Origin of the sequence: Finegoldia magna (assembly GCF_002243175.1) — a bacterium.
Lineage (GTDB): Bacteria > Bacillota > Clostridia > Tissierellales > Peptoniphilaceae > Finegoldia > Finegoldia magna_J.
In genome coordinates, this window is record NZ_NDYF01000015.1 from 1 (window position 1) to 57,671 (window position 57,671).

At 34.1% G+C, this 57,671-nt stretch carries 61 protein-coding genes, 1 rRNA gene and 1 pseudogene (1 of these 63 running past the window's edge); 8 read left to right on the forward strand and 55 right to left on the reverse strand.

What is annotated here, in order from left to right:
- A 16S ribosomal RNA gene (locus tag B9N53_RS06905) occupies positions 1-106 on the reverse strand; the annotation flags it as partial.
- A 353-nt stretch (positions 107-459) separates the two neighbouring features.
- Here B9N53_RS06905 and B9N53_RS06910 point away from each other — a divergent pair.
- Positions 460-1,101: a dihydroxyacetone kinase subunit L gene (locus tag B9N53_RS06910; RefSeq protein ID WP_094204276.1), complete on the forward strand. Its 642-nt coding sequence runs from the start codon at positions 460-462 to the stop codon at positions 1,099-1,101.
- Positions 1,102-1,141: 40 nt separating this feature from the next.
- On the opposite strand, the gene B9N53_RS06915 is transcribed toward B9N53_RS06910, so the two are convergent.
- Entirely contained in the window at positions 1,142-1,846 is a 705-nt protein-coding gene (locus B9N53_RS06915; RefSeq protein ID WP_094204277.1) for a pseudouridine synthase, read from the reverse strand.
- 36 nt (positions 1,847-1,882) lie between these two features.
- Here B9N53_RS06915 and B9N53_RS06920 point away from each other — a divergent pair, with 36 nt between their 5' ends.
- Positions 1,883-2,149: a DUF1294 domain-containing protein gene (locus B9N53_RS06920; RefSeq protein WP_094204278.1), complete on the forward strand. Its 267-nt coding sequence runs from the start codon at positions 1,883-1,885 to the stop codon at positions 2,147-2,149.
- On the opposite strand, the gene B9N53_RS06925 is transcribed toward B9N53_RS06920, so the two are convergent.
- The 7 genes from B9N53_RS06925 to B9N53_RS06955 form a co-directional block, all read right to left on the reverse strand.
- Positions 2,127-3,452 (reverse strand): aldehyde dehydrogenase family protein, encoded by a 1,326-nt coding sequence (locus B9N53_RS06925; RefSeq protein WP_094204279.1) that lies wholly within the window; start codon positions 3,450-3,452, stop codon positions 2,127-2,129. The two genes, B9N53_RS06920 and B9N53_RS06925, sit on opposite strands and share 23 nt — an antisense overlap.
- Positions 3,453-3,511: 59 nt before the next feature.
- Positions 3,512-4,111, reverse strand: a complete 600-nt coding sequence (locus B9N53_RS06930; RefSeq protein ID WP_094204280.1) for a CpsD/CapB family tyrosine-protein kinase — start codon at positions 4,109-4,111, stop codon at positions 3,512-3,514.
- Positions 4,101-4,739 carry a YveK family protein gene (locus tag B9N53_RS06935; protein WP_094204281.1) on the reverse strand — a complete coding sequence of 213 codons (639 nt, stop codon included), beginning with the start codon at positions 4,737-4,739 and terminating at the stop codon, positions 4,101-4,103. Before B9N53_RS06935 ends, B9N53_RS06930 begins: the two co-directional genes overlap by 11 nt.
- Position 4,740: 1 nt before the next feature.
- Entirely contained in the window at positions 4,741-5,520 is a 780-nt protein-coding gene (locus tag B9N53_RS06940; protein WP_094204282.1) for a tyrosine-protein phosphatase, read from the reverse strand.
- Positions 5,521-5,943, reverse strand: a complete 423-nt coding sequence (locus B9N53_RS06945) for an SH3 domain-containing protein (protein ID WP_094204283.1) — start codon at positions 5,941-5,943, stop codon at positions 5,521-5,523.
- 103 nt (positions 5,944-6,046) lie between these two features.
- Positions 6,047-6,313, reverse strand: coding sequence for a type II toxin-antitoxin system RelE family toxin (locus tag B9N53_RS06950; RefSeq protein WP_094204284.1), 267 nt, complete (start codon positions 6,311-6,313; stop codon positions 6,047-6,049).
- On the reverse strand, positions 6,297-6,575 hold the full coding sequence (locus tag B9N53_RS06955; protein WP_242432437.1) for a hypothetical protein: 279 nt from the start codon (positions 6,573-6,575) through the stop codon (positions 6,297-6,299). The genes B9N53_RS06950 and B9N53_RS06955 overlap by 17 nt, the downstream gene beginning before the upstream one ends.
- 144 nt (positions 6,576-6,719) lie before the next feature.
- Here B9N53_RS06955 and B9N53_RS06960 point away from each other — a divergent pair, with 144 nt between their 5' ends.
- Positions 6,720-7,244 (forward strand): DNA topology modulation protein, encoded by a 525-nt coding sequence (locus B9N53_RS06960; RefSeq protein WP_094204286.1) that lies wholly within the window; start codon positions 6,720-6,722, stop codon positions 7,242-7,244.
- A gap of 807 nt (positions 7,245-8,051) precedes the next feature.
- Here the strand turns inward: B9N53_RS06960 and faf are convergent.
- The 6 genes from faf to B9N53_RS06985 all read right to left on the reverse strand — a co-directional run bounded on the left by faf (position 8,052) and on the right by B9N53_RS06985 (position 16,359).
- Entirely contained in the window at positions 8,052-9,083 is a 1,032-nt protein-coding gene (gene faf / locus B9N53_RS09405; RefSeq protein WP_248283099.1) for an adhesion factor FAF, read from the reverse strand.
- A 43-nt stretch (positions 9,084-9,126) separates the two neighbouring features.
- The gene (locus B9N53_RS09410) at positions 9,127-9,945 is read right to left on the reverse strand and encodes a hypothetical protein (protein ID WP_242432439.1); all 819 of its coding nucleotides are present in this window, start codon (positions 9,943-9,945) and stop codon (positions 9,127-9,129) included.
- 719 nt (positions 9,946-10,664) lie between these two features.
- Entirely contained in the window at positions 10,665-11,099 is a 435-nt protein-coding gene (locus B9N53_RS06970) for a GNAT family N-acetyltransferase (protein WP_094204287.1), read from the reverse strand.
- A gap of 69 nt (positions 11,100-11,168) precedes the next feature.
- Positions 11,169-11,888: a Type 1 glutamine amidotransferase-like domain-containing protein gene (locus tag B9N53_RS06975; protein ID WP_094204288.1), complete on the reverse strand. Its 720-nt coding sequence runs from the start codon at positions 11,886-11,888 to the stop codon at positions 11,169-11,171.
- Positions 11,889-12,302: 414 nt separating this feature from the next.
- Positions 12,303-15,656 (reverse strand): ABC transporter permease, encoded by a 3,354-nt coding sequence (locus B9N53_RS06980; protein WP_094204289.1) that lies wholly within the window; start codon positions 15,654-15,656, stop codon positions 12,303-12,305.
- Position 15,657: 1 nt separating this feature from the next.
- On the reverse strand, positions 15,658-16,359 hold the full coding sequence (locus B9N53_RS06985; protein WP_094204290.1) for an ABC transporter ATP-binding protein: 702 nt from the start codon (positions 16,357-16,359) through the stop codon (positions 15,658-15,660).
- Positions 16,360-16,470: 111 nt separating this feature from the next.
- Between B9N53_RS06985 and B9N53_RS06990 the strand changes: the two genes are divergently transcribed.
- Positions 16,471-17,016, forward strand: a complete 546-nt coding sequence (locus B9N53_RS06990; protein WP_094204291.1) for a TetR/AcrR family transcriptional regulator — start codon at positions 16,471-16,473, stop codon at positions 17,014-17,016.
- Between the two features lie 25 nt (positions 17,017-17,041).
- Here B9N53_RS06990 and B9N53_RS06995 read toward each other — a convergent pair whose 3' ends face one another.
- From B9N53_RS06995 to B9N53_RS07030, 8 genes are all read right to left on the reverse strand, one after another.
- Entirely contained in the window at positions 17,042-17,584 is a 543-nt protein-coding gene (locus B9N53_RS06995; RefSeq protein ID WP_094204292.1) for a flavin reductase family protein, read from the reverse strand.
- Complete coding sequence (locus B9N53_RS07000) at positions 17,584-18,126, reverse strand: GNAT family N-acetyltransferase (protein WP_094204293.1); 543 nt, start codon at positions 18,124-18,126, stop codon at positions 17,584-17,586. The genes B9N53_RS06995 and B9N53_RS07000 overlap by 1 nt, the downstream gene beginning before the upstream one ends.
- A gap of 23 nt (positions 18,127-18,149) precedes the next feature.
- Complete coding sequence (locus B9N53_RS07005; RefSeq protein ID WP_094204294.1) at positions 18,150-18,662, reverse strand: nitroreductase family protein; 513 nt, start codon at positions 18,660-18,662, stop codon at positions 18,150-18,152.
- A 113-nt stretch (positions 18,663-18,775) separates the two neighbouring features.
- Entirely contained in the window at positions 18,776-19,003 is a 228-nt protein-coding gene (locus tag B9N53_RS07010; protein WP_094204295.1) for a hypothetical protein, read from the reverse strand.
- A gap of 99 nt (positions 19,004-19,102) precedes the next feature.
- Entirely contained in the window at positions 19,103-19,303 is a 201-nt protein-coding gene (locus B9N53_RS07015; protein WP_035108999.1) for a cold-shock protein, read from the reverse strand.
- 197 nt (positions 19,304-19,500) lie between these two features.
- Positions 19,501-19,980, reverse strand: a complete 480-nt coding sequence (locus B9N53_RS07020) for a pyridoxamine 5'-phosphate oxidase family protein (protein WP_094204296.1) — start codon at positions 19,978-19,980, stop codon at positions 19,501-19,503.
- Between the two features lies 1 nt (position 19,981).
- Entirely contained in the window at positions 19,982-20,659 is a 678-nt protein-coding gene (locus B9N53_RS07025) for a DNA alkylation repair protein (protein ID WP_094204297.1), read from the reverse strand.
- On the reverse strand, positions 20,646-20,951 hold the full coding sequence (locus B9N53_RS07030) for a hypothetical protein (RefSeq protein WP_002834740.1): 306 nt from the start codon (positions 20,949-20,951) through the stop codon (positions 20,646-20,648). Before B9N53_RS07030 ends, B9N53_RS07025 begins: the two co-directional genes overlap by 14 nt.
- Positions 20,952-21,021: 70 nt before the next feature.
- Here B9N53_RS07030 and B9N53_RS07035 point away from each other — a divergent pair, with 70 nt between their 5' ends.
- From B9N53_RS07035 to B9N53_RS07045, 3 genes are all read left to right on the forward strand, one after another.
- Entirely contained in the window at positions 21,022-21,930 is a 909-nt protein-coding gene (locus tag B9N53_RS07035) for a diacylglycerol/lipid kinase family protein (protein ID WP_094204298.1), read from the forward strand.
- Between the two features lie 76 nt (positions 21,931-22,006).
- Positions 22,007-22,615 (forward strand): DUF6088 family protein, encoded by a 609-nt coding sequence (locus B9N53_RS07040; protein ID WP_094204299.1) that lies wholly within the window; start codon positions 22,007-22,009, stop codon positions 22,613-22,615.
- Between the two features lie 23 nt (positions 22,616-22,638).
- A complete protein-coding gene (locus B9N53_RS07045; protein ID WP_094204300.1) occupies positions 22,639-23,178 on the forward strand; it encodes an isochorismatase family protein in 540 nt (179 codons plus the stop codon).
- Positions 23,179-23,618: 440 nt separating this feature from the next.
- On the opposite strand, the gene B9N53_RS07050 is transcribed toward B9N53_RS07045, so the two are convergent.
- The 10 genes from B9N53_RS07050 to B9N53_RS07095 form a co-directional block, all read right to left on the reverse strand.
- On the reverse strand, positions 23,619-24,197 hold the full coding sequence (locus tag B9N53_RS07050; protein WP_094204301.1) for a LemA family protein: 579 nt from the start codon (positions 24,195-24,197) through the stop codon (positions 23,619-23,621).
- A 9-nt stretch (positions 24,198-24,206) separates the two neighbouring features.
- Positions 24,207-25,181, reverse strand: coding sequence for a DUF3137 domain-containing protein (locus B9N53_RS07055; protein WP_242432440.1), 975 nt, complete (start codon positions 25,179-25,181; stop codon positions 24,207-24,209).
- A gap of 174 nt (positions 25,182-25,355) precedes the next feature.
- Positions 25,356-25,598 carry a hypothetical protein gene (locus B9N53_RS07060; protein ID WP_094204303.1) on the reverse strand — a complete coding sequence of 81 codons (243 nt, stop codon included), beginning with the start codon at positions 25,596-25,598 and terminating at the stop codon, positions 25,356-25,358.
- 11 nt (positions 25,599-25,609) lie between these two features.
- A complete protein-coding gene (gene aac(6') / locus B9N53_RS07065) occupies positions 25,610-26,047 on the reverse strand; it encodes an aminoglycoside 6'-N-acetyltransferase (protein ID WP_094204304.1) in 438 nt (145 codons plus the stop codon).
- Positions 26,048-26,161: 114 nt separating this feature from the next.
- Positions 26,162-26,821: an ABC transporter ATP-binding protein gene (locus tag B9N53_RS07070; protein WP_094204305.1), complete on the reverse strand. Its 660-nt coding sequence runs from the start codon at positions 26,819-26,821 to the stop codon at positions 26,162-26,164.
- Positions 26,822-28,009 carry an ABC transporter permease gene (locus tag B9N53_RS07075; protein ID WP_094204306.1) on the reverse strand — a complete coding sequence of 396 codons (1,188 nt, stop codon included), beginning with the start codon at positions 28,007-28,009 and terminating at the stop codon, positions 26,822-26,824.
- On the reverse strand, positions 27,999-28,400 hold the full coding sequence (locus B9N53_RS07080; RefSeq protein ID WP_094204307.1) for a DUF4418 family protein: 402 nt from the start codon (positions 28,398-28,400) through the stop codon (positions 27,999-28,001). The genes B9N53_RS07075 and B9N53_RS07080 overlap by 11 nt, the downstream gene beginning before the upstream one ends.
- A 10-nt stretch (positions 28,401-28,410) precedes the next feature.
- Positions 28,411-29,172: an ABC transporter ATP-binding protein gene (locus B9N53_RS07085; protein ID WP_242432441.1), complete on the reverse strand. Its 762-nt coding sequence runs from the start codon at positions 29,170-29,172 to the stop codon at positions 28,411-28,413.
- Positions 29,151-30,173 (reverse strand): ABC transporter permease, encoded by a 1,023-nt coding sequence (locus B9N53_RS07090; protein WP_192867308.1) that lies wholly within the window; start codon positions 30,171-30,173, stop codon positions 29,151-29,153. The genes B9N53_RS07085 and B9N53_RS07090 overlap by 22 nt, the downstream gene beginning before the upstream one ends.
- Positions 30,174-30,245: 72 nt before the next feature.
- Positions 30,246-31,307, reverse strand: coding sequence for an ABC transporter substrate-binding protein (locus B9N53_RS07095; protein WP_094204308.1), 1,062 nt, complete (start codon positions 31,305-31,307; stop codon positions 30,246-30,248).
- A gap of 353 nt (positions 31,308-31,660) precedes the next feature.
- On the opposite strand from B9N53_RS07095, the gene B9N53_RS07100 reads away from it, so the two are divergent.
- Positions 31,661-32,560, forward strand: a complete 900-nt coding sequence (locus B9N53_RS07100) for a selenium metabolism-associated LysR family transcriptional regulator (protein WP_094204309.1) — start codon at positions 31,661-31,663, stop codon at positions 32,558-32,560.
- Positions 32,561-32,852: 292 nt separating this feature from the next.
- Here B9N53_RS07100 and B9N53_RS07105 read toward each other — a convergent pair whose 3' ends face one another.
- From B9N53_RS07105 to abc-f, 22 genes and pseudogenes are all read right to left on the reverse strand, one after another.
- Positions 32,853-33,515 carry a TVP38/TMEM64 family protein gene (locus B9N53_RS07105; protein ID WP_094204310.1) on the reverse strand — a complete coding sequence of 221 codons (663 nt, stop codon included), beginning with the start codon at positions 33,513-33,515 and terminating at the stop codon, positions 32,853-32,855.
- A gap of 100 nt (positions 33,516-33,615) precedes the next feature.
- Positions 33,616-35,043, reverse strand: coding sequence for an adenylosuccinate lyase (gene purB, locus B9N53_RS07110; RefSeq protein WP_094204311.1), 1,428 nt, complete (start codon positions 35,041-35,043; stop codon positions 33,616-33,618).
- Entirely contained in the window at positions 35,043-39,935 is a 4,893-nt protein-coding gene (locus B9N53_RS07115) for a phosphoribosylformylglycinamidine synthase (RefSeq protein WP_094204312.1), read from the reverse strand. The genes purB and B9N53_RS07115 overlap by 1 nt, the downstream gene beginning before the upstream one ends.
- Before the next feature lie 14 nt (positions 39,936-39,949).
- Entirely contained in the window at positions 39,950-41,455 is a 1,506-nt protein-coding gene (gene purH, locus B9N53_RS07120) for a bifunctional phosphoribosylaminoimidazolecarboxamide formyltransferase/IMP cyclohydrolase (protein ID WP_094204313.1), read from the reverse strand.
- Positions 41,443-41,997, reverse strand: a complete 555-nt coding sequence (locus tag B9N53_RS07125; protein ID WP_094204314.1) for a phosphoribosylglycinamide formyltransferase — start codon at positions 41,995-41,997, stop codon at positions 41,443-41,445. The genes purH and B9N53_RS07125 overlap by 13 nt, the downstream gene beginning before the upstream one ends.
- Before the next feature lie 8 nt (positions 41,998-42,005).
- The gene (gene purF / locus B9N53_RS07130; protein ID WP_094204315.1) at positions 42,006-43,352 is read right to left on the reverse strand and encodes an amidophosphoribosyltransferase; all 1,347 of its coding nucleotides are present in this window, start codon (positions 43,350-43,352) and stop codon (positions 42,006-42,008) included.
- Position 43,353: 1 nt separating this feature from the next.
- Complete coding sequence (gene purC, locus B9N53_RS07135) at positions 43,354-44,052, reverse strand: phosphoribosylaminoimidazolesuccinocarboxamide synthase (protein ID WP_094204316.1); 699 nt, start codon at positions 44,050-44,052, stop codon at positions 43,354-43,356.
- Positions 44,053-44,444: 392 nt separating this feature from the next.
- Positions 44,445-45,827 carry an argininosuccinate lyase gene (argH, locus tag B9N53_RS07140; RefSeq protein WP_094204317.1) on the reverse strand — a complete coding sequence of 461 codons (1,383 nt, stop codon included), beginning with the start codon at positions 45,825-45,827 and terminating at the stop codon, positions 44,445-44,447.
- Positions 45,827-47,047 (reverse strand): argininosuccinate synthase, encoded by a 1,221-nt coding sequence (locus B9N53_RS07145; RefSeq protein ID WP_094204318.1) that lies wholly within the window; start codon positions 47,045-47,047, stop codon positions 45,827-45,829. Before B9N53_RS07145 ends, argH begins: the two co-directional genes overlap by 1 nt.
- A gap of 341 nt (positions 47,048-47,388) precedes the next feature.
- Entirely contained in the window at positions 47,389-48,195 is an 807-nt protein-coding gene (proC, locus tag B9N53_RS07150) for a pyrroline-5-carboxylate reductase (protein WP_094204319.1), read from the reverse strand.
- An 82-nt stretch (positions 48,196-48,277) separates the two neighbouring features.
- Positions 48,278-48,757, reverse strand: coding sequence for an NAD(P)H-dependent oxidoreductase subunit E (locus B9N53_RS07155; RefSeq protein WP_094204320.1), 480 nt, complete (start codon positions 48,755-48,757; stop codon positions 48,278-48,280).
- Positions 48,758-48,761: 4 nt separating this feature from the next.
- Positions 48,762-49,745, reverse strand: coding sequence for an aromatic acid exporter family protein (locus B9N53_RS07160; protein ID WP_094204321.1), 984 nt, complete (start codon positions 49,743-49,745; stop codon positions 48,762-48,764).
- Positions 49,746-50,055: 310 nt separating this feature from the next.
- The gene (locus B9N53_RS09415; RefSeq protein WP_242430276.1) at positions 50,056-50,433 is read right to left on the reverse strand and encodes a hypothetical protein; all 378 of its coding nucleotides are present in this window, start codon (positions 50,431-50,433) and stop codon (positions 50,056-50,058) included.
- A gap of 298 nt (positions 50,434-50,731) precedes the next feature.
- On the reverse strand, positions 50,732-51,040 hold the full coding sequence (locus B9N53_RS07170) for a hypothetical protein (RefSeq protein WP_094204322.1): 309 nt from the start codon (positions 51,038-51,040) through the stop codon (positions 50,732-50,734).
- Positions 51,041-51,095: 55 nt separating this feature from the next.
- A complete protein-coding gene (locus B9N53_RS07175; protein WP_242432442.1) occupies positions 51,096-51,716 on the reverse strand; it encodes an MgtC/SapB family protein in 621 nt (206 codons plus the stop codon).
- 117 nt (positions 51,717-51,833) lie between these two features.
- A complete protein-coding gene (locus tag B9N53_RS09595; protein WP_420485234.1) occupies positions 51,834-51,911 on the reverse strand; it encodes a DUF2200 family protein in 78 nt (25 codons plus the stop codon).
- A 194-nt stretch (positions 51,912-52,105) separates the two neighbouring features.
- On the reverse strand, positions 52,106-52,960 hold the full coding sequence (locus tag B9N53_RS07185; RefSeq protein ID WP_094204323.1) for a GIY-YIG nuclease family protein: 855 nt from the start codon (positions 52,958-52,960) through the stop codon (positions 52,106-52,108).
- Positions 52,961-53,105: 145 nt separating this feature from the next.
- Positions 53,106-54,377 carry an ATP-binding protein gene (locus B9N53_RS07190; RefSeq protein WP_094204324.1) on the reverse strand — a complete coding sequence of 424 codons (1,272 nt, stop codon included), beginning with the start codon at positions 54,375-54,377 and terminating at the stop codon, positions 53,106-53,108.
- A gap of 242 nt (positions 54,378-54,619) precedes the next feature.
- Positions 54,620-55,111, reverse strand: a complete 492-nt coding sequence (locus B9N53_RS07195) for a methyltransferase family protein (protein WP_094204325.1) — start codon at positions 55,109-55,111, stop codon at positions 54,620-54,622.
- A gap of 68 nt (positions 55,112-55,179) precedes the next feature.
- Positions 55,180-55,470, reverse strand: a pseudogene (locus tag B9N53_RS07200) (methyltransferase domain-containing protein); the annotation flags it as partial.
- 216 nt (positions 55,471-55,686) lie between these two features.
- Complete coding sequence (locus tag B9N53_RS07205) at positions 55,687-56,436, reverse strand: nucleoside phosphorylase (RefSeq protein WP_094204326.1); 750 nt, start codon at positions 56,434-56,436, stop codon at positions 55,687-55,689.
- Between the two features lie 661 nt (positions 56,437-57,097).
- Positions 57,098-57,671, reverse strand: the 3' portion of a protein-coding gene (gene abc-f, locus B9N53_RS07210; protein ID WP_094204327.1) for a ribosomal protection-like ABC-F family protein. The gene runs 1,031 nt beyond the window's last position; only the last 574 of its 1,605 coding nucleotides appear in the window; its start codon lies beyond the right edge, outside the window — the gene reads right to left on this strand; it ends in the stop codon at positions 57,098-57,100.

Consider the following 57,671-nt stretch of genomic DNA (forward strand, 5'->3'; position numbering starts at 1 on the left):
TTAGTAATCTTCCACCGAAGCTTCTGTTTACTAAATCCCGTTCGACTTGCATGTGTTAAGCACGCCGCCAGCGTTCGTCCTGAGCCAGGATCAAACTCTCAATTTAATGTTTGTTTGAAGCTAGCTTCTCAGCTGACTTTTGCTTTTTTATTCTCACCGAATTATTGTTTGGTTTGTACTTCTCTCAAAGTATTTACTTTATTTAATTTATTAAGGTTCTTTGTTAAATTATTTCGTTGCCTCAAGTGACAACTATTAAAGTATACTATACTTTTTTTAGCTTGTCAAGACTTTTTTAAAACTTTTTTAAATTCTCGTAAACTTAATCAAGTTTTTGTTACGTCTCTCTCAGACAACTATTACAGTATACGCTCCTAAATCATACTTGTCAAGTGTTTTTTGAAATTTTTTTAAAATTTTCTGTAATCATGTATAATATTAAGTAAGAAAGGGGTGCTTATGGGATTTACAAATTATGATATTTACAAAGTTTTCGAGATGTATCAGGAATGTTTGATGATAAATTGCTCCTTATTAAATAAATTGGATGAGAATTTGAGTAATAGAGATCACGGTAGCAATTTAAATAATGGTTTCGGCGAACTTTTCATACAATTTCCCGATTTTAAAGATGAAGATATTTCCACTCAGTTCAAAAATCTATCATTTCTATTTACATACAAAGTAAAAGGTGCCACAGCACCTATATACTCATATGTTTTTGATAAGATTTCTGTATACACAAAAGATAAAGACGAGTTGGATCGTGAAATGTTCGGAGAAATTTTGAAAATTACAAATGAATCTGTGAAACTAGTTGGAAATTGTAAACTAAATGACAAGACAATTCTAGATTGCATTCACGCTGCATGTGAAAGCTTTGAAAAAAATAAAAATGAAAATACAATTAGATTAATGAAAAAAATAAGTGTAGATTGCAAGATAGCTTGTGAACAAACATCAGAAATGTCTGCCAAGAAAGGAAAAGCACGTCACAACGCCATTTATTCTGTTGGTGTAATCGACCCTGGTGCTTATTCATTGTTTTTGTTTTTCGACACATTATACAAATACGTCCTCAAAAAAAGGCGCACAAAATAAAATCTCAATTCAACTTTTACGTTAAATTGAGATTTTTTCTTTATTCTTCTAGTCCAAGGATTTTTAACTCCTCATCAGTAAGTTCTCTGAAGTCTCCCTCTTCCAAATCATCTGGCAATTTAAAATCGCCTATTTGTACCCTCTTTAGTTCTACAACTTCATTGCCAACTTTTTCAAACATTCTCTTAACTTGGTGATATTTGCCCTCCTTTATAGTAAGGTAACAATTATAATCGTCGATAATCTCCATAGTCGCAGGTTTCGTTATGATATCTTCCGGCATAAGCTTGATTCCTTTTTCGAACGTGTCGTTGTATTTCTCATCGACCTTATCTCTCAAAGTAACCTTGTATTTCTTGGACACATCTTTCTTCGGAGATATCAAATTGTGTGCAAATTTCCCGTCGTTCGTTATAATCAAAAGTCCCGTCGTATCCAAGTCAAGTCTTCCCACAGGACTCAAATCGAACACACAAAGCTCTCCCATATCGTCAATCACAGTTTTATGCATAGGATCTTTCGAATGACTTGTCACGCCTTTTCTCTTGTTCATCACGAAATACAAATACTTTCTGTACTCAATGACCTCGTCGTAGATTTTCACCACGTCGTTGTTTTCATCTATATGCTCAGAGGACTTCTTCACAGTCACATCATTCACCGTGATAATCCCCTTCTTCACCATTTGTTTTATCTCTTTTCTAGTCGCGATCTTCATCTCGCTAAGCATTCTATCTAATCTCATATCTCTCCTTATGGTACAATAATTTTGGGTGATGTAATGTTTAGTATATATTTTTTAATAATCAATTTAATAACTTTCCTAGGCTTCCTTATAGATAAAAGGAAAGCCGTTCACAACAAATATCGAATCTCCGAAAATGTTCTGATATCTTTGTGCATAATCGGTGGATTCATCGGAGCAATGAGCTCCATGATAATCTTCAAGCACAAATTATACAAGAAGAAATTCACCATCACAGTTCCGATTATTTCACTTATTTATCTTGTAGTCTTCGTCTTAATTAGCCGAGGAATTTTTTCATAAAATCTAGTTTCTTGGCAGTAAATGGTTTGAATCTAAATGGATTGTCGACTTTTCTGGAAACATACACTGATTGTTTGTGTGAAAAAGTGTCAAATCCCCATTTGCCATGATAATGACCAAGTCCACTATTGCCAAATCCACCGAAAGGCGCCTTATTGTTGGAGATGTGCATCATACAATCGTTGATGCATCCTCCACCAAATCCCACAGAATTTGTGATATAATCGCACAATTTCTTGTCCTTGGTGAACACATAAAACGCCAACGGATTGTCCATCCTTCTGATGTGCATCAACATCGCATCTATATCAGTGTACGAAATCACCGGCAACAACGGTCCAAATATCTCATCTTTCATTATTTCATCATTAAAAGTCGCATCTGTGAACACACATGGCTCAATAATCATCTCATCATCGTGGTATTTCCCGCCGATTCTGTCCGTCCTATCTTTCATAATTTTCCTGAACTCATCGTATTTCGCCTTAGTTTTTATCCTAGACATCTCTGAAATATCAGAATAATTTTCGTCGATTTCCTTAAGTATATAATGCAGCAACCTATCTTTGATGCTTTCTTCAACCACCAAATAATCCACAGCCACACAAGTTTGTCCAGAATTTGTGAACTTAGCCCAGCAAATCTTCTTCGCCGTATCTTCCAAATCGACACCCTTGTCCACAATACAAGGACTTTTTCCACCCAATTCCAACACACATGGCTTCAAATTCTCAGCCGCTTTCTTATACACAGCCTGTCCTCTGTTTTTGCTACCAGTGAAGAAATAGAAATCAAACTTTTCTTCCAACACCTCATCATAACTTTTGTCATTTTCAAGATGAACGACATCCTCCACAGGCTTCAAAACTTCTTTCATAAGTTCTCTTATCCTTGGATTCTTCCTGCTCATCATCAAATACACGCTATTTCCAGCGGCAATCGCATCAATCACAGGAATCATACTCAAATTAAACGGATAATTCCACGGACTGATAATCAAACACACACCATATGCTCTGTTTCTGATTTCAGTTTTGTTTGGAAAAGTCAGCAAATCAAAAGAAGTGTTCTTCGCCCTTGCGAGTTTTATAGTGTTATTGATGAAGAAATTTAACTCCTGCATCACAGTTGCGTACTCTGTCATAAAACCTTCGTATTCGCTTTTTCCGATATCTTCCTTCAATGCCGAGATAATCTCTTCCCTGTGATTTTTCACAGAATCTCTAAGTTTTCTCAGATACAAAACCCTAATTGAAGGCTTCAATAACACCGTTTGAGACCTTTCGCGTAATTTTTCAATCATAATTTTCCTCTCTATAAAAAATAAGCCAACTGATTTGCCTAAAATCAGTCAGCCTATAATTACTTTTCATTAATACGTACAAGTCCTATCAAATTGCCGTTGACATTTCTAATTGAATCGATAGATTTTTCGATGTCGCTCTTTTTCGTTTCTCCAACCTTGTACACCAACAAAGTCGCATCGCAAATCGCTGACAATACAACAGCATCGGAATAAGCTTCGATTGGTGGAGTGTCGATAATCACATAATCGTAGTTATCTTCCAAAATACGAATAAAATTCTTCATAGAATCGCTCGAAATAAGCTCGTTCGCATTTGGAGGAATAGCTCCAGCGTGGATAATATCCAAATCCCATATCGATTCGTCGTGACTTATCGCAAGATTGTAGTCCATCTTATTCACAACGATATTTGTAACGCCGATTTCTGTGTCGATATCGTAGAAATTCCTCAAACTTGGTCTTCTCAAATCCATATCCACAATAACAACCTTGTGATTGGACAAGGCGAAGCTCTTCGCCAAGTTAGCAGCCACAGAAGTCTTACCTTCTCCGAAAAATCCCGAAGTAACCACGATAGATTTTATATTTGCTCCTGCGAACTTCACATTAGTTCTAAGATATTTGTATTGTTCATTAAACAAAGTCTTATCCTTCATCTATCATCGCACCCCTTTCGTCAACGTAAGGAATATCCCCAATAACATTTACTCCCAAATCTTCAACATTAGTGCCTACTCTCATAACATCATCGTGAGATTCCCTCACCATAAAAGCTATCAATGCAATAAAAAATCCCACAGCATATGCCAATAAAGTATCCTTAACCAAATTTGGAGACACAGCTTGTAGTGGTGCAGAAGAGTATTCCAACACCTTCACACTGTATTCGTCTGCATCACTCTTCACAGTGATATCTGCCAATTCATCTGCAATATCTCTTGCACGTTGAATCACAGTATCCTCAACATTTATACTAACAATCTTTGAGTTTTCATCTGAAATGCTGATTTTCTTGGACAAATCCTCAACATTTGATCTCAACTTCAAATTTTGCTTCACTTCAGTCAACACCATTCTAGACTTAACCAAAGACTTCACAGTTTCTATCTGAGTAGTAGAAGTGTTGCCACTTTTCGCACTCACTACAACCTTAGAATCCACGCTGTACACAGGTCTAACCCACATAACATCGTAGCAAATCATAGCAATCCCGAACAAAAGCGCCACCATAACAATAGGCACAAATCTATTTCTCAAAGTCCTTACAAATAAGTTATCTCTCATCTTATCTCCTCTTACCAAAAATCTTCGACAAAACCCCGCCGCTCTTCTTCTCTAACACAGGAATCCTGTCTATTCTCTCATCTTCCACGATAAGTTGTGGATTAAGTCTCATAATCAAATCAAAATAATCCGAATCTATAATCTTATGAAGAGATTTAATCCCATCTCTAATATATTCTGCCTCATACGCATTTTCAGATTCCGTAGCCACAACATCCACCATTTGTCTATCCAACAACTCCTTAGCAGTCTTGAACAACCTGCTAGACTTCGGCTTAACCACAGAACTCATATCCAATTGCACCAAACAGTCCCTTTCCTTCAAAGAAATCAAATAATCTGGATTTTCTTGGACGTATTTGCACCTTTCCGGATGAACGATAATCGGAACAAAACCTTTGATTTGGATATCGTAGATAAACTTATTCAAATCCTTGTATTCAGTTGTACTTGGAAGCTCAAGCAAAATATATCTGGAATAATTAATCGAACTAATCAAATCATTGTGAAAATATTCCATCATCTTTGGATCGCAGCTCATCAAATTGCCCGACAACACCTGAAAATCTATCTTTTGGTAATCAAGCTCATCATTAATCCTGTCGATAAGAAGTTGCTTTTCATCAGCAGTCAGAACCCTACCATTCGTAGAAATCTCCGACGCACTCACAACCTTCTTGTAACCAAGTCTTGCATATTCAATTGCAGTCGCAATAGCCTGATCCATATTGCTCGAACCATTCTTCATGTCCGCCATTATCTTGCTATTAATATCAATCATTTACTCACCCAAAAATTCCTTAGAAACAAAACCTACTTGACCATTAAAATCAACCTTAACCCAAGTAGCACCATCGTCATCCTTAGTTTCTTCGATAACCTTAAGCTCATCATCCTTCTTTAACTTAGTAACAATAGAAGAATTAGTACTAGCTTCACTTCTCATATTCAAAACATCAGTCGTAACCTTCATAGTCTTCTTTTCAGTAGATTCTTCTGGTTTGTTAGAATCCGTATTTTCTGAAGCGGGCTTTTCCGTAGTCTCTTCTGGTTTTGAATCCTCAGGCTTAGTTTGTTCTGTAGACTCTTGTTCCACAGACTCAGTCGTTTCCGTATTTCTCATCGATTCGTAGTGTTCAGGTTTTCTCAAACAACCCGTCGTCAACACCAAAACCAAAATCGCAATAGGTATCAATCTCTTCATCTTATCATCTCCTAATTAACAATTATTATTTTAACATATATTAAGACTTTTATACACATAAAAATCCGCAAAAAATCACTACATACATTATACCATCAAATGCCTATTTATAAATATCCCCTCTGCTATCAATTTCAAAAACAAAAATCACAATCTCATCATCTACAACCTTAAAAATCGCCCTGTACATTCCAATCCTCAGCCTAAAAACACTCCTCTCACTACAATGGAAAATCTTGATATCATATCTGAAAAAACTTTCCTTGTCCTCAGACAAATCCTTAAAAGCCTTGTAGAACTTCAGACCGTACTCCTTGTTCTTCTTGATAAACTTTTCTGCACTCTTGCTGTACTTAACCTTGTATAACATCGTCAATGTCCAGCTCTTTCATATCAGAAGTATCCGAGAAATCAATTCCCAAATTGTCGAAATATTCTTGCTCATCCTCAGCTACATACTCGCAATTTTCTTGCAAAAACTCCAACAGTTCCTTCTTTTCTTCCCTTTCAATCTTCTCAATAGCAGCAATCCTCAAAAACTCAGAAAAAGAAATCCCCTTATTTCTGACAAATCTTTCTATAACTTCGTTTTGATTTTCAGGCAAAGTAATATTTTTTCTTACAGTATTCATAGACACTCCTTCCATTCAATACTCACAGTGTGTATATGTGTATTATACATCCTACAAATCTTCTCGTCAACAAACAAACGTGACAACGCCCTCATAATTATATATAATAATAGAAGATGATCATATTAAAATAAGGAGAAAAACGTGAAAATTTCAGTAATCGGATATTCAGCCTCTGGCAAATCAACATTGGCACAAGACATATCACAAACATACGATCTGCCATTGCTTCACCTTGACCAAGTCAATCACACAGAAAATTGGCAAGAACGAGACCTTGACGAAGCGATTAACATAGTAGAAAATTTTATGAAACAAGACGATTGGGTAATAGATGGAAACTACGACAAATTAAAGAAAACAGAAAGACTAGCACTCTCTGACATCATAGTCTTTCTCAACTTCAACAGATTCAATTGTCTAGCAAGAGCCATCAAACGCTACATCAAATACCGCGGCAAGACCAGAGAAAGCATGCCAGACAATTGTCCCGAAAAACTAGATTTTGAATTCATCAAATGGATACTCATAGATGGCCGCAACAAAGAAAAACGCGACAACTACGCCAACATGAAAAAACACTACTCACACAAATGGATTCAAATCAACAACCAAGAAGAACTCACAAAATTTAAGAAATACCTTCAACGAAGCAACGCGAGCCTGTAAAATGGCTCTTTTTTTGTTGAGATTTTTCGAAAAATTATTATTAATTTATAAATACAAGATCTCACAAACAGTTTTACTTATAATATTTTACTAATAGATTATTCAATTGTATTCTTAAATATTTATTTAAGTCCAAATTGTTACGTAACGGCAAAATATAACAAACAATCGAGTAGTGGCTAATTTATAGCCCTTCTCACACCACCTGAACGTGCGGTTCGGCATACGGTGGCTCAATATTCTCTGTGTCATATTATTTGTTTTTGATAAAACTATTTAACTTTATTCTTTTTGTATCCGAACCTTGAGGAATGAATACGTCATTCCTTATTTTCCATCAAAACATAGTGCATCCTTTTCAAATATTACAATAAATATTGTTCCTCCCTTCACTCCATTTTAATTACAGAAACTTCATCGCTACTACGGATTCTGCTAACTTCTCATAGTTCGTTGTTGCTACTGTCTCGTCTATGAGGCCTCACGGGATAAGCCCTAATACTTTCATCGTTTACTTGCAGAATTTACACTTTGGATTTACGGTTACATTTTGGGTCTTTTCTATCTTTAGCTAGCTTTCCCACCTATTACGCCTTATATTCTGTTCCTGTTCGTCAAGCCACGATTTCGCTACTTGTTCTTCTATCCTAGATGTCGCCATCTAAAACTTGCAAGTCGCTATTAGATTCGTCGGCAACTACGCTCTGTAGGGATTTTCACCACAGCATTAGAACATGCCCGTCATACTAAAAAAAGAGAGGACTTACGTCCTCTCTAAATCTTTTTAGTATAATCTATTTGCGTAAATTATTTACGTTTTTTAAGTGAAAGATAAGCTCCACCCATAGTAGCCATTGCTGCTGCTGCTATTGTAGCTGCTTCAGCTGCTGCACCTGCTTTTGGTAATTTTTTCTTTTCTTTTTTATCTGATTTGTCAGCTTTTTTGTTGTCTTTCTTATCTTCTTTTTTACCGTCTTTGTTATCTTTGTTGTCTTTGTTATCTTTGTTGTCTTTTTCGTCTTTTTTGTCTTTTTCAACTACTATTGTACCACCATCGATAACTTTTTCTTCTTCTTTTTCGTCTTTTTTGTCTTCTTTTCCACCCTTGATAGTTACATATTCAGGAATTTCAACTTCAGCTTCTTTTTTAGCTTCTTCAACGTTATTTTCAGCTTTTACTTCAGCTTCTGGTCTGAATAAACCTTTAACTTCAGAAACCATTTTTCCTTTTTGAACTACTTTGTATCCTGTTGGAACGTGAGTTACAGTGATCTTGTAAGTTCCTTCAGCAATACCTTTAACAACGATGTCTCCGTTTTCATCAGAAGTTCCGTTGTAAACTTTTGTACTATCTTCGATGTTAGTGAATTGTAAAGTTAATCCTTGTACACCTTTACCAGTTGTATCTTTAACTGCGAATTTGTAAGTGTAAACTGATTTAACTTCTTTGATTTCGTCTTTAGTTTTATCGTATTCTTCTTTAAGTTTGTTTAATTCTTCTTGTAATTTTGCAATAGCTGCTGCTTGTTCGCTCTTGCTTAATTCAGCAAAGTTTTCGATTTCTTTGATCATGTCAGCATCTAATTTGCCAGCTAAAGAATTAATTCCTTGATTTTGATCTTTTAAGATAATGTTAATTCTAACATATTTTTCTTTTAATTGTTTTTCAATTGATTTTAATTCTTCAGTAACTTTGTATGCTCTTTGGTTAGCTTTTGCATAAGCTTTTGAAGCTGCATCGTAAGATTTTTCAGCTGCTAAATATTTTTTGAATGCTACTTCAGCGTTTGCTCTTGCATTATCGAAATCCTTGATAGCTTTTAATTTAGCTCTTTCGATAAGAGTTAATTCAGCTGCTGCATCTCCATAGTTATCGTTTAATCTATATTTTTTTGTTTAATTCTTGAAGTTTAGCTTGGAATAAAGTATCAGCTTGTTTTATAGCACTTTCTAAAGTTTTACCAGCTGCAGCATGAACTTCAACTTTTTCGTCATGAGCTTTAGCTTTTTCATTTTCTGCTTGAGCAAGTCTAGCTTCAGCATCTCTTACAGCTTTTTTAGCTTGAGCGATTTGTGCGTCTGTTCCTTCTGGTACATTTTCTTCATCATCTTCAACTGTTGCTAATGCTTTTTTAGCAGCGTTTAATTCAATTTGTGCTCTGTCAACATTTGTTTGAGCTACTTCAAATTTTCTGTTACTGTTTGCAATAGTATCATCAAATTTTCTTTTAGCTTCTTTTTTAGCTGCATCACGAGCTGCTTCTGCTTCTTTTACTAATCTTTCATATTCGCCAACTTTAGCGTTGTAAGCGTCAATAGCTTTTCTCTTAGCTAATCTAGCTTGTTCTTGTGCGTCTTTTGCATCTTCCCATTCTTTTGCTCTTGCTTCGTAGTTAGCTTTTGCTATTTCATAAGCTTTTTTAGCTGCTGCTTCTTCTTTTTGTAATTTTTCAATTAAACCTTCAGAAGTTTGTCCAGCTTCCCATTCTTGAGTAACGATAGCTGCTCTTCTAGCTGAAAGTTCAGCGATTTGTTTTGCTAATTCATCCATTCTAGCAGCTGCTTGTTCTTTAGTGTAGTTTGTTTCTTCAGGGTAAGTGTTTTCTGCAGAATTCTTTTCAGCAAATGTACTTGCTGGAACTGCTGTTACGATTAAAGCACCAGCTAATGCTGCTGTCAATAACTTTTTGTTTAATTTCATTGGTATATTCCTCCTAAAATTTTTAACCTTCATAAACTTAAACTTATATCATTTATGACTGTTTATCTGTAATTATATTTTAAATCAAATAATTTAATAAATCAAGCTTTTTAATAAAAGTTCAATGTTGATTTGTGTAAAAGATAACTCAGTAAACTTTCACTAAATGATAACGTATGTCTATGTAATTCCTATTATACAATAATGAATTAAAATTTCAAGCTTTTTTCAGGAAATTTTTGTATTTTTACAAGATTTTAATGGAATTTTGATGATTTCTTGATATTAAACGAAAATATTCTGAATTTTTCTTGGATTGTATTGGTAGGTTTCGGTTTGATTCAGTTATTTTTTTGCCATTAGTTCTGAATATTTTTGTTAATTATTCCAAATTCTCTTCTCTATATATTGTTAGTATGTGTAGACGTTTGAGTGTCGTGATATTTCCGAAAATATTTATCTGTCAAATTTATTATTGTAAATTTGCTAGCAGTGGTACTTCGAGCACAATATAATTTGATTTATAATTCGTTTGATCGCTGTTAGTTTCTTTGCATTTACGCTGTTACACTAAAGTGCATGCTACTTTGATGTTCACTATCGGTACTGTTAGTATAAATGAGATTTGTTTTTGTAACTTTTTTGTAATTTTTATAAAAATTTTTCTTTTTCCAAAGAAAAACACCAAGATTTTTTTCTTAGTGAGCTTTGATTCCAATTTATTTTACGATGTATTTCATTTGTATGTGTGGAATTCCATCCTCTTCAAAAGATTCTGAGATTTGAACGAATCCTAATTTTTCGTAAAATTTTTGGGCGTAGGTTTGCGCTTCTATGATTATGGTGTCTGCGTGAAGTGTTACTTCTGCAAACTCGATGGCTGTTTTCATTATTTGTGTTCCGTATCCTTTGCGTCTTTCGGTTGCGATTACTCGTCCGATGTGGAATGTATCATTTTGTTTGTACAATCTACAGTAAGCCAAGATAATTGAGCTGTGGTTTTGCAAATAGATGTGGTGACTTATCAGATCAATGTCATCTATTTCGTGATAAGGGCATTGTTGTTCTACTACGAATACGTCGACTCGTAGTTTGTAGATACGGAATAAATCTTGTGTTGTGAGTTTGTCGAATGGTTTGATGATTGTGTTCATTGTTTCTCCTAAACTATTCAATTTTAAATAGCTGCGTTGGTGTTGACTTGCTGTGAGCGTAAATTTTATTTAAAAGTTTCCTCGTAGATTTACGACTTCACCTGTGTTGCAGACTTTTCTTACTCTGCCATCTTTGATGACGTAGCAATTGCCGTAGATTTTGTTCTCTGTTGGGACGATGAACGCTCCATCTTCAATGGCGTAGAATTTTCTTCCGTAGCTATCGGGTAGTGTGACGTCTTCCATGATTCGTTGGTTGTCGACTACTTGGTTTTTGAAATCAGTGTAGTGTGGAAGTACGGATATGTTCACAATTCCAAGTCCTTTGAGAAATCTACGGTAGTGCGTAGATTTGACTTCGCCAAAGTTTTCGGGCTGAGCGTAGACTTCTGCTGCTGAATTCATGCTTCCTGCACTGATTCCTATCACGAGTCCGTCGTAGTTTTTGATGTATTTTTCAAGATGAATGTGGTGGAAGAATTTGTTTTGTGTGGGAACGTGACCTCCAGCAAGGATTATGAGGTTAGATTGTGATATGAGCTGTTGTATGATCGATTTTTTGTAAATTGATAGTACTTCCCAGTTTTTAACAATGAATCCACTTTTTTCGAAGGCTCTTTTGTGGTGTGAGCTAATCGTATTGGTTAGAAGTGGCGTGTGAGGATCTGACGGAATGTACATACAGTTGATGTCACCTACGTATTCGTGGATTTTGTCGACAAAACCATTTTGACTGTTAAGTTGTCTTTTGTCATGGGACATTATGTCACTTGTAATTATCACGTTCATTGCGTTCTCCTAGATTTCGTGCAAATATATTTCGATTGGGATTTTTATTTTATTTTACCACAATATGCGTGTTTTGGGAGATGTGGGGTGGAAAAATCGGAGATATTTTGAGTGAAAAAATAGATATGAAAATTTGGCTGAATAAGTTAGCATTGAAACAAACCAAAAACATCGTAAATAAGCGAATCATTTGGAAAAAATTTGAATAAATTCTAGCGAAATGAAACGTTTAAAAATCACACTGTCTGAGCGTTAGCGAGTTTGCGATTTTAGTTTCATAAGCGTTGAATTTATCAATTTTTGTAGACAGATGAGCGTTTTACGAGTTTTTGTGTTCCCCTTCTTTTTATAGAATTGAAAAAAGTAGAAAACCATGTTTGCTATGTGCAAATATGGTTTTCTACTTTCCTTGTTTTAATCTACTGATTTTAATGCTTCAAGCATATCTACTTTTTTCAATTTGTGGTTGACTATTACTCCCAATGCGTAAAGTATGACGATAACCAAAATTACTGGTAGGATATATACCCACACATCTATGTTTGGGTTGAAGTATATTTCCGCTGGGGCAACTTTGTCAAGGATTACTTTATGGAGAATTTTCCCGCCAAATATTCCCGCGATTATTCCAATAATTGACAGGCAGATTGTCTCACGATAGATGTACATGGTTACTTCGTTGTTGAAAAATCCCAATACTTTTATCGTGGATAATTCTCTGATTCTTTCTGCTACGTTGATGTTTGTTAGGTTGTAGAGGATTACAATCGCAAGTAACAGTGACATTATCGTCAACACTGTCATTACTTTCGTGAGCGAGTTGGTCATGGTTTCAACTTGTATGATGACGTTGGTGTTTTGTGACACGGCTTTGATTCCGTTCGATGTCATGAATTTAGATGTGACTTTTTCTACGTTCGTTTTGGATTTGTCTTTGAGTGCGATGAAGTAGCTGTTGTCGTCTACTTTTTCGCCAACTGATTTTCTGTAGTAGTCGTCACTCATGAAGATAAAGTGTCCGGCGTACATTTTGGTGATTTGTGCTATTTTGAATTTTCTATCTTGGTTTGCGACTTTTAACGTAATCGTGTCGCCTGTTTTTGCTTTCATCAAATCGGCAAGTTTCTGCGATACGACTATACCATCATCTGTTATTTTGAGCGCATCTTCAGAGTTTTTGTGTTCCAAATTGATATACGGAGAAAATGTGTCTGTGTGTGTGACAAGCATCGTGATTGTTTGTTCGTCGTCAATTCCTTTGATGTTTTTGGTTATATTTTCAAAATGAACTGGGATGTAGCCAGTAATGTCGTCTGATTTTAATAATCGGTTGATTTTCTGTTGTTCTTTTTCTGTGACGAAATCTTTTTTCGCTACTACTGCATCGTATTGGATGATTTGTCCGTATTGTTTGGTTTGGATACCGTTGATTGACGATGAAATCCCAAGTCCCGCGAATAATAGCGCGACGGATCCTGCAACGCCGAATATCGTCATGAACATTCTTTGCTTGTATCTGAAGATGTTACGCGCTGTGACTTTTTGCGTGAAGGTCATTCTGCTCCACAACGGTGTGATTCTTTCCATGAAAATCTTGGAGCCTTTTGTCGGTGGTTTCGGTAACAAAAGTTGTGCCGCTGTTTCTCGTAGTTCTTTGACTGAGATGTAAACCGCTGGAAGTACGCTACAAATTATCGAGAATAGCACCGATAAACCAAGTATTTTGAATGAAAAATAGTACTTGACTGGTGGTATCGTCATGTTTGCCAAAAGCGACGTACACAAAATGTACGGAAGTGCGTACGTTCCAAGTAGCGTTCCCAAAATCGTGCCCAATCCTCCAGAGATTAGTCCGTACAACACGAATTTCTTGATGACATCAGCATCATTATAGCCCAATGCCTTCAGAATTCCTGCGTTGTTTCGTTCTTCTTGGACAAATCGCGTCATTGTCGTGACTGTTACAAGAGCTGCGACAAGATACAACACTACTGGGAACAAGTTGCTTACTTTCGTGATTCCCGATGATGTCGTTTCGACCATTTTTATTCCGTCGCCTCCCGGCATTGTCCTTCTTGTATATGTTGAATATTCTGGCAGCGACAATCCATCGATTTCGATTTGCGCGTCGTGAATTTTGGATTCTGCGTCTTGGATTTTGTCGTCGGCTTTTTTCTTTTCTGTTTCAAATTCTTTTTTCTTGTCGTCAAGTTCTTTTTGTGACGATGAGATTTTGTCAAATCCTTCTTGGATTTGTCTTTTTGATGAGTTCAGCTGTGCAATTCTGTTTTGGTATTTTGTTTTGGATGCGTTAAGCTCGTTTCGTCCAGAGTTGTATTTCGCAACAGAATTTTGGTAGAGTTTCTTCTTTTCGGATAGTTTTCTTTGTGATGAGTCAAATTCATCAATTTTTTTCATTCCAGATTTGTATTGTTGTAAGCCCTGATTGTACTTCGCCAATCCTTGGTTGTACTGAGCTTCTGATTGCTGTATTACTTGAGTTTGTTCAGCGATTGAGCTTTCAGCTTGTTGAATTTCTGGAACATTTTCTGGATTTATTCCCTGCTTTTTGAGTTCTGCTTTCTTTTGTTCAAGGCTTTGTTTTGCTTGTTGTATCTTTGCTTTTCCTTGTTGGATTTGGGCGTTTGATGAATCTAACTTTGCTTTCGTGACATCAAGCGTCGATTTTGCTTGTGATAGCTTTGCCCTGTTTTCTTCGACTTCTTTTTTCTTAGAATCCAATTGCTTTTGTCCGTTGTCAAGCTGAACTTTCGCATCGTCCAATTGTTTCTTAGATGCTTGAAGACGGCTTTCTGCTGATTCGATTTGGTGTTTTGAATTCTTGATTACGGATTCCTTGTCTGCGATTTGTTTCTGCGCTGATACTAGCTTTGATTTTTCGTCGTCGATTTTCTTTTGTCCGTCGGATAATTTCTTCTCTGCATCTGCAATTTCTTCCTTGGCATCTTCGATTTTCTTCTTGGATTTTGTGATTTTATCATTTGCCTTGGATTTAATTTCTTCGAGACGTTGTTTACCGTTGTCTTTCAAAATCTCGTCGAGTTGTTTCTGATGTTTGTCGACTTTTCTGGTGTATTCACTGTCTGTGAAGTTGAGCCCACGCACATCATGGTAACGCGCGCGTGCAATGGTGTAGACGTCTGTGTCGAAGTTGTCTGTTGTTACAACTCCGTAGCCTTCCAAGTTTCCAGATCCTGCCGAGGAATTTCCGAGTGCGGTCTTGGAGATAATTTCCGTAGAATTCACAAATCCCGTCACAGTGAAGTCTTCTTGTTTCAAAATCTTGCTGTCTTCGTCTTTTTCTTTGAATTTGATTTTATCTCCGATTTTGTATTTGGATTTGTATTGGTCAGTAAGTGCTATGTCTCCGATTTTTTGTGGAAATTTGCCGCTCACAAGCTCAAACTTAGATATATTTTTCGTATTGGAAAATATTCTAAACGATGTTGGAGTGTCACCTATCGTCGCATCTGAAAAATATCCGTACTCAACGTCTGCGATGTTTTTGATTTGGTCGATTTCCTTCGCATCATTTTCCGTGATTCCGTAATCGCTGATGACATTGACATCGGACAAATTATAATCTTCGTAGTATTTGTTAGCCGATTTGTCGATGTCTGGACCTGTGACTTTAAGTGCGACAAGTGTCATGGATCCGAGCATCATCAATAACATTATCGACAAAAATCGTCCCTTAGATTCTATAAACGATTTGAAAATTGTCTTGTTCAATGTTTTCTTCTTCATTTTAGTATTCCAACGTTTCTATGTTTTGTGGATTCGCATTCAATACGACATCGCGAATCTTCGCGTCGTGCATGTGAATAACCCTGTCTGCAATCGGAGCCAACGCTTGGTTGTGCGTAACGATAACGACTGTCGCACCTTCTTTTCTAACCATATCTTGCAAGATTTTCAATACTTGTTTGCCTGTATGATAATCTAGCGCACCAGTTGGTTCGTCGCACAATAATAGCTTAGGATTTTTCGCAACTGCACGTGCGATTGCGACACGTTGTTGCTCTCCTCCGGATAATTGTGCTGGGAAGTTGTCGATTCTTTCTCCAAGACCAACAGATTGCAAAACTTCCGTTGCATCGAGTGCATCTTTTACGATTTCTGATGCCAGTTCGACGTTTTCTTTGGCGGTTAGATTTGGAACTAGATTATAGAATTGAAACACAAATCCTACGTCATTTCTTCTGTAATTCGTCAGCTCCTTGTCGTTGAATGTGCCGATGTCTTTGCCATCTATGAGCACATTTCCCTCGTCGTTGGTGTCCATTCCACCGAGAATATTTAACACGGTTGATTTACCCGCCCCTGATGAGCCGAGAATGATCGCCAATTCTCCTTTTTCTATTTCAAACGATATGTCGTTGTTTGCAATTATTTCGGATTGTCCTGATTTGTAGCGTTTGTAGCTGTTTTTCATTTCAATATATGCCATGTTTCACCTCTTATATGAACAATGTGTTGATTTATCTTATAAATTATTTTATATTAAAAGTAGAATTGTAACAAAACAATATTGAACAGTTTGTTCATTTAAGGAGATTTTATGATTAGAGAAACGGATACGAGGGACAAATTAAAAAAATCGTTGACGATTTTGTTGAACGAGAAAAGCTTGAACGATATTTCGGTGAGTGAATTGACGAAAGAGGCTCACATCAATCGTGGGACATTTTATTTGCACTACGATGATAAAATGGATTTGGTGGATAATTTGGTAGAGGAAATTTTCGAAGAATTGAAGGAGATTTTGACGTCGAAAAAGGTCGGCAGAAAATATTCGTACGATATCATCAAAAAGGTCATTGATTATGTGAAGGATGATTTCGATTTTATTTACGCGTTGACGATGAACAGCTACAACTACATCAACGATATGTTGAGGAAGTTTCTGCTGGCGTTGATTGATACGCTTCCGGAGTTGAAGTATTCGATTGACAATCACCCGTTTTTGCCAAAAGATTATTCGACGGAGGTGTTCTTGTCGTTGAATTCGGGAATTATTTTGCATCGGATTAGAAAAGGCGGCGTGGAAAGCACTGATGAATTGGCGAATTATTTCTATCAAGTGAACAATTTAAAAACGACTTAGCCACTGTGACTGAGTCGTTTTGCGATTAATCTTCAATTATATAACTGTCGACGATTTCTCCAAAATATGTGATGTGAAAATCCTTGTTGGATCCAGGATTTGTGCTGTCGACATCTTGTGGGTAATTTCTGTTCAAAATATCGTCTGGAAGTAATGACAAATCCTGTTCTTGACGATAAATTAGTTTGCATTCAATAGTTAAAGGAAGTTCTTTGATTCCATTCACAGAAATTGTTTCTGGCTCAACGAGTGTGAGGTTCGCTTCTTCTACTTTATCAACATCTCTTCCACTTTGGCTGCCACAAACTTTCATGATTTTTTTGTCGTAGGAGCCGATTGGGACGCTGATTGTGAATTCCGGATTTTCGTCCAACAATTCTCTGGTAAATCTTCCTTCTCTAACGTAGCACACAAACACAGGCTTGTTCCAATTGTAGCCTATTGTTCCCCATGCAATCGCCATGCTGTTGAATTTGCCGTTTGCTTTCGTGTTCAAAAATATTCCTTTCGGAAGTTCTTTTACGATGTCTGATGCGTAGTCCATTACGTCGATTTTTCTTTTGTTCATTAGTTTTCCTTTCGTTTTGTTAATTGGTTATTAAAATTTTCTTCAATTAGCTCATACATTACAGAGGAGCGAATGTTCCCCAATTGATCTGTCCACGAATTTTCTTTAATTTCTGTATTGACGAATCCTAGTTTTTCATAAACATGATGCGCCCTTTTATTCTCAACAGTTGTTGACAATACTATTTTTTCAAATTCTTTTGAAAACAACTCACTGATCAATAAACTTAAAATAATTTTTCCCAGACCTCTATTTTGATATTCTTCTTCACAAATTTTAATTCCAATCTCCACCGATTTATGATCAAGTTTCTTGTAATTCATTTCTCCAATTGGAATTTTATTATATTCAATTATCAACAGAGCATTATTTATCATGTCGTGATTTTTAATATTTTGTATAACTTTATTATCGGTAGTGTTTAGTCCAAGAGGAAAACCTGCATGTTCCATTACTATGCCATCATTCCACCATTTTAATAAATTAGGTACATCTTCCAAAGAGGCGTTTCTAACTAATATTTCGTTATATTTTAACTTCATCAAATCTCCAGATTAAGTATTGTTTAAATAAATGTTACTGTTTCTGACAAATCTTTTCTTTTGTCGTGAAGTGGATTGATTTCAGAATCTTCTGCAGGATAGCCGATGTCTAGCATCATCAGTACTTCTTCTTTTGCAGGAAGACGGAACTTCTTGTGTGTAATGTCTGGATCCAAGAAATTAATCCAACAACTTTCTAATCCTTGGTTTTTCGCTGCTAACATCAAATGAGTAGCGACGATGGATGCATCTTCAATTCCAGAATCTCTTCTATCGCCAGGATATGTAAACACGTTTGTTTTATCAAAAGTTACAAGCAAAACTGTACTTGCGCCGTATCTACAAGGTGTCACTTCGTCAACTTTCTTCAAGTTTTTTTCTGATTGTATTACATAAATGTGATGTTCTTGCAAGTTTTTCGCTGTTGGCGCTAACCTTCCAGCTTCCAAAATCTTATCCAGTTTTTCCTTTTCTACCTTTTTGTCGCTATATTTTTTGCAAGAATATCGATTTTTGATTACTTCTTCAAAATCCATATTATTCCTCCCGTAATTTTAAAATCTAATACTAATATATCACATTTATGAGATTTTGTAATATTTTGACAAACAAAAAACCAGTACACATTTTCACGCGTACTGGTCTGATTTTATCCTAATTTTTGTTGGACAAAGTTATTGATTATTTCTGTCAATTTTTGTTTTACATCTTCAGGGATTTGACCTTCTGATTCTTCAACTTTTTTGTAAAGATCTGGATATTGTTGTTTGATTTTGTCGACAACTCCTGATAATACATTTCCTTGTAAAAATCCCGGTAATTTGTTCTTCAATTCATCTGGAATTAATTCCATAATTTTTTGTTCTGTGTTTGCCATTGTTAATCCTTTCTTTTTATTAATATTTTGGGCAATATATTTATACCCACATTTGAACAAATTAAAAAGGTCCAACCAAAATGATTGAACCTTGTTGCATTATAATTTAACTACGTTAACTGCTCTGTCGCCTTTTTCAGAAGCTTCAACATCGTAGGAAACTTTTTGTCCTTCTTCCAATGTTCTGAATCCTTCTTGTTGGATTGCACTTTGGTGAACAAAAATGTCCTTGTTGTCTTCTCCTGTGATAAATCCAAATCCTTTAGTAGAATTAAACCATTTAACTGTTCCGTTACTCATAATATCCTCCTCGTTATTCCGCAGAATAACCGTACCACTGTACATTTTTATTTTTGTGATAACTAATTAATTTAAGAGAATAAAATATTTTACAAAACTTTGATTCACTACCTTAATTACTTACTACCTTTTCAGTATACAGCTGATAAGTTATACTGTCAAGCATTTTTGAATAATAGTTTTTGTGTTTTATAAGTTTATTTTTTCATAGTTCTGTGTTTTGCTGTCATTGATGTAACTGTTAATTTGAAAACCCTAGTTCTTGGGATAGCTTTGGGATTGAATTCAAAGTGTTCCACGTGATATTTGTCAGTCATCACGGTCAACGCTCTGAATTTTTCCTCAGCATCTGTCACATATTCCACGACTCCTTTTCCCATGATGCTCGAATAATTCATCGTGCAGTATCCTATTTCTCTGTCAGAGTACAAATCGTGGTCTGTGTCCATCTCAAAAGAAGCCTTGTTGTTCTTGTCGATGAGTTCGTATTTGTAGCCTTCCAATGCGCCGTGAAAATACAAAACCAATTGATTATCCACGACTTCATATCCAAAATTCAGCGGCAAAATATACGGATAGCCTTCATCATCAACAAGCCCAAGCCTTACCACATCGCACTCATCAATTATCTTCAATTGTTCATCGAAATTCGTGATTTCACGATCTTTTCTTCGCATTTTATCTCCTTTTCTTTAACGATTTTAGATATTGTTTTTGTTCCGGCGTTATTCTGAAACTTTCCCTCGCTTTTTGTATCGTTTTGTTGTGAGTCCAACACTCTAGCAAATTATCTTCCAACACAAATATAACATCGTCCCACTGTTTTGTCAACGCTGTCGCGAAAAACCACGCAATCATCATGTTGACATAGTATTCTTCGCTTTTGATTTGAGCCGCGATGTTCAAATACTCAACCTTGAATTCATCATCCAAGAAATATTTCATCAACAAACAAATCGCCACTCTCACGGTGTATGTGTGAGAAGATTGTGCCCATACTTTTATTTTGTCGATTAATTTGTCCGTATTTTTCGTGAAAATTTTTGGAGAAATGCAATCACACACCGCCCAATTATCTACAAATGGAAGAAACTTTTCCAAGTTATTGATGCAATCGTCGTAAATTTTCATATTAGAAATCAAAATAGAATGAAGCATATTTTCTTCGTAGTAAGTGTGTGGCAAATCTTCCATGAAAATATGCACTTGTTCTTCATCGATTTTCTTGGCTAATTTTCTCAAATCGGGCATTCTTACTCCGATAATCGTGGATTTGTCGATAGTCGGGATTATTTTTGCTTGAAAATCTCGGTATTTCAAATCTTGTAGGGATTTGAGTTCTTTAATTATTTCCATTTTTATTTCCAATCAAAGTATAAATCTTGTATCCAACGCTTACCGTCATCAAAATTCCAAATACAAAAAGCTTTACTGCAACTGACGAATTTCCTTGTTTGAAATATCCGTAACCTGCCCAGTACAGCAAGACTGTGACGATAGTTGCAATTATCCAAAAAATCACCACTAATATTTTGTAAATTTTGTTGAGCGTGGGATTGTCTTTTCTATTTCTAAAAATTCTTTCGAATAATGCGATAAGTCCTACAACTATCAGCACGTAAATTATATTATAAACAAATTTATTCATGACATCATCCTTTGTGTAAAATTCTATGTACAGGTATTTATGTTTATATTATAATATGAATGGTGATTAAATGAAATACGTGTTTTTGTTGAGTAGCAAGGCCGGAGCAGGCTCGTTCTCAGAATTAGAGCACTCAATTGTGAAGTATTACTCAAGCAATAATTTGAAATATACAATAATAAAAACAGAACACAAAAACCACGCTTGTGAAATCGTTCAAAAATATTGTGATTGTTCGGACGTCTTGTTGTATGTGTGTTCAGGAGATGGAACATTAAATGAAGTAATAAATAAAATGAAAGAAATAAATGCAAAGTTCAGTGTAGGACTTATTCCATCGGGAACGGCGAATGATTTCTCCAAGAATTTTGATTACTCAAATTTCAAAATCGAAAACACAATCAACCCGGTCATTGACGACATTGATTTGATTAAAGTCAACGGAAAATATTGTGTGAACGTTTTAAGTTTCGGTTTTGATACGGTGATTTTGAATTCTGCGTATAATTTATTGAAAAAGAATCCGAAATTAAAAGCAAATGCATATCCTATCGCAGTGTTGCAGAATTTATTTAAAATTCCAAAATACAAGTTGGAATCCAAGACAAAAAATGGAGAAAATGGTGAAGTTAACTTGAAAGGATATTATCTGCTTGGCGCGATTTGTAACGGTGGATTCTACGGCGGAGGATTCAACCCTTCACCGTATGCAAACTTGACTGATGGAGTGTTGGAATTGTGCTTGGCAGAAACAATGCCTTTGTACAAAATAATCCCATTGATTTTCAAATACAAAAAAGGCGCTCATCTGTCACATCCTATGATACATTTTCAAAAATTGACTAAAGGATGTATCAAATTCGAAAAAGAATTGATGGTCAACGTCGACGGAGAAATCTTCACTACAGATTACTTGGATTTCGAAGTGGTGCCAAAAGCATTGCGATTTGCGAGGGTTTGCGATTATAGGAAGATTTAAAAGTTTGCACGAAAAATACGATTTTTTTATTTTTGTCACGGATATGATACAATATTCGTGACAAAGGAGTGTTGAAATGAGTTCATATATGGAAATAATATCAGACAAAATAAATAGTTTTGACTCAAATAAAGTATTTTTTGCAAATGACTTTTTAGATATCGCATCTAATGCTACGGTTAGACAAATATTAAAAAGATTAGCAGATGAAGATAAAATTAAGCGTGTCATTGACGGATTTTATTACAATCCAAGATACAGCGAATTAATTGGAGAGTACGAAGCAGTCTCAATTCACGAGTTAGCACTTGCCATAGCAAGAAAATATAATTGGAATATTGCACCATATAATAGCACAGCCTTAAACTTATTAGGACTTTCAACACAAGTTCCAACTCACTATAAATATATATCAATTGGAAGATACAAAGAATATAAAATCGGAGATACCATCTTAGAATTCAAAAAAGTAAATCCAGGAGAGATTGCTAATATGTCTTTGAAGACAGCGACTGTAATTCAGGCGATAAAGTCTTTGGGTAAAGAAAATATTGATGACCAAGTCATACAAAAGATAAGAGTAAACTTAACGGAAAAAGAAAGAACAGACCTAATGAACGAATCAAAATCAGTTCCTGCATGGATATATGAAGTAATAAGGGAAATTAAAGAATTTAATAAGTAACAAGTAAATTTAAGGAGATTATAATGAAAGCATTAATAGTATTGGATGTACAAAAGGGGATATTGAAGAAGAAAGATTTTACTGATACTCTAAATAATATTAAAATTCTAATTGATGATTTCAAAAAGAATAATGATGTTGTTATCTTATTCAAGCATCTTTCGAATGATTTCGACAACCCCTTTTTTAAAGGCTCCGATGATGTGGAAATCTGTGAAGAACTTCTAGGATTGGGAGATTATGTGATTGAAAAGACGTCATGTAATCCATTTTATGAAACTAATCTTGCCCAAGTTTTAAAAGACAATGAAGTGTCTAAAGTTTATATTTGTGGTTTCAATACGGAGTATTGTTGTTTATTTTCGAGCATCATATGTTCCGACAGAGGCTATGAAACTATTTTTATTGAAGATGCTTCGGGAACATTTGGAGATGAAGAAATTTATGAAATGCCCGGATTAGATATTAATGATTTTATCGGTTCAATACTTAATTGGTCTGGAGAAGTTCAGGTTTTATATACTGAAGAGTATTTGAATGGATCTGATAATGAGAGAGTGTGAGTTAAAAATAATGTCAATAAAAGCATTTTGCAATCGATGGATTTAAATGTAATATTTATGATATCCAAACTTTGAAGAGATTATAAAAGTTCTACAAGAACTAGAAAAAGAAATTAATAAGTAAATAGAATTTTGTAAAATTTGATTTAACTTATATCTAAAAATTTAAAAATCAGAGCTGGTACTGACCTGAACCCCAAAATCCGGAATACGGATGGAGGGGTTTTTGTATGCTATTTTATAAGATTTTATAAGATTTTTTATGAATCAACATTTTCTTGAAAAACGTATTTTGCTCCATCCACAAATATACATCTCTGACATTAAGACTTGTAATTTCATACATTATTCCTCCGTACTACCCATCTTTTTTCACTCAAAAAAACTTCCAAGATCGTTACAATCCCAGAAGTTATCCCCTATATTTTTAATTATTCTAATTATTTAACGTCGTAGTCGAATTCACTTATCGACCTTTTGCTGTCTATATTTTGTTCTTTAAGAAATTCCATTTCTTTCAATCCTTTAGATTTTGCGACAACAGATTTTGGAAATGACACTATTTCTTGATTTATTATGCTGATGTTGTTGTTTACTATTCTTTTTGCGGCTGCTAATTGTTCATTTTCGTCGCTGATTTCGTCTTGAAGATTGATGAATTCTTGTGATGATTTAAGGTCAGGGTAGTTTTCAGCAAGTGCAAATATTTTGCTGATTTCTCGGTCTTGGTTTTGTATTGCTGCGTTGAATTCTTTGATATTTGCATTTTGTCGAAGTTTAATTACGTCCGAAAAAGTTGAGCTTTCATGTTTTGCGTATGATTTGGCAACTTTTATCATTTCACAAATTGTGTCGTATCTTTTGGCTAGTGCAATGTCTACGTTTTTCTTGGATTCGTCTATTACGACTTTGTATCGATTAAATCTATTCGATGTTTTTACCCACCAAATTATTACTATCAAAATGATTAATGCAATTATTCCAATTGCTGTGAATTCCGAATTTAAAAATCTGTCCATAATTTCTCCTTATAATTTTTCACCTATTATATCTATTAGAGAATAAAATCCTGATAATTTTTCTCTAACTTTTTCGTATTCTGTTGAAAGCGACAATTCATCAACTTGTTTTTTCGTTTGTGGTAATGCAAATAAAAACGCATTTGATTCGAACGATATGGATATGTATTGTTCATTCATGTATAAGCACACTCTCATTTTTTCTTTCCAATCGTTCAATAACTCTATAATTTTAGGATCTAAAATTAGTCTTGTGTAGAAATCATCTGTTGAATATATTGCGTATGAGTTGTTAAATTCAATGGATTCCGTCTCAATTTCTTTTTCTATTTTTGTCTTCTTGCCGTAGTTTCCATGATTTCTTACCCCAAGTACTTTACCTTTTTTTATGGGAACTACTCTTATGTGTCCATTTATTTTAGTGTCAAATTTCGCCATCAAAACCTGTCCACAAAAATCAATAATTTGTCGTGTGTGTCCTTCACTATCTTCAGTTTCTGTGTATGCTTGCATATTAGAAAACTCTGTTTTGTAATCATCACCAAATACTATGTGGCAGTTTCCAAAATAATACTGAGAATCAGGAACCAACCTTTTCATTGCTTTCAAATCAATTTTCTTAGAATAATCAATTGTTGTATCAGGCAAGATTTCATTCAACACTGGTAATAGGAAATTATCAATGTAGGATTTTGCAAGATCATTTCTTCGTTGTTTTCTTCGTTGTTTTGAATATTTTTCCCAAAAATACACTATAGCAGCCATTACAAGAAGCGAATAAATATCTAGCATCGCGCGCATCGCGCTTAATGCAATAAATCCGAACATGGCACCTATAACTAATACAAATGGATTAATAATGTTGTTCTTCATTCCATTTTTTACTAAAAGTAGTTTTGATTGCATTTGTGGAGAATTTTCTATTTGCTCAATTCGTTTTACGATTTCAGGATTGGTAAATTTATCCCTGTATTTTTTTCTCACTGCTTTTCCTTTCAACAATTATTTCTTGTGCTTTTAATAATATTATACCATAATAATCACGTTAATTACGCTAAATTTATTGAATTTGAATGTTTTTACAAATATTTTACATAGATTTATTATACACATAACATAAAAAAGGCACCTTCTTACTGGTGCCATACTCGTATAAATTTATTTTTTTGTTATGCTCATTCCTATAACCATACCCAAAAGCATACCGATTGATATAGAAGTCGCGATGTCGAATTTATCAAAGATAGATCCGAAACCCGCACCTAACATCATTCCCAATGCCATCCCAAATGACATATAATTATCGGACGAAGCTTCTGATTGTGCTTTCGATTTTTTGATTACTATTAGGACTAATATCACCGTAATAATCAACGGTAAAAGTATTTTAAATATTTCCATGTCTTCTCCTTTTACAAATCTTTCTTGAAACAAATAATCCTGTTTGCCTCGATAAATCCAATTGCAAGATGAAACTTCAAGCTTTGAATATTATCCAATAGACAATCACTTGCAAATTCAGAGCATCCCATCTTTTTTGCCCAATCTTCGCATGATTTTACGAGATTTCTGGCAATATTTTGTTTTCTATAATTTTCTTTTACAAATATTCCTTCCAAATATCCGACAGGTGAGCTTTCTGTTCCTTCAACATAGTCGTGACGAAGCTCTACATTCGCAAACCCAACAGGGATTTCTTTCACGAATGCAATGAAGCAAGTTCCTTCATCTGATTGTAGAATTTCTGTGAATTCTTCTTCTAATTCATCCACATTTTCATTATCCCATATTTTTGTCGCCATTTGTGCCAAAACATATGAATCTTTTTGTGTCGCTTCTAATATTTTCATTATTTATCCTCATTTTCTCTCAATTAGATTCTATTGCACGCATATTCCCGTGTCAATGATTACACAAAAAAACTGACCTTCTAAGTCTTATAACTTTTGAAGATCAGTTATATTTTATTCAGATAATTTTTTTCTCGATAATTTGTACACTTTTTTCGCTCTGTTTTTGAGTCTTGAATCGTGTGTTACACATATCAGTGTTGTTTTATTGTTCAATTTATCGAGCAAGTCCAAGAATTTGTCGACGTATTCTTCATCCAAGTTCGCTGTTGGTTCATCTAGTATTAATAGCTCTGGTTCATTAATTAATGCTCTTAGAATCATTAGCTTTTTAATTTCTCCCCCAGATAAGTTCTTAGCGCTGTTTAGTTGAAGAAGTTCTTCCATGTCGTATTTTTTGATGAATTTCTCATAATCAAAATTATCCACGCCTGAAATGTCTGCTTTCATTTCCAAGTTTTCCTTAACTGTTAGTGCTGGAAATACTATCAAATCTTGTGGCACGAATGATATTTTCTTGGAGCGAAGATCAGATATTTCTTCGTCTGTAAAATCTTTTACTTCTTTGGAGAAAACTTGTACGCTTCCTTCATCGTAATTTAAAAAACCTAAAATCACATTTAGAAGTGTACTTTTACCTGCGCCACTTGCTCCGACTATCGCGATATAGTCATTTTCATTTACAGTTAGGTTTACATCTTTTAGTACTTCGTTTTTTCTATCAGAATTGATAAGGTAGCTTTTTGATAAATTTTGTATTTTCAATATTTCCATTTAATTACCTCTCAATGTAAGCGCTAATTCGTCTTTGGATATTTTCATTACGTTGAATATTTGCGTGATTAAGGCAATCACTACTACAACTAATAATGTTATCGCCGAAATAATTAGTATTTCTTTTGCATTAACGCTCATAAATGCCAAGTCCAGAGATTTTTCGATTTGACCAGAGAATAGCTTCACTGTGAGTATGGATAATCCAATTCCTATTACTGCCCCAATAAATGATAGTACTACTGAGTATTTTAGGATAATGGATTTTAGTTTACTCTTTGTTATACCAAGTATTCTAAGTGTTGCCATTTGCTTTTCTTTGTCTTTGAAATCAACTGTAAATATCGAAATTAATACGATTATTGCCATTATCAATGTAAATGTTAGTAGTATTTTCAAATATTTCATAAGAGAGAACATTTCTTTGGATAGATTGTCTACGAAGTTTTTGTTCATGACAACCATAGTGTGTGTACCTCTAAGTGATTTCATAAGGTTAACTGTTAATTGTTCACTATCTGCATTATCTTGTTTTTTTATTAAAATTGAAGATATTTCAGAATTTGGAACGTATTTTTGTGGATGAACTTTAACAGAATCTTGTAGCATTTTCTTCGCCGTATCAAAATTCATGAATATTGCATTATCAAATCCAAGACCAGTTTTCATTAATTTTGATTTCACTTTGTATTTTTTGCCGAAAAAAGTCAATGTGTTTGCATCAACTACACTCACATTATTTCCGATTAAAATTTCTCCGTCTTTCAATTCCTTTACATCTTGTTTCATCCAAGGTTTAATTGTAAAGTCCTTTTCAAAATCAATTCCTATAGCTTGGACAGGGAATGAACAACAAGATTCTTGAAGTGTCGCAATGTACAATTGTGGAGCTGCTTGTTTTACTCCTTCGACTTTTTGTACTTTATCAAGTACATCATTTTGCATGTAGAACTCAGAAGGCTTACCAGATACGAATAATGCTTCTTGTTCTTTGCCGCTTTTTTCTGGAACAATCATCATGTCGGCTCCCAATCTTTGTTTCATATTGTCGATTGAATTGTTAAGTCCAATTGAAAAATACATGCTTACAAACAAAAGTGCGGACACTATCGCCATAATCAAAACTATTATAAATGTTCTGACAGGATTTGATGACATCCAGTTTTTAAGGTAAAGTTTATCTTTCATCGATACTCTTCTTTAATACCACAAGATAAGCTATTGAAATTATTGCAAGGATTATCGAGCAGATTGACACTGCTGGAATTGTCTTCATTTGACAAGCGGCACCTGCGTGTTTACAACCACCTATTACAAATTTTGCTAATAAGAATGAATCAATAGCTAAAACTGGAACTGCGATATTAATTCCCCATTCGATTTTTTCGTCTTTAATGATGTATGCGATGACTAATAAAATCACGATACTTACTGCTATGACAAATACCGCATTTGACATGTGGAAGCATTTCATCGGCATTTTGCCTGGCATTACTTCACATGGTTTCGCGATAACTTTTGGTATTAAAGCTAAGATAACCGCTGCTACCAATTGTAAAATTTTCAAAATTTTCTTCATATTTTCCCTCTTAAATATTTAATGTTTCTAAGATTTCATTTCTGTAATCTGTGAACTCTTTGCTAGTTCTATTTCTTGGATAATCCAAATTGATTTCCAATATTTTCTTTATTCTACCTGGTCTTGGTCCCATTATAACAACTTTGTTGGATAAGTAAATAGCTTCATCAACATCGTGTGTTACCATTATCATTATGTGTTTGTTTTCTTGCCACAATTTAATGAGTTCGTCTTGCATATTCATTCTAGTAAATGCATCCAACGCTCCCAATGGTTCGTCCAACAAAAACACGTTTGGTTTGTTAATCATTGTTCTAATAAGTGATACTCTTTGAGCCATACCACCTGATAATTGGTGAGGATAGGAGTTCTTAAATTCCATTAGTCCAACTTTTTCAAGAAGTCTGTCAACTTCCTTTTCGTTGTTTTGTTTTTTCAAATTAGCTGAGAATCCTACATTTTCTCCAACAGTTAGCCAAGGAAATAATGTAGGTTTTTGGAAGACCATTCCCCTGTCGCTGTCTGTTCCTTCAACTTTTTTGCCGCCTAAAGTAATGGAGCCTGTAGTTGGAACGATAAGTCCTGCAATTAATCTTAAAAGAGTGGATTTACCGCAGCCTGATGGTCCTACGATGCACACGAATTCTCCATCTTCGATTGTCATGTTGATATCAGTAAGGGCATGAGTTAATCCGTCTGAATCAGTTCTCAAAAAGCTTTTAGATACATTTTCAAAAATCAAATTATTCATTATTCCATCCCTTCTTGCCATTTAAGGACTCTCTTCTTAATTAACGATAAAACAAAATTAACCGCTATAAATGTAAGACATATTATGATAATTGCACCATACATACTAGCATATTCTGCCCATGATTTCTTCCATGTGATATACCATCCAAGTCCCGATTCCACACCAAGCATTTCTGCGATTAAAAGAGCAGTACAAGCAGAGCTCATTCCGATTGTAAGTCCGCCGAAAATATTTGGCATTGCAGATGGAATAGCGATTTTAGTAATCAATTGATTGCCTGTTGCTCCAAGTGTTTTTGCAGCTTCGTAGTTTGATTTGTCTACGTTCAAAATCCCTGTAATTGTGGAGATTGTAACTGCATACCACACACCCAAAGCAATGATGAATACTGATCCGTAGAACAAACTTGTAGCCAAAACCATAACCAATGGCAACCAAGTTGTTGTAGGGATTGGTCCTAAAAGTTTCATGAATGGAGATATCCAATAATTTACTTTCTTAGAATATCCGCACAAAATCCCTGTGATTAGCCCTAGTATTGCACCGATAAAATATCCTGAGAAAAGTAGTTTCAATGAACTTTTTACAGATTTTATCAATAAAGCTTTATCAGCAATTATCGAATTCAAAATCTTATCTACCCATGGAAAATATGGTAGTGTTAGTATTCCTGTTTTCAATGTCAAAAAATCGTACAATGTCAACAAGAAAAATACAAAAGCATAAAAAGGCGCTTTGTAAACTAATTTTGCTCTGATGCTTTTTTTGAAGAATGACGCTATAAAAAACACACCGTAAAGTGCAACTAATGCCCATATGAAAACCACGTAAGTGTTTGTTTGTGTGGCATCTGGCTTTAAATTTGGATATAGCACATATTCAAAAACACAAATACCCCCCATGATTATTGGGAAAATTAGTTTTACGACATCTAATATTTTTTGAGCTTTTGTTTTAGGTCTGGATTCTAACTCAATAAGCCTCTCTCTAGTTAGCTCATCTAGCTTTTCGTTTTCCATTTTAACCCCTTTCTATAATTCAAAAATTTTTGCGGACTAACTTAATAATCCGCAAAAACCTTACTATATTTTTTATTTTACTACTGATTCATCAACACCAACTGGATTCCAGAATTTCTTCATTAAATCGTCAGTTGATTTTTCATTTGAAACAAGTCCGAATTTTTTGTAATCGTCAATTGTGCTTCTGATTGCAGCTTCAGTATCTTTTTGTGAAATTTTGAAATCATAAGTTTTCATCATTCTCAAAGCTTGGTCGAAGTCTCCACTTGCCCAGTGATTGTCGAATAAAACTTTAGTTGCTTCTTCTTTGTTGTCTTCAACCCAATGTTTAGTTCTCATAATTGCTGTAACAACTTTTTTAGCTGTTTGTGGGTTGTCTCTGATGAAGTCAGCGTTAAGTACGTGTACACAACATGGTTCTTTTTGGAAATCTGGATCAGTTGTAAGTGATCTGATAGATTTGATTTTGCCTTCGTTTACAAATTTTTCTGCAAATTGGTCACTCAATAGAGTTGCTTGGATTTCTCCTTTTTCTAAAGCTTGGATAACTGCAGATGTTTCAACTGGTTTGAATTTGATTTGTTTTGCATCAACTTTGTCGTGTTCCAAAAATCTTAGAGCGATGTTGTGGTCAGAGTTACCAATTCCGTCTGGAACTGCGATTGTCTTTCCTAACAAATCACTTGTTTTGTTGATTTTGTCGTCGTTAAGTACGTATAATGATTTACAACCAGTTTGTGCACCAGCTACTAATTGAACGTTGATTCCGTTAATTGATGGTACCAATACTGTTGCCAAGTGGTCAGAGAAAACTTGAACCTTGTTAGTTCCAACAGCATCAAGTCCTGATTGAACGTTGATAACTTTAACTTTCAATCCTTCTTTTTCAAATTCTTTGTTTACAGCAGCGATTCCAGGAGTTCCTGTGCACAAACCACCGTTGTATCCGATAAGAATTTCCTTTCCATACATTGGTTCATCTTCAATCTTGCCAGTTGTTTTTATTTCTTCTTTACTGGCTTTTTCTTCTGTTTTCTTATTTTCTGTTTTATTTTCACCATTTTTCACACATCCTGTGAATAACACTGATAAACAAATAGCTAATAAGAGTATTTTAAATCCCTTTTTCATGTAATCCTCCTACATCTTAATATGTTTTAATAAGTACATTAGTGATATTTCTAACACCTAGATAATTCTAACATACAATCAGTTATATGATTAATTGAAATTTTCTATAAATCACGCTGTTTTAAAAGCTTTTTGCAAATTTTTATCATTTATATTCTAAAAAATATCGTACAAATATTGAATATAAGGCGTTTTTTGATTGTGTTTTATTTATAGATTTTTCCTATAAGTAAATATGTATTTGTTAAATTTATTTACAATTGGGTATATTACTATAAAGTATTTGCGTATTTTGTAAAATAAAAGGTATATGATAAAATATATATATTAAATACCACGAAGAGAGAGATATTATGGATTTAAAACAATTAGAAACGTTCATAACTGTTGTGGAATGGGATAGTTTTTCTGAAGCTGCTAAAAGGCTTTATCTTACACAGCCCACGATAAGCACCCACATCAAGCAAATTGAAAATGAACTTAATGCAGAATTATTAAAAAGAACTACTAAAAAGTTAGAGCTTACTCCTGAGGGAAGAGAATTCTACAACTACGCTAAGGCTATTTCGAGGATTATGGAAAGCATGCAGGATTCTTTTTCAAAAAAAAGCCTAACTACTTTTAACATCGGTGCAAGTTCTGTTCCTGCAACATATATTCTGCCTTCTCTTTTAACAAAATATCACAAATCTCACATCAAAACTTTGGTGAATATAATTCAATCAGATAGTTTAACTACGATTGACGGAGTTATAAATGGTTCTATCAATATTGGAATTGTAGGCATGACTACAATGGATAAAGAACTTACCTTTGAAAAAGTTCTAAGCGATAAGCTAGTAGTAGTCACACCATATAACGATTATTATAATGCATTGAAGAAAAACAATGTCAAGATAAGTTCTATTTTAAAGGAACCAATAATTTTTCGTGAACAAGGTTCTGGAACATTAAAGGAATCCATGAAAATGATAGACGCTTTAGGAATCAGCAAGAATTCACTGAATTTGATTGGAACAGCAAATAGCACAGAAACTTTGAAGCAATGCATTCGAAGTGGAATGGGAATATCGATTATGAGCAAACTTTCAGTAGAAGAAGAAGTTGCAAATAATCAATTGATTTCCTTCAAAATCGATGATTTCGAATCGGTACGTCACTTTTATCTGGTATATCGTTCTAACTCTTTACTCTCAGAGCCCGTTATAGATTTCGTAAAATTTACAAAAAAATACTTGGAAGAGAATTTTTGATTCATAAAAATAACCGCAATAGCTTATACTGTAAGCATTGCGGTTTTATTGTGTTTGTTTTTATATCAAAGTAAAATGAACGAGTCCTCTGGAAAAAATTTTATAAAATTCAATTGAGAAATTCGTGAAAATTCAACTGTTTGAGCGTAAGCGAGTTTTGAATTTTAGAATTTCGAGATTAGAATTTTCAAATTTTTGTAAGCGAGACGAAGTGAGTTCTACTTTGATATATTTTAGGACTTACTCACTTTACTTTTTTAAGAGTTTTAACTACTACTCCCTAATTATTTTATTACTTCAAATCTTTTTGTTTTTCCTTGTCTTTTTTGTCGATTATTTTCGCAAATATCAAGCTCACTACAGTAAGTCCTACTACCAAAATAATCGCTTGGTAGAATTCCTTGGAGCCTACATTCAACACTTTATCTCCCAAATTCAAATACACAAGTGTTCCAGGAATTATTCCAAGAACTGATGCGAACATGTATTTGGACAGGCTGATGTTCGTCAAACCGAATCCGTAATTGATAAGATTGTATGGAATAAGTGGAATCAATCTGCAAATAAACAAAAGCGTGAACAATTTTGAATCTGGCGCGTTTAGTATTCTGTCTCTGTTTTTTTCAGAGAACTTTTCATTAATCATCTTAACTACATAATCGTGTCCGATTCTTCTTGAAAGTTCGAACATCAACAAGCAGTTCATAGCTGCACCTATAACTGTATAAATGCTTCCTTTAACAAGCCCGAAGCTCACTCCACCGATTAACGCCAACGCTGGAACTGGGAAGAATCCTATCGGAAGTATCGTGAACAATAAAATATACACAACCGCTCCCCATGGACCAGATTTTTGTACCAAATTTCTGATTGAATCATAAGGAACGAATACCATTAGTCCCACAGTTAACGCAACCAAAAGAACTATCAAAAATATTTTCTTGAATTTTTCCATATTTCACCTACTAATTATATTTGAATTCATTGTATCGTATAAATTTAATATTATCAACTAAAAAATGCACACAGCTTTGCCATGTGCATTTCAATTAATATTAAACTTTCAAATCAACAGAGTATTCTGTGTCGTATTTTGAAATAACTGGTTTGACGTCTTCTTCGATGAATTCAACCACTTGTTCTGGGCATCTTCCAATGTAAAGCTTGCCGTCTAAAAGCGAATTCAAATCGTCTTTGTTTAAGTTAAAAGCTTCGTCTTTTTCCAATAATTCTAATAAATTGTTGTCTAGCCCTTCTTCTTTTACTCTTCTACCTGCAACCATAGAATATTCTCTGATTTTTTCGTGAAGTTCTTGTCTGTCGCCGCCACGTTTTACAGCTTCCATCAATATGTTTTCAGTCGCCATAAATGGTAATTCTTCATTAACGTGAGCTTTGATTTGGTTTTCGTAAACAACAAGTCCATCTGTAACGTTGATTGCAATTTCCAAAATACTATCCACAGCCATGAAGCTTTCTGGAACGCTCATTCTCTTATTTGCAGAGTCGTCCAATGTTCTTTCAAGCCATTGAGTACTAGCCACAAATTGTGGGTTTTGAACCAAACTCATCACATATTTTGAAAGCGATGAAATTCTTTCACATCTCATTGGATTTCTCTTGTAAGCCATTGCTGATGAACCGATTTGTGTCTTTTCAAATGGTTCTTCCAATTCTTTTCTGTTTTGCAAAAGTCTGATGTCGTTTGTCATTTTGTGAGCTGATTGTGCAATTGAAGATAGAACTTGAAGAACGTGGTAGTCGATTTTTCTTGTATATGTTTGTCCACTCACGCTAACTGCGCTGTCAAATCCCATTTCTTTTACGATTTTCTTTTCCAATTCTTTGACTTTGTCATGGTCATTATCGAAAAGTTTCAAAAATGATGCTTGAGTTCCAGTCGTTCCCTTTACTCCTCTCAATTTCAAGTTTTCTTTTCTGTAAATGACTTCTTCCAAATCCATAAGGAAATCTTGAATCCACAACGTTGCACGTTTTCCAACAGTCACCAATTGTGCTGGTTGGTAGTGAGTGTAGCCAAGTGTTGGCAAATCTTTGTATTTAATCGCAAAATCAGACAAGTGTTTAATCAAAATCGCTAATTTTTTCTCTACGATTTCAAGTGCGTTTCTCATCACGATAATGTCAGTGTTGTCAGTTACATAGCAGCTTGTAGCTCCCAAGTGGATAATTCCAGCTGCGTTTGGACACACTTCTCCGTATGTTTTCACGTGAGCCATTACATCGTGGCGAAGAACTTTTTCGTATTCAGCAGCCTTATCAAAGTCAATGTCTGAAATGTGTGATTGCAATTCTTCTATTTGTTCGTCTGTAATATTAAGTCCCAATTCTTTTTCGGATTTTGCCAATGCCAACCACAATTTTCTGAAAGTTTCAAACTTAACTTGTGAACTAAAATTGTGGCTCATTTCGTGACTTGCGTATCTCGTATTTAATGGACTTTGGTAAATATCGTTGTTCATTATTTCTCCTTGAAGTATTCTACTGCATTTCTAAAAATATTTTGCTTGTCGATGTCGTAAATATTTTTGTACAAATCGTCTGCGATTCTTTCAGTGTGACACATTCTTCCCAAAATCTTACCATCTCTGGACAAAATTCCTTCGATATTGTAGTCCGATCCGTTTGGAGAGATTTTGTAAGCTGAGAAAACTTGTTCATTATCCAAAAGTTCTTGTAGTTTGTCTTCTTTGATTACAAATCTTCCTTCGCCGTGTGAAATCGGCATTCTGTATGTCTTGTTCAAGTCGATTCCATTTGTCCAAGGACTGTTGTTAGTCAAGCACAATGTGTCTACAAATGTCGCAATGTGTCTTCTGTTAGTGTTGAATGTCAAGTTTGGATCGTCTTCTTCTGGTGATGTAACTTTGCCATAAGGAAGAAGTCCAGTCTTCACCAAAGCTTGGAATCCGTTACAAATTCCAATTACCAATCCGTCGTTTTCGTTCAACAAATAATCTATCGCACTACTTATTTTCTCATTTCTTAGGATATTTGCCAAGAACTTAGCTGACCCGTCTGGTTCATCTCCTAGTGAAAATCCTCCAGGAATGGCAAATATTTGCGCTTTTCTGATTTTTTCTGCCAAAACATCGATAGAATTCAATATATCTTCTTGGTTTCTGTTTTTGAATAGAACAATTTCTCCATCTGCTCCATTTTCTTTAAATGCGTTCAATGTATCCCATTCACAGTTTGTTCCTGGAGCTGCCAAGATTACAACGTGAGGTGCATCAGTTGGTTTCTTGGATTTCATTCTACGTTGTTCGATTTTTTTGTTTTCAATTTGTTTGTATTCGATTTTTTCTTTTGGTGTGAATACTTTATTTAAAACTTGAGTGTAGCCTTCTAATAATTTTTCTGGATCTAATTTAACATCATTTACGATAATTTCATCTGCAAAATCACCAATGTGTTCGATGTTTTCGTCGTCCTCAATGTATTCAACTACGAAACTTCCGTACATTGGGTTGTACAAATTATCGAATTTGATATTAAATCCAGTGTTTCCTACAGATTGTTCGAATATATTTGATAACAAGCCTTTTTTGTCCAAGGCAATCGCAGAAATAATATTTTTGTTTCTGATTTGTTCTGTGATAAAATCGAAATTTTCTTCCAATTTTTCAAGGTTCAATGTTCCGTCTTCTTCGTAAGGAGTTCTCACAAGTCCGATTTTGCCCTTGCCTTTCAAATCATTTGTAATGATGTTATCCACATCTTCGTGAGTCACTGCAAATGAAATCATAGTTGGTGGTACTTTAATATCTTCGAAGTTTCCACTCATACTGTCTTTTCCACCGATTGGCATTGCTTTGAAATGTTTGGAAACAGTGAATGCTCCAAGTAGTGCCTTCAATGGTTTGGACCAGATTTTTTTGTCTAGCATTTTTTCGTAGTATTCTTGGAATGTCAATCTGATTAAGTTTTTGTCAGAACCTAAAGCGATTAATTTACTGATTGATTCTACAACTGCATAGTATCCTCCCAAGTATTGAGATTGTTCGGACAAATCAGCGTCAAATCCGTAGCTCATCATGGATACAGTTTTCATAATTCCATCCATTGTTGGAATCTTTGCAACCATTGCTTGAGATGGATTCAATTGCAATTTACCACCCATTGGGTTGATAACTGTATTTCTTCCGATTGTAGAGTCGAACATTTCTATCAAGTCTCTCTCGGAAGTGATGTTAAGCCCTTTAACTTTGTCGTAGAATTTGTTCGCATCGGAACATTGTTCTGTCAAAATTTCTGGAACATCTTCTGATACAACTTCAACTTCAGCGTTTCTGTCTGAACCATTTGTATTGATGAAATCGTAGCTGATGTCTGCAATCAAATCTTCATCGTAGAACATTCTCATTCTGTTAGTGTCAGTGATGTCTGCAACAACAGTCGTTTCGATGTTTTCTGCGTCTGCATATTTTACAAATTCTTCCAAATCTTTCTTGGCAATTACACATGCCATTCTTTCTTGTGATTCACTGATCGCAATTTCAAATGGTTTAAGACCTTTGTATTTCAATGGAACTCTGTCCAAATAAATGTCCACTCCGTCGTGAAGTTCACCAATCGCAACGCTCACTCCACCTGCTCCGAAGTCGTTACATTTTTTGATCAAACTTGCAAGTTCAGGAATTCTGAAAAGTCTTTGGATTTTTCTTTCTTCAGGTGCGTTACCTTTTTGAACTTGTGCAGATTCTGTTTTGATACTTGTAACTTTGTGACTCTTAGAGGAACCTGTCGCTCCACCAATTCCGTCACGACCAGTTCTGCCGCCAAGTAAGATTACGATGTCGCCTTTTTCTGGTTCAATTCTCTTTACATTTTCAATTGGCGCTGCAGCCATTACAGCTCCGCATTCCAATCTCTTAGCAACGTATCCGTCGTGATAAATTTCATCTACAAATCCAGTTGCCAAACCAATTTGGTTTCCGTAAGAAGAATATCCTTTCGCAGCTTCTTGTGTGATTTTGATTTGTGGAAGCTTGCCATCCATTGTGTCTTCCAATGAAGTAAGAGGATTGCCCGCTCCTGTAATTCTCATAGCTTGGTAGACGAACGCTCTACCACTTAGTGGGTCTCTGATTGCTCCACCCAAGCAAGTACTTGCGCCACCGAATGGTTCGATTTCTGTTGGGTGATTGTGTGTTTCGTTTTTGAACATCAACAAATAATCTCTTGTTTCGTCAACTCCGTCCACTTCTACGCGAACTTTGATTTTTACAGAACAAGCGTTGATTTCAGATGAGATTTCCAAATCGTCAAATTCGTTTTTGCTTCTCATATATTTGGACAAAATCGTTCCGAAACTCATAAGATTGATTGGTTTTTCTATTTTTAATTCTTCTCTAACTTTCAAATATTCTTCAAAACTGTTGTGAATTGCTTCGTCGAGTTTTGTCTTTGCATTGAATTCAATATCCAAGAAAGTGTTGAAAGTTGTATGTCTACAGTGGTCTGACCAGTAAGTATCCAAAATTTTGATTTCTGTTTCGTTTGGATCACGGTCTTCTGATTTGAAATAATCTCTAATGCACTTCAAATCCTCGTCATTCATCGCCAATGAGTGATCGTCGACAAATTTTTGAAGCTCATCATCACTCATATTTCTGAAATTCGTATATGTTTCGTTTTCCAAATTTTTTGGATTTTCTTGTTTTAAAGTTGTTGGAATTCCAAGCAAATTAACCTTGTGACTGTCAACAGGATTTACCAAATATTTTTCGATTTTTTCCAAATCTTCTTTGTTAGCGCCTTCGATTTCATAAACTGTCGAAGTCTTACAGTCGACATCTTCATCCAAAATCAAACTCAATGTGTCAAGCACACCTTGTTTTCTTTGATCGAATTGTCCCGGCAAATATTCAACAGCAATTGCGTTTTTCATATCAGCCTGTAATTTCAACGCATCTTCTCCGTAGAACACGTCGTCTACAGATTTTTCGCTAAGGACAGTGTCGACAATTTTTCCCAAATTATCGTCACTGATTTCCAAATCGTATCTCTTGTAAATTACGAATTTATCCAAATCAATTCCAAGTAAGTTTTCAATTTGCTTTTTCTTTTCCTTAGATTCATAATCGTATTCTTCTTTTTTTCTGACATAAACTCTTTTAACTCTAGGACCAATATCAGTTCTGTGATACATGTTTTTAAAATCCACCTTTTCTATATCTTCATAACAAGCCTTAATAACATCATCAAAATTCTTCTTAGAATTTACAATATTTAACACACGGCCGCCGTTTGTGACGATTTTGCCGTCGACTTTTTTCGTTCCTGCATGGAAAACAACGCTGTCCATATCAGATATTGTAATCTGATCGCCCTTGTCATAACTATCTGGATATCCACCAGCACTTAGCACAACGCAAAGCGCCTTGTTGTCATTTATTTTCAAATCGACATCAGATAATTTTCCTTCGCTTGTTTTCATCATTATATCCAACAAATCATTGTCGATAAGTTCAAGCACAACTTGAGTTTCGGGATCTCCAAATCTCGCGTTAAATTCCAAAACGTAAATTCCATCGTCTGTTATCATAAATCCGATGAACAACAATCCTCTGAAATCAATGTTTTCTTCCTTCAATCCTGTGAGAATTTTGTCCAATACGCTATTTTTGATTCTATCTACAAATACTTCTGCTTCGACATTCGGAGCGTAAGTTCCCATGCCGCCAGTGTTGGCTCCAGTCTCTCTTTCGAAAATTTTCTTGTGATCCTTCGCAGTTGGAAGTGGAAGAATCGTCTTAGAATCTGTAAAGCACAACAAACTCATCTCAAATCCGTCTAGGAATTGTTCGATGACAACCATGTCGTCTTTGTCTAGTACATCTTGCAAAATTTTCTTCAAATCATCAGCGTTATCTACAATGTATACACCTTTTCCAGCTGCAAGACCGTCTCTTTTTACGACAACTTTGCCATTTTCTTCCAACAATTTATTTGCAAAATCATAAGACTCATCAAAATCTTTGCTTTCCAAATACTTCGCTGTTTTGATGTCGTATTTTTCCAAGAATTTTTTCGTAAATGATTTTGAATTTTCAAATTCAGCAGCTTTTTTTACAGGTCCAAATATTTTAAGACCATTTTCTTCGAACAAATCTGAAATCCCGTCGCACAATGGATTTTCAGGACCAACAACTGTGAAGTCAATTTCATTTTTTTTCGCAAATTCAAGCAGACCCTCTAAATCGTCAGCTTGAATATCCACGTTTTCTCCGATTTCTTCAGTTCCAGCATTGCCTGGAGCGAAGAAAATCTGTCTATTTTCATCAAAAGATTTTATTTTACGTCCAAGTGCAAACTCTCTGCCACCTGAACCTACAACTAAAATTTTCATAAAACCTCCCAATTTTAATGTTTGAAATGTCTATTTTTTGTGAACACCATACTAATTCCGTATTCGTTGCATTTGTCGATTGAATCTTGGTCTTTGATGCTTCCACCTGGTTGAATGATAGCTTTTACCCCTAATTTGTGTGCAAATTCTACGCAGTCAGAAAATGGGAAGAATGCATCTGATGCCAATACGCATCCAGAAAAATCAACGTCAGGATGATTGTTCGCTATATTTTCCAATGCCCAGATTCTAGATGTTTGTCCTCCACCAATTCCCAAAGTGTGTGAATCTTTTGCAAGTACAATTGCGTTTGATTTTGTGAATTTAACCACCTTCATAGCAAATTCCAAATCTTTTTTGTCTTCATCACTAGGTTTTTCGTCAGTAACTACATTGTATTCGTCAACGCCGAAGTCTTTGTCTTGGATTAAAACTTTTCCGTTCAAATACTTAATGTCTTCTTTTACTGAATCGTTGTCGAATTTTATCTTAACAAGTCTGATGTTTTTCTTTTTAGTCAAAATTTCAAGCGCTTTTTCGTCAAAATCTTTCGCAGCGATAATTTCCAAGAAAATTTGACTCATTTCTTCGGCACATTTTTCATCCACAACTCCATTGATGGCGATAATTCCACCGAAAATCGAAGTTGAATCTGCCAAGTAAGCCTTGTGGTAAGCTTCTGAAACGCTGTGTGCAATTGCAACGCCACATGGAGATTGGTGTTTCAATGCAACACAAGAATTTGCGCCCAATTCGTCTGCCAATTCCACTGCAACATTCAAGTCGTTGTAATTGTTAAAGCTCATTGCTTTTCCATGAATGACTTCACAATCTGTCAATTTGCCATTTACAAATGGATCTATGTAAAGATTGGCACTTTGATGTGAGTTTTCACCGTATCTAAGTTCTTCTTCTTTTTTGAAACCAAAAGTTCTGTAGTCACTACGTTCTCCAACTTGTTCTTGGAAATATCTTGAAATCACAGAATCGTAGTAAGCTGTCAAACTAAAAGCCTTCATAGCTAATTTTTCTCTGTAAGCTATGTCCACGTTGTCGCTTTTCAATCTGTCGATAAGTTCGTCGTAATCAGAAGGATCTGTTACAACTAAAACGTCCTTGTAGTTTTTTGCAGCACTTCTAATCAAAGTTGGTCCACCTATGTCGATGTTTTCAACTATGTTGTCGTGGTCTCCAGTCTTCAATGCGTTTTGGAAATCGTACAAATTAACCACAACAATGTCGATTGGTTGAATGTTTAATTCTTCTACAGTTTTCTTGTGTTCTTCGTTATCTCTTTTGTACAAAATTCCACCGTGAACGTATGGTGACAAAGTCTTCACTCTGCCTTGCAAAATTTCAGGGAAATTTGTAACTTTGGAGATGTCTATTACATTTACCCCAGATTTTTCGATTTCCTTGTAAGTACCACCTGTAGATATGATTTCATATCCCAATTCTTGTAAACTTTTTGCTAATTTACCTACATTTGTCTTATCCGTAAGTGAAATTAATGCGCGCATGAACTCTCCTCCAATTTTTTTATAGCATCTTTTAAAATGCCATGTTCTATTTTCAAAACTTTCTTTGCTATCTCTTCTTCCGATTTACAATCAGAAATATCCACAGACCTTTGAAGCAAAATATCTCCATCGTCTAATTTTTCATTCACGAAATGCACAGTTGCACCGCTAATTTTTTCCTTATTGGCAAAAACTTTTTCGTGAACGTGGATTCCATAACATCCCTTGCCGCCGTATTTTGGAAGCAATGATGGATGGATATTTACAATTGTAAACTCATTTATAATTCTCTTTGAAACTTTAGGCAAGAAACCTGCCAACACAATCAAATCTACGTTTTTTGATTTTAAACAATTGATGATTTCTTCATCATCTTTTGAAACCAAAGTATCCACGTTGAAATCTCTCGCAAAACCAAGACCAGCTGCGTTTTTGTTACTAACCACAACAACAATATCGCTTTCGAAATAATTGTCTTTTTTTGCATCCAACAGAGCTTTCAAATTGGTACCAGTACCTGAAATAAAAACTGCAATATTCATTTAATCACCTATATAACTATCGGATCTACAGGATAATCTCCATCAAAACAAGCCTTACAGAATTTGTCGATTTTGTCGCTGCTGGATTTTACCATTCCTTCCATTGAAATAAACGCCAAGCTATCTGCACCGATTTTTTCACGGATAGCTTCGATATCCATGTTTGCAGCAATCAAATGTTTTCTGGAAGGAGTATCAATTCCGTAATAGCAAGGGAATTTTACAGGTGGCGAAGTGATTCTCATGTGAACTTCTGTCGCACCAGCTTCTCTAATTCTTTGAATCAAATTAGCACTTGTAGTTCCTCTTACGATGGAATCATCTATTAAAACAATTCTCTTTCCTTTTAATACATGTCTTAGAGGATTTAATTTTAATTTAACAGCCATTTCTCTTTCTTTTTGAGTTGGTTTGATGAATGTTCTTCCCATATATCTATTTTTGACCAATCCTTGTGCGTAAGGAATTCCTGTTTTTTGTGAATATCCTATCGCTGAAGGAATGCCAGAATCTGGAACTGGAACTACCAAATCAACATCGCAAGGAGATTCTTGTGACAAATATTCTCCGCATCTTCTTCTAAAATTGTACGCGTTTGTTCCGTCCAATGTAGCGTCTTCTCTTGCGAAGTACACATATTCAAAGAAGCAATGACGTGGCGCTTCAATTGTTGAATACATCGAAGAATTCGCTCCTTCTTTGTCTACGACAATTATCTCTCCTGGTTTTACATCACGAATTTCAGTTGCTCCGACGATTTCTACTGCTGCATTTTCAGATGCAAACACAACATCTTCGTCATTTTTCCCCATAACAAGAGGTCTTATTCCCAAAGGATCACGAAATGCTACAAGCTTATCCTTCAAGCACAACACAACAGCGTAAGCACCTTTGATAAGTTTCATTGTTTTTTTGATAGCTTCGACAATGTCACCTTTGTAATATCTGGCAATCAAATACAAAATAACTTCACTGTCAATCGCTGTTTGGAACATCACGCCGTCTTCTTCAAGTCTTGTTCTTAAAATTTGGTGGTTAATAAGATTTCCATTGTGTGCCAAACTCATTTCAATTCCTTTGGCAAAAGCCATCAATGGTTGAGTGTTGTAATCGTGAGAACCACCAGCTGTCGAATATCTTACGTGTCCAATTCCTACATTACCAACTAAATTATTCAAATTTTCTTCCTTAAACACATCGATAACAAGTCCCATGCCTTTTTCTCTATGTAGGTTTTCACCGTTACTAACGGTGATACCACAGGATTCTTGTCCTCTGTGTTGTAAGGAGTTAAGTCCGAAAAATAATTTCTTATTAACTTCGGACTTAGAATATATCCCTATAACTCCACACATCCTAGCCTCTCATTCTATTTAGAACTTCTTTGTAGCCTTCTGTCAAATCTCCCAAATCTCTTCTGAAAATATCTTTGTCCAATTTTTGGTTAGTGTCTTTGTCCCACAATCTGCAAGTATCTGGGCTGATTTCGTCAGCTAATAAGATTTGTCCGTCATCAGTTTTACCGAATTCGATTTTGAAGTCAACTAATTTTAAGTTGATTTTTAAGAAAAATTCTTTAAGTAATTCGTTGATTTTCAAAGTTTCTTCTCTTAAATAGTCGTATTCTTCTTTTGTGATAACCCCAAGAGCAATTGCGTGGTCTTCGCACATCAATGGATCTCCCAAATCATCATTCTTATATGACAATTCAAAAGTTGGTTGATTCAAAACTCTTCCTTCTTCAACGCCGTATCTTTTTGCAAAAGAACCTGCAGTGATGTTTCTAACGATAACTTCAAGTGGCATGATAGTAACTTTTTTTACTCTCATATCAGTGTTGTTGATTGTTTCGATGTAGTGAGTTTTGATGCCGTTTTTTTCAAGCATTTCAAAAATCATTGTAGTGATTGCTAAGTTAAGTTCACCTTTACCAGCAATTGTAGCTTTTTTTTCACCGTTACCAGCTGTTGCATCATCTTTGTATCTGATGATATATTCATCAGCCTTTTCTGTTAAATAAACTTCCTTTGCCTTACCTTCGTACAATTTTTCCATAATACCCTCCTAAAATAAAAAAATAGAGAATTCTAGATAGAATTCTCCTAAATTTTTTGACAAATATACACTTTTTTATTGGACGCAAAAATAGCTATCAATTTGCCTCTCAATTTATTGATAAGGCTTAAATCGTGATTTGTAAATCTCAAATCAAAAAGCTTATTTATGAAATTTATTGAAATATCAATAACGCTCATAATTTTGCCCCCTCTAAAATAATTTACAATATATTATATCACAGCTCCTTATGTTTTGCATCATAAATCTAACAAAAAATAATCTCACCCAAAGATGAAAATTCGAATAATATTGTTCTGAAATAAAGACTTTATTGCTACTTTCCTTATATATTATTAATTTCTAATTTATTAAAAAGCTCTTTTATTTAATCACTTTTTTGAATCGTCTAATTTTTCTTTTACTATATTTATCTGTTCTTGTACTCTTTTTGGTGACGGACCTGAAAAAACATCTCTTTGATTTAATATATAATCTAAATCGATAAAATGAAAATAATCTTCATCAAATTTATTAGAAAACTCCTGGTATTTTTCCAGTGATATATCGTTTAAACTCAAATCCTCACTAATGGCGTATTTTACTATTTCACCAATAATATAATACGAATCTCTAAATGTCAATCCTTTCTTTACAAGATAATCAGCCGCATCAGTAGCATTAATATAACCTTTAGATGCCATTTCTCTCATCCTGAATTTATCAACTTGCATAGTTTCTAAAATATTAGTGATTATTTCTACTGATATTTCAAAAATTTCCACGCTTTCAAACAGGTATATTTTATCTTCTTGCATGTCTTTATTATATGCCAATGGAATTGCTTTTAGCATAGTCAATATTCCCATTAAATTAGAATACATTTTTGCTGACTTAGCCCTTAACAATTCTGCCATATCGGGATTCTTTTTCTGTGGCATTATTGAAGATCCACTAGAATATTTATCGGATATTTTAATATAATTGAATTCTTGTGATGAAAAAATTATAAGTTCCTCCGCTAATCTAGACAAATGCATTGAGAACATCGCTAAACAATATATAAAATCTACTACAAAATCTCTATCAGATACAGAATCTATTGAATTCAATGTCACTTTTGAAAACCCAAGTTTTTCTGCAGTACTAAATCTATCTATATTATAAGTTGTAGTAGCTAAAGCACATGCTCCCAAAGGAGATATGTCTAATCTGTTTGATAAATCTTGTATTCTCTGCAAATCTCTCATAAACATTTGTGCATAAGCCATTATATGATGTGCAAATGTAACTGGTTGTGCTATTTGAAGATGCGTATATCCTGGCATCACTGTATTCAAGTTATCTTGTGAAATTTTCAATATGGTACTTATCAAATTTTTTATATACAAGACAGCTTCTTCAGTTTTATCTTTCGTATACAATTTTAAATCTAATGCAACCTGGTCATTTCTTGATCTAGCTGTGTGTAGTTTTTTACCGGAATTTCCAATTCTCTTTGTCAATTCAGATTCTATAAACATATGAATATCTTCAGATTCATAAGAAATCTCTAGTTTCCCATTATTCAAATCCTCAAGAATACTTTCTAAACCTGAAACTATCAAATCACAATCTTCAGAAGAAATAATAGAACATTCACAAAGCATTTTTGCATGAGCAATGGAGCCTTTTATATCATAAGGATATAATCTATAATCAGTTTTTATTGAACTATTAAATTTATGTGCAATATCAGAAGTTCTTTCGCTAAATCTAGACTTGTATAAATCCATTACCACTTATTTTCCTTTCTTTTCATTGCTTCAATTTTGATAGGCAAAGAAAAAATATTTACAAATCCTTCTGAATCACTTTGATTGTAGACATGATCTTCTTCAAATGTTGCAAACTCTTGTGAAAATAATGAGAATTTAGAATCCACTCCGTTTGGTATTATATTTCCTTTATAAAGTTTTAGTTTGACTACTCCTGAGACTCTTTTTTGAGTATAGTTTACAAATTCTTGAAGTGATTTTCTTAATTGAGAATACCACAATCCTTTATATACTTCCTCTGCATATCTTAAAGATAAAATTTGTTTAAACTTCAAAGTGTCACCATCTAAAGTCAAAGATTCTAAAATATCATGAGCCTTATACAAAATTGCTCCTGCTGGGTTTTCATAAACTCCTCTAACTTTCATTCCAGTTATACGACTTTCAATTATATCATCTATTCCTATTGCATGTTTTCCGCCAATTTCATTAAGTTTTTCTATAATTTCATAGGATTTTAACTCTTTTTCATTTATAGAAATTGGAACTCCATCTTTAAATTCAATAGAAATATACTCTGCTTTATCATCGCTATCTTCGACTTTTTTAATCCACTCTAGAAAATTATCATAATTAGGCGCATTCGAAGGACTTTCTAACTCTAGGCCTTCATGTGATATATGCCATAAATTCTTATCCTCAGAATATTGACAACCCGTTTTCTTACTCAAAGGAATATTTCTCTTCATAGCATATTCTTCTTCTTGTTCACGAGATTTTATATCCCAATATCTCCACGGAGCAATAATCTTGATATCTGGATCGAAATAACGAATCGATGTTTCAAATCTCACCTGGTCATTTCCTTTACCTGTACATCCGTGAACGATTGCGTCTGCATTTTCCTCGTGTGCAATCTCAACCATACGTCTTGCAATTATAGGTCTAGCAAAAGCCGTTCCTAACAAATATTGATTTTCGTATTTTGCTCCAGCTTTTAACGTTTCAAATACAAAATCACTTGCAAATTCTTCTCTCAAATCTTCGACAAAAATTTTCGAAGCACCTGTACTCAAAGCTTTCTGTTCAATTCCTTTCAAATCTGAACCTTGTCCTACATCAGCAGCAACAGCTATAACTTCACATCCATAATTTTCTTTCAGCCATGAAATCATAACAGAAGTATCCAATCCTCCTGAATAAGCCAAAACAACTTTGTTTAATTTTAAATCTTTCATTTTAATTTCCTCCAAAATTAAAAAAGTCTCTTTTCTTAGCTAAGAAAAGAGACGAAACATCCGCGATACCACTCCAATTGGGTAAAACCCCACTCTATGTTTAACGTAACAACTACGTATATTGCTAATAAATAACTCGCAATATAATCTCGGTGGCCCTATTGTATACATCTTGATTAAATTTCTGACTCACACTCTACTCAGATCGCTTTAATTCTCACAAGAAACATCCACGTCATCGACTTTAATATAAGATTTTTAAATATTATACTATCATAATTTTCAAAAGTCAAATTATTTACAAAAATTTTTCATTATTAATATCAATTTAAAATGTACAACTATTTTTCACTCATTTCACGTGATTTTTCCACACAGGCAAGCTGAGCTTGAATGACAGCATTTCTAAGCCCGTATTTTTCTAAAACTTCCACAGCCTTAATAGTCGTTCCTGCCGGTGAACACACCATGTCCTTCAATTCTCCTGGATGTTTGTGAGTTTCCATTAACATTTTAGAAGCGCCAAGCACCGATTGTGCGACGAATTTGTATGCCATATCTCGTTTCATTCCAGTTTGAACAGCCGCATCTGCCATCGACTCCATAAACATAAACACATACGCAGGAGATGAGCCACTAACACCAATCACACAGTCCATCAAACTTTCGTCTATTACTTCGCTTTTTCCAAATGAATTGAAAATATCTGTCACGATTTTCAAATCATCATCATTTATATTTTCATTCGGACAAATCGCAGACATTCCTTCGCCGACAAGACAAGGAGTGTTCGGCATCACACGAAAAATCTTGTGGTCTTTTCCCAGAATTTTTTCAATATTTGAAATAGTAACCCCTGCTGCGACAGAAATCACAATAGCTTCCTTATTAATAATAGATTTGATTTCTTCCAAAACTGATAGAATAATGTGTGGCTTCACAGCCAGTATCACAACATCAGAATTTTCACAAACCTTTTTGTTGTCTGTAGTTGTGTTCACTCCCAATTGTTCTTTCAAATCGTTTAATTTCTCCTCAGATTTATTTGAAACAAAAATTTTATTCGCATCTATTAACTTTGATTTTACAACGCCAGAAATCATTGCAGAACCCATATTCCCAGCGCCAATAAAACATAATTTTTCCATAAATACCTCACATGTCTTTCGTTAACTATATTCTATCAGTTTCAATAAAAAAGAGCTAGAATCGTCCAGCTCCAATTAGAATTTATTTTATTTCTCCCAAAACTTCCTTTGTTTTGTCAGCATCCATGTGATGATAAAACTTACCGTTAATCATAATGTTTGGGCCGTCTTTGCATTTCTTGAAACAGTTTTGCGTTCTAAGTCGAATTTTTCCATCAGCAGATGTTTCATTAAAATCCATGTACAACTCTTTCTTCACAGTCTTCAGCACTTCCATTGAGCCGTTCTTCGCACATCTCGGTCCCGAACAGCACACAATCTCGTACTCTACCTTTGATTCTTTGATAGATGGAATGAATTTTATAATCGTCTTGATGTATTTCTCATCAATTTCAAAAGCTTGTGCGATTTGTTTTTGGTGACTAATCGACACACAACCAAAAAAATCCTGACAATTTCTAATCGAAACCTTCGCTCCTTCTTGGCTGCCCTTGCCAAAACTTTCCACAGTTTCGTCGAGTTTTTCCTTAAAAATCAGTTCTTCATTTTTTTCTTCACACATACAATCACCTTCTTGTTTTTAGCTTTATTTTATTGTTCGGTTTATTCGTAATTTGATTACTAATGTCTATAAATTGATCCAGACTTCTAAACACTTGAAAAATCGCCGAACGAATTGCGAATTCTTCATGAGTATCGGGAAGTTCCATCATGTGGAAATGATTTTTCAGAAAATCTATTCTGTCTTTCACTTTGAGCATTTCCCCTCCATCTGTCAAATTTTGGGATGCTAGGATTAAAATATCTGAAATGTATTTGCCGTCTGAATATTCCGGTGGAATCGTCCTTAAATCATCATGCATTTCCTCCAACAAATCCATCTCCCTTTCTCTCAAACGCAAATCATGAAGCAAATCCCTGCTATTTTCAATCAAATTATCATTCTCAATAATTGCAATGTCAATCGCCTTGTCGATATCTGCTTCAAGTTCTGAAATCTTGTCCTCATACAGCTTCACATCCAAGTTTTGAACAAGAGATTTCCCGAACAAATTCAAAATGAACTTCATATCGTCATCAATACTTTCAATCAGCCTGTTTAATTTGTCTTGACTAGTAGGAGCGTAGAAATTAGTCAACATCGCAAATCCCGTTCCTATAAACACAAGAGCCATTTCATTCAAAATAATCGCTGAATCGATTTTCCCGAACGCTAACAAATGAGTCACAATCACACTTGAAGGGCCGAGTCCCAGCTCTATCTTCAATAAAAAAGACACAGGCACAAATAAAAGCAAATACAGTCCAAAAACCCAAGTTTTGTATCCTAGTTTTTCAAACAAAAACCCACCAATTAAAAGTGCAATCACCGCAGACAAAGTCCTCTTCAGCCCACCTTCAATCGTAGCTTTTCGAGTATCAAACACATTTAATATCGCTATAATTCCCGCCGCTGCTGCAAATTCAAGAGAAAGTTCCTGCGACACAATTATTGCCAAAAGCGAAGCCAAAGCAGTTTTGATTGTTCTAGATATTATTGATTTTCTCATAATAAACTCCCGTATACATTTCTTGTATTATTTATACCCAATTTGTAATTGAAATGGTAATTTTATGCACAATAAAAGCACCTACATTGTAGATGCTCTCCAAATTTTATTTATCCTTTGATGATTGTTGTCCGTGCGTATTTAGCTTCATTAAAACATTTGTATGAGGAAGATATGTAATATCAGCCGATACATTTTCATTGTCGTCCCATTTCTCTTTTTCATTTTCGTACGTTTGCCAATTCAAATCAAATATTTTGATTTCGTCATTTTGTGTGTAGCCTGTAAGTTTATAGAATGTTGAAAGTTCTTAATTATTGTCTTCTTCAAAAGTCACATATTTAAGTTTAATATTAGATGGTGAATTAATGTATGATAAATCCTCAATCGGAGCTTTCATTACAAAAAAAGATCCAATAACGTAACAAATTGCACAAATCCACCAAATAATTGTAGATTTTCTTTTTTCTTTGATGAAATGACTCATTAATAATACTAAGAAAAATAAAATTACGAAAAAAACGCGAAAAACAATTTCGCAGACAAATTCCATCATTCCTTCAACGAAAGAACCTGCGGCATGATTTACCATCAAATACATGCTCGCTATAGTTGCTAATAGCAGCATCGAAAGGACAATATCAAATATAATTTTTCTTAAAATAGGAATATTTGCTCTATTTTCCATTATTTTCTCCGTTTTTCGAACAGTTTTTCCCCGAAATGTATATTGCTCAAATCAAACTATTCTTTATTTTACAAACGAAAATATTACTGTTGATATTTTCATAATCATATTCTACTTCTCTATTATCTTTTTCATGTAAATATCATATTATTGTTTTGTAAATTTCATATTTAATTTCTGATAAAATATTATAAATCAACATCGATAAAACTCGAAGCCAACGTCATAATCATAAGGAAAATCGCTAAAAACATATCAGATTGAAACTATTAATCCAGTTCATTATTTCCTCCGCTGATTATTTCAGTCTGCTACCTACGAAACAACCAATCAACGAAATCGCGCCGTAAATAAATATATAAATCGTGGCACTTTCATTCATATTAATAAATACGTAAGGCACGAAAATCACCATAACTAAAAGAGGGTAAAGAAGATCTAAAGAATTCTTTCTGCCACATAATATTGCATTCACAAAAGTTATAACAGGAATTGCAAATAATAAAATAAACATTGCACTACCAGTATCTTTCATTAACAATGTCAATAAGTAAAAACAGATTACATTGACCATTAAATATGGTAAAAGTTTTTTAATTCTATTCATAAAATCTAATCCTCTTTATCACTCAATTTTACAGATTTTAAATGTAAATCTGATTTTAATTTCTTGAAAAATCTACCAATATCATAATTCTTATGAAAGATAACGTCGATTCAATCATTGATCTATCATCCATATCCTCATCAATTATATCTATTTTTCTAACTTCGACACCTTCTTCTTGTGTAAATTCATAAAAACTTTGTTGATTGAAATTACTAGTATCGAAAACCATAATATACGATTTTGTAGTTTTCTTATTAATCAAATCGCTAATTCCTTTAAGTGAAATCAAAGTTACAATGCAAATAACAGTTGCAATAATTGCTCCCTCGTAATATCCAATTCCTACAGCAAGACCAATCGCTGCCGATAACCACAAAGTCGCAGCCGTAGTAAGACCTGAAACACCATTCTTTTTTTGAAGAATAGTACCAGCACCCAAAAACCCAATTCCACTCACAACTTGACCAGCAATCCTTGCAGCATCCCTTGCCCTGTCACTAGAAATATCACCTATCGCATCAATTCCAATCAGCATAATCAAACCCGCTCCAACACTGACAATAATGTGAGTACGAAAACCCGCTGCACGGTTTTTAATTTCTCTTTCCACACCGATAATAGCGCCTAGTACAGCAGCTAAAATCAGCTTAAATGCTACTAAAATAATATCCATAAATTCCTCCTAATATATTTATACCCAATAATTATTGTGAATAAGTCATTTTACGGATACTAAGAATAAAAAAGACGATAGATATTTCTACCGCCCAGTACACTCTATATAAAATTTTTATCGTAAAATTTTCTCTATCTTCTTACCCTTAGCTAGTTCATTCACCATCTTATCCAAGTATCTAATCTCTTGCATCAAGGCCTCTTCGATATTTTCAACGCAGATTGTCTTCACAAATATTTGCGTTTACTATTTTTACTATTTCTTCACCAATTTCTTTAATCAAATCTACTACCAGAACATTTCCCATTGTAAAATATCTATTTGCGCCAATTACATTCCTTAATTATATTCGAGTGATTCACTTTCGATTTTTACACCTCATAGGATTAATTTTTATTATATCCGAATCTTTTTGTTTCTAATACTTTTTTCCAATAATTTTCTCTTTCTAATATTTGTTCTGTTTTTGTTTTAGTGTCAAATATTTCTAAAATCGAATATTTAAAATTTTTTTGGATATAACTTTCATCCTTGTCGAATATCTCAGTCAATTTTTTATTACCTCCTGTTGGATCTAAGTAATTTGCATAGCATGACCATCTTTGCCATATACCTTTACTGTTACCAGAAGCTGATCCAATATAAAGTTTCCCCGTATTTTTATCCGTTATTACATAAACTCCCTTTACATTTGATAGAGCTTGCTTATATGTCGGTTCATCATTTGAAATAATTCTAACAAGATCTTTGTGCGATAACGATACATTTTGGTAACCTGTAAAATTAAGAGTTTTTGTTGAAGAAGCCAATTCATAAACCTCTACATTCAAAGCTTCTTGTGCTTTAGTGTACCATCTTAAATATGAAAGTGATAATTTTTTCGGATCATTTATACGAACTATCAATCTTTTTTCGAATTCTTCATATTCTTTTACTTTTTCCAATTTATAACCTTCACATGAAAATTTTTCGGAATGTTCTTCACAAACTTTATATAATCCGCCAAATATATAATAATCTTTCCCATAAGGATAATATTGAGCCATAGCTATCAAGTATTTACAAGAATCGAGATTATGATTTCGGTTATTTTCTCTCCACTGATTCATCCTAAGCCATGTATCTGGCTCTTCAAGAAGCATGTCATATGCCTGTCTATTTATATCGCCTTCATTTTTATGAAATTTAATTTTAGTTCTTAACATATCATCTGTTTTTATTAAATCAATCAGTTTAATCATATTTAATCTCCTTTTCAAATGTAATAAATAATTTAAAATAAATAACTCTTCCCACCGACATCACGCCATCTTTCTGCTTGAGCGGTCAATAAGGATAAATTATAATTTATCTCAAAATTCTCGTCTGTGGCAATGTTTATAATTATTAAGGTCTTAATGATGTAATAGGTACTACATAAACACCATCATTTCTTTTATATGCAAAAGGTGATTTTGCGCATAACACCATCATAAATGATGGTTTGGACATGTTTTTTGTATCTATTTTGGATGCTAAATCTTTTAAAGTCTCAGCGCCTTCTTCAATTAATTTATCGCCACCGAGTTTAATTTCAACAAGTCCATAAGCGCCGTTTCTGAGATGAATCACTGCATCACATTCTAATCCTGACCTATCTCGATAATGATAAACCGTTCCATCTAAATAATCTGTATAAATTCTTAAGTCACGAACGCATAAGTTTTCAAATAAAAATCCCATGGTGTTTAAATCAGTTAGTAAATCATTAGGTCCCATACCTAATGATGCCGTTGCAATAGATGGATCTGAAAAATATCTGGTATCTGTTGTTCGTATGGCTGTTTTTGATCTTAAATTCGGATTCCACGCCGGAGAATCTTCTATAACGAATATTTTTCTTAAAGCATCCAGGTAAGAATAAAGTGTTACCTGATCAAATGTATCTGATTGATTTGCTAGCATATCTTGCCTGATAGTTTCTAGAGAACTTTGTGTTCCTACGTGTCTTGCATACGATTTAAGTAGTCTCTTCGCCTTTTCTTTATCTCTTTTTATAGAATCCACTCTACTAATATCATTAGACACAACAGCATCAAAATAATCTATAGCTTGGAATAAAGCTGGTTTTTCATTTAATCCAATTGATCTTGGCCATCCACCTCTGCAAATTAGAAAAGCAATTTTTTCAAAACTCGTTTCATCAATGGCTGTGATGTTTTCCCTTTCAAATAAATTTTTAAGAGACACTTCACCGCTCGAATCCTTTGACTCAAATAAACTCATAGGTCTCATCAAAAGCCTAGAAATTCTCCCCGTACCTGTGTGCATAGAATCATCAAATTCATGTGGTACTGCTGAACCCGTCAAAATAAATTGACCAAATCCATCTCTATTATCAACCTCATATCGCACAGCATTCCATAAATTAGGGGCTATTTGCCACTCATCAATTAGTCTTGGAGTTTCTCCTTCAAGCAAAGTATTAGGAGAAATATTTGCCATTTGTTGATACTGTTTTGTCATATCAGGACGATCCATAGATATAAAACTCTTAGCCTTTTGTTTCGCTGTTGTTGTCTTTCCACACCATTTAGGTCCTTCAATTAAAACTGCTCCCTTTGCATCTAATCGTTCTTCTAACAATTTATCTGCAATTCTGGGTAAATACTCCTTCATAATTTCCTCCTATACTTATTACTTAAGTAGATTCTATCAGTTATTCAAGTATTTGTCCATTTTTCATTCAAGTATTTGGCAAATTTTCATTCAAGTGTTTAGCAGGTTTTAATTCAAGTATTTGGTATATTTTCATTCAAGTATTTGGCGGTATAGCTTTATATATTTCTGTATTTACTACCTTTTCCTAAAATTTTCATAAAAAAGCACCTACAACTGTAGATGCTTGCATAAAATTAATTTTATTTTCTTTTGATCCATGGTATTACTCGATTTACTTTTTTTAAATATAATTCATATTCTTCTCCAAATTCATTTTTCAACCATTTTTCTTCTGTGTTTTTCATTAATATTGTTAAAAAAGTCCAAAACACAAATAGAAGTATTAATAAAATATAGTTTGTTGTAAATAAAAGTAGACCTGTGAATATAAATGTAAATGCTGAATAAACAGGATTTCTTACGATGCTATACACTCCTGTTGTTATCAACTTTTTTTCTGTAACTTTTTTATTTATTTTCTGAACTATTACCGCTTGGATCCATAAATATATTCCCAAAATAATCATGAATATTCCCGCTATAATAAAAAATATTTTTCCTTGTCTTAGTTTCCCTTGATAAATGTATCCATTGATATGAAGGCAAATCCCTGCTATTGTGAGGATTAGAGAAGCTAATACATATATGGGCCCAACTCCAAATATCGGCATTTTAAATTCTTGTGATTTCATTGTCTGTCCTCAATTATTGTTCTAGCAATTTGATAATTTGGTCTTGTGCTTCTCTTCCTTCTCTAAAAAATCTCGCATCTTCCAGACTCAATCGCTTCTTTATTTAACTCTCTTGACATTTTTACACTTGTTTCTGAGTGGTCAATTCCGTAAACTTTTTTTGCTTTGGTTAAAAAATATTCTATATTTTGTCCGCCGCCGCAGCCCAAATCTAGAACAATATAACCGTTTTCAATGTTTATGTAAGATTTTCCCCAACTTGCTAATTTTTCGTGTCCTTTATTCATACTTTTTAACATAAATCTGCCACCAAAATTATCTTTCGGTTTTCTAAAATTTTCAAAAAAGCGCTTAAACATTTCAGCCTCCTGCTGATACCAGTTCTCACCTATATTATACCACGTTTTCTTTTCTTAATTTCATGTTTTTGTGCAAAATAAACTGGTGTAGAGGATAGATTACGACTGCCACAACAAACATAAAATTGCTTTTTAAAAAATAAAAAACGGCTTTTAAGATTTCTTTTAAATCCTAAAAACCATTTATTTCAATACTAATCTCTTGATTTGTTTATCTTAAATTTCTTTTAAAAATTTTAATGCCAAATACAATTTACCAAGATCATGGTTGGCATTATGAAGTCCCTCGACATCATAACAGCTCTCATTTAATACATCTCCTGCTTCAAGAAAGTCGTAAAGTTCAAATCCATAAAAATCACAAGCTGCTTGCACGCCTGCAAGCTCCATTTCTACTGCTATACATCCTTCTGACTTTCTCTTTGAGACAAGTCCACGTGTCTCACGAAGCATAACGTCTGTAGTCCAAACTTTTCCCTTAGTATATGGTGCTTTTTCTTTGATAAAAAATTCTTCAAGCTTATCATGATTTTTAATAGCAATGTAATCTGAAGGAGCCGCATAATAATAAGATGCTCCCTCACCCCTATAAGCCTCTATTGGTATAATGTACTTTCCAAAAGTCTTTTCCTTGTCAAGACTACCACAAGATCCAAACATAATAAATTTATTTGCACCCGTAATCCAATTAACTTCTACACAATCTCCTGAAGCAAGAGCCGACCCCATCATAGTAAGGTAAAATACAAATTCTTGACCTTTGAAGCTACTTTTATATATTTGCCTTGACCCATTTGCAGATCCTATTTCGCCAATTTCTTCGCATTCAAAATTATCAAGCAAATATTCTAGTATGCTTTTTGAAAATATTATCAAGCATTTTTCTGCAATATTTTTCTTTTCTCCATAAAAGTCTTTTAGACTGATAAGTGGCTCTGTTTCATTATCATAACTGTCTATTATCATAGTTTCCCCTCTTAATTTTTATATAACTATTCAAATCATTCATATGTGTGAATATCAATAACTAATAAATAAAGGTATTCATTATAAATCTAAACTATCCTTGTCCAATAAGAAGTCGAATAAATTAATAGTGAACCCATTGTCTTTTTTTCGTATTAATTTATCCATATAATAATCACGCTTTATTTCCATAAAACTATACCTCTATCTGTTTAGAATTATTTCCATTTTGGAACTTAATCTAAGTATATTGTACAGTGTAAGGTCATATAATTCTATCTATTTCGAAATAATTCTATAACTGACATATTTTGAAGCTGGTTTATATCATCAAAAATTTTTCTAATGATATTAAAATTTTTATCTGTTTTTATAAAATAATATTTATATAACATGTCATTATTGTAATGGAAGGCTTTGTTAAACTCTTTCGTCTGCAATTATATGATCTACGCCATATGTTCCTATAAGGTATTTTCCAAATAGAAAAATGGCTTTAAGAATTTCTCCCAAATAAAAAATACTACGAAGATATCCTCTCCCCTTCCTTAGGTTTGTCTCTCGACTTATCTGTTCCCTTATAGGTAAATATTCTATTTAAAATATTTATATTACCACCTCCTAAAATTAGGTATAAGAAAAGCACCTACTTTTGTAGATGCTAAAATCTATTTTTTTCTTCAATAAGATTATTATACTCTTCTTCTAGTTTTTCTCTTTCCTCTTTGGGTATCTCCATTGCTAGTCTAGAACTTATATAGGATATTCTAAAATCAAGTAATAAACTATCTCTATCCTTGCTAATTTTTGTCTTTTTATTTCTATTTTTGTATTGTGATAAATTACCTTTAAAATTTTTGATTCTTTTATTTTCTATAATCAGAAGTGTATCTGCTATTTTATTTATAAACTCCTCATCATGACTTACAAAAATAAAAGGTCTATCATAAGATTTCAATAGATTTTCTAAACTTTCTATTGCTCTTATATCCAAAAAGTTTGTCGGTTCATCAAATATAAGGTAATTAAAGTCAGATGTTAAAATTTTAGCCAATTTTACCTTAGCTTTTTCTCCATCGCTTAATACGCTTATAATCTTGTATACATCGTCAGTCTTAAGTCCTAATCTTGCAAGAACAATTCTTGTCATTGTTTCATCATATATAGACGTATTTGATACATTTTTTAAGATGCTGGAATTGTCTTCTAGAATATCACTCATTTGACTAAAATAA

Excerpts from the sequence above, each read along its gene's own strand:
- B9N53_RS06910 (WP_094204276.1), top strand. The coding sequence starts at position 460 with ATGGGATTTACAAATTATGATATTTACAAAGTTTTCGAGATGTATCAG.
- B9N53_RS06915 (WP_094204277.1), bottom strand. The coding sequence starts at position 1,846 with ATGAGATTAGATAGAATGCTTAGCGAGATGAAGATCGCGACTAGAAAA.
- B9N53_RS06920 (WP_094204278.1), top strand. The coding sequence starts at position 1,883 with ATGTTTAGTATATATTTTTTAATAATCAATTTAATAACTTTCCTAGGC.
- B9N53_RS06925 (WP_094204279.1), bottom strand. The coding sequence starts at position 3,452 with ATGATTGAAAAATTACGCGAAAGGTCTCAAACGGTGTTATTGAAGCCT.
- B9N53_RS06930 (WP_094204280.1), bottom strand. The coding sequence starts at position 4,111 with ATGAAGGATAAGACTTTGTTTAATGAACAATACAAATATCTTAGAACT.
- B9N53_RS06935 (WP_094204281.1), bottom strand. The coding sequence starts at position 4,739 with ATGAGAGATAACTTATTTGTAAGGACTTTGAGAAATAGATTTGTGCCT.
- B9N53_RS06940 (WP_094204282.1), bottom strand. The coding sequence starts at position 5,520 with ATGATTGATATTAATAGCAAGATAATGGCGGACATGAAGAATGGTTCG.
- B9N53_RS06945 (WP_094204283.1), bottom strand. The coding sequence starts at position 5,943 with ATGAAGAGATTGATACCTATTGCGATTTTGGTTTTGGTGTTGACGACG.
- B9N53_RS06950 (WP_094204284.1), bottom strand. The coding sequence starts at position 6,313 with ATGTTATACAAGGTTAAGTACAGCAAGAGTGCAGAAAAGTTTATCAAG.
- B9N53_RS06955 (WP_242432437.1), bottom strand. The coding sequence starts at position 6,575 with ATGAATACTGTAAGAAAAAATATTACTTTGCCTGAAAATCAAAACGAA.
- B9N53_RS09410 (WP_242432439.1), bottom strand. The coding sequence starts at position 9,945 with ATGAAATTAAACAAAAAGTTATTGACAGCAGCATTAGCTGGTGCTTTA.
- B9N53_RS06970 (WP_094204287.1), bottom strand. The coding sequence starts at position 11,099 with ATGAACACAATCATCAAACCATTCGACAAACTCACAACACAAGATTTA.
- B9N53_RS06975 (WP_094204288.1), bottom strand. The coding sequence starts at position 11,888 with ATGAACGTGATAATTACAAGTGACATAATGTCCCATGACAAAAGACAA.
- B9N53_RS06980 (WP_094204289.1), bottom strand. The coding sequence starts at position 15,656 with ATGAAGAAGAAAACATTGAACAAGACAATTTTCAAATCGTTTATAGAA.
- B9N53_RS06985 (WP_094204290.1), bottom strand. The coding sequence starts at position 16,359 with ATGGCATATATTGAAATGAAAAACAGCTACAAACGCTACAAATCAGGA.
- B9N53_RS06990 (WP_094204291.1), top strand. The coding sequence starts at position 16,471 with ATGATTAGAGAAACGGATACGAGGGACAAATTAAAAAAATCGTTGACG.
- B9N53_RS06995 (WP_094204292.1), bottom strand. The coding sequence starts at position 17,584 with ATGAACAAAAGAAAAATCGACGTAATGGACTACGCATCAGACATCGTA.
- B9N53_RS07000 (WP_094204293.1), bottom strand. The coding sequence starts at position 18,126 with ATGAAGTTAAAATATAACGAAATATTAGTTAGAAACGCCTCTTTGGAA.
- B9N53_RS07005 (WP_094204294.1), bottom strand. The coding sequence starts at position 18,662 with ATGGATTTTGAAGAAGTAATCAAAAATCGATATTCTTGCAAAAAATAT.
- B9N53_RS07010 (WP_094204295.1), bottom strand. The coding sequence starts at position 19,003 with ATGGCAAACACAGAACAAAAAATTATGGAATTAATTCCAGATGAATTG.
- B9N53_RS07015 (WP_035108999.1), bottom strand. The coding sequence starts at position 19,303 with ATGAGTAACGGAACAGTTAAATGGTTTAATTCTACTAAAGGATTTGGA.
- B9N53_RS07020 (WP_094204296.1), bottom strand. The coding sequence starts at position 19,980 with ATGCGAAGAAAAGATCGTGAAATCACGAATTTCGATGAACAATTGAAG.
- B9N53_RS07025 (WP_094204297.1), bottom strand. The coding sequence starts at position 20,659 with ATGGAAATAATTAAAGAACTCAAATCCCTACAAGATTTGAAATACCGA.
- B9N53_RS07030 (WP_002834740.1), bottom strand. The coding sequence starts at position 20,951 with ATGAATAAATTTGTTTATAATATAATTTACGTGCTGATAGTTGTAGGA.
- B9N53_RS07035 (WP_094204298.1), top strand. The coding sequence starts at position 21,022 with ATGAAATACGTGTTTTTGTTGAGTAGCAAGGCCGGAGCAGGCTCGTTC.
- B9N53_RS07040 (WP_094204299.1), top strand. The coding sequence starts at position 22,007 with ATGAGTTCATATATGGAAATAATATCAGACAAAATAAATAGTTTTGAC.
- B9N53_RS07045 (WP_094204300.1), top strand. The coding sequence starts at position 22,639 with ATGAAAGCATTAATAGTATTGGATGTACAAAAGGGGATATTGAAGAAG.
- B9N53_RS07050 (WP_094204301.1), bottom strand. The coding sequence starts at position 24,197 with ATGGACAGATTTTTAAATTCGGAATTCACAGCAATTGGAATAATTGCA.
- B9N53_RS07060 (WP_094204303.1), bottom strand. The coding sequence starts at position 25,598 with ATGGAAATATTTAAAATACTTTTACCGTTGATTATTACGGTGATATTA.
- B9N53_RS07070 (WP_094204305.1), bottom strand. The coding sequence starts at position 26,821 with ATGGAAATATTGAAAATACAAAATTTATCAAAAAGCTACCTTATCAAT.
- B9N53_RS07075 (WP_094204306.1), bottom strand. The coding sequence starts at position 28,009 with ATGAAAGATAAACTTTACCTTAAAAACTGGATGTCATCAAATCCTGTC.
- B9N53_RS07080 (WP_094204307.1), bottom strand. The coding sequence starts at position 28,400 with ATGAAGAAAATTTTGAAAATTTTACAATTGGTAGCAGCGGTTATCTTA.
- B9N53_RS07085 (WP_242432441.1), bottom strand. The coding sequence starts at position 29,172 with ATGGCAAGAAGGGATGGAATAATGAATAATTTGATTTTTGAAAATGTA.
- B9N53_RS07090 (WP_192867308.1), bottom strand. The coding sequence starts at position 30,173 with ATGGAAAACGAAAAGCTAGATGAGCTAACTAGAGAGAGGCTTATTGAG.
- B9N53_RS07095 (WP_094204308.1), bottom strand. The coding sequence starts at position 31,307 with ATGAAAAAGGGATTTAAAATACTCTTATTAGCTATTTGTTTATCAGTG.
- B9N53_RS07100 (WP_094204309.1), top strand. The coding sequence starts at position 31,661 with ATGGATTTAAAACAATTAGAAACGTTCATAACTGTTGTGGAATGGGAT.
- B9N53_RS07105 (WP_094204310.1), bottom strand. The coding sequence starts at position 33,515 with ATGGAAAAATTCAAGAAAATATTTTTGATAGTTCTTTTGGTTGCGTTA.
- purB (WP_094204311.1), bottom strand. The coding sequence starts at position 35,043 with ATGAACAACGATATTTACCAAAGTCCATTAAATACGAGATACGCAAGT.
- B9N53_RS07115 (WP_094204312.1), bottom strand. The coding sequence starts at position 39,935 with ATGAAAATTTTAGTTGTAGGTTCAGGTGGCAGAGAGTTTGCACTTGGA.
- purH (WP_094204313.1), bottom strand. The coding sequence starts at position 41,455 with ATGCGCGCATTAATTTCACTTACGGATAAGACAAATGTAGGTAAATTA.
- B9N53_RS07125 (WP_094204314.1), bottom strand. The coding sequence starts at position 41,997 with ATGAATATTGCAGTTTTTATTTCAGGTACTGGTACCAATTTGAAAGCT.
- purF (WP_094204315.1), bottom strand. The coding sequence starts at position 43,352 with ATGTGTGGAGTTATAGGGATATATTCTAAGTCCGAAGTTAATAAGAAA.
- purC (WP_094204316.1), bottom strand. The coding sequence starts at position 44,052 with ATGGAAAAATTGTACGAAGGTAAGGCAAAGGAAGTTTATTTAACAGAA.
- argH (WP_094204317.1), bottom strand. The coding sequence starts at position 45,827 with ATGGATTTATACAAGTCTAGATTTAGCGAAAGAACTTCTGATATTGCA.
- B9N53_RS07145 (WP_094204318.1), bottom strand. The coding sequence starts at position 47,047 with ATGAAAGATTTAAAATTAAACAAAGTTGTTTTGGCTTATTCAGGAGGA.
- proC (WP_094204319.1), bottom strand. The coding sequence starts at position 48,195 with ATGGAAAAATTATGTTTTATTGGCGCTGGGAATATGGGTTCTGCAATG.
- B9N53_RS07155 (WP_094204320.1), bottom strand. The coding sequence starts at position 48,757 with ATGTGTGAAGAAAAAAATGAAGAACTGATTTTTAAGGAAAAACTCGAC.
- B9N53_RS07160 (WP_094204321.1), bottom strand. The coding sequence starts at position 49,745 with ATGAGAAAATCAATAATATCTAGAACAATCAAAACTGCTTTGGCTTCG.
- B9N53_RS09415 (WP_242430276.1), bottom strand. The coding sequence starts at position 50,433 with ATGGAAAATAGAGCAAATATTCCTATTTTAAGAAAAATTATATTTGAT.
- B9N53_RS07170 (WP_094204322.1), bottom strand. The coding sequence starts at position 51,040 with ATGAATAGAATTAAAAAACTTTTACCATATTTAATGGTCAATGTAATC.
- B9N53_RS07175 (WP_242432442.1), bottom strand. The coding sequence starts at position 51,716 with ATGGATATTATTTTAGTAGCATTTAAGCTGATTTTAGCTGCTGTACTA.
- B9N53_RS09595 (WP_420485234.1), bottom strand. The coding sequence starts at position 51,911 with ATGCAAGAGATTAGATACTTGGATAAGATGGTGAATGAACTAGCTAAG.
- B9N53_RS07185 (WP_094204323.1), bottom strand. The coding sequence starts at position 52,960 with ATGATTAAACTGATTGATTTAATAAAAACAGATGATATGTTAAGAACT.
- B9N53_RS07190 (WP_094204324.1), bottom strand. The coding sequence starts at position 54,377 with ATGAAGGAGTATTTACCCAGAATTGCAGATAAATTGTTAGAAGAACGA.
- B9N53_RS07195 (WP_094204325.1), bottom strand. The coding sequence starts at position 55,111 with ATGAAATCACAAGAATTTAAAATGCCGATATTTGGAGTTGGGCCCATA.
- B9N53_RS07205 (WP_094204326.1), bottom strand. The coding sequence starts at position 56,436 with ATGATAATAGACAGTTATGATAATGAAACAGAGCCACTTATCAGTCTA.